The 57,671-nt window shown below is 58.5% G+C and carries 46 protein-coding genes, 2 tRNA genes and 1 pseudogene (1 of these 49 running past the window's edge); 21 read left to right on the top strand and 28 right to left on the bottom strand.

The window, feature by feature from the left end; translation table 11 throughout:
- The 4 genes from BLT47_RS05970 to BLT47_RS05955 all read left to right on the top strand — a co-directional run.
- Positions 1-98: the end of a siderophore ABC transporter substrate-binding protein gene (locus BLT47_RS05970; protein ID WP_074662756.1), read on the top strand. It extends 1,024 nt beyond the left edge of the window; only the last 98 of its 1,122 coding nucleotides appear in the window; its start codon lies off the left edge, out of view; the stop codon is at positions 96-98.
- A gap of 347 nt (positions 99-445) precedes the next feature.
- A complete protein-coding gene (locus BLT47_RS05965; protein WP_244924589.1) occupies positions 446-1,348 on the top strand; it encodes an ABC transporter permease in 903 nt (300 codons plus the stop codon).
- Positions 1,345-2,484, top strand: coding sequence for an iron chelate uptake ABC transporter family permease subunit (locus BLT47_RS05960; RefSeq protein ID WP_256332552.1), 1,140 nt, complete (start codon positions 1,345-1,347; stop codon positions 2,482-2,484). The genes BLT47_RS05965 and BLT47_RS05960 overlap by 4 nt, the downstream gene beginning before the upstream one ends.
- A gap of 3 nt (positions 2,485-2,487) precedes the next feature.
- Complete coding sequence (locus BLT47_RS05955) at positions 2,488-3,327, top strand: iron ABC transporter ATP-binding protein (protein ID WP_083330106.1); 840 nt, start codon at positions 2,488-2,490, stop codon at positions 3,325-3,327.
- Between the two features lie 127 nt (positions 3,328-3,454).
- Here the strand turns inward: BLT47_RS05955 and BLT47_RS05950 are convergent, their stop codons facing one another.
- Together BLT47_RS05950 and BLT47_RS05945 are read right to left on the bottom strand one after the other, a co-directional pair.
- Positions 3,455-4,363: a trimeric intracellular cation channel family protein gene (locus BLT47_RS05950; RefSeq protein WP_074662753.1), complete on the bottom strand. Its 909-nt coding sequence runs from the start codon at positions 4,361-4,363 to the stop codon at positions 3,455-3,457.
- A 171-nt stretch (positions 4,364-4,534) separates the two neighbouring features.
- Entirely contained in the window at positions 4,535-5,587 is a 1,053-nt protein-coding gene (locus tag BLT47_RS05945; protein WP_049619825.1) for an endonuclease/exonuclease/phosphatase family protein, read from the bottom strand.
- 520 nt (positions 5,588-6,107) lie between these two features.
- Between BLT47_RS05945 and BLT47_RS05940 the strand changes: the two genes are divergently transcribed.
- The gene (locus tag BLT47_RS05940; RefSeq protein ID WP_256332551.1) at positions 6,108-10,748 is read left to right on the top strand and encodes a DUF3418 domain-containing protein; all 4,641 of its coding nucleotides are present in this window, start codon (positions 6,108-6,110) and stop codon (positions 10,746-10,748) included.
- Positions 10,749-10,831: 83 nt separating this feature from the next.
- Here BLT47_RS05940 and BLT47_RS05935 read toward each other — a convergent pair whose 3' ends face one another.
- The 4 genes from BLT47_RS05935 to BLT47_RS05920 form a co-directional block, all read right to left on the bottom strand.
- A complete protein-coding gene (locus BLT47_RS05935) occupies positions 10,832-11,557 on the bottom strand; it encodes a hypothetical protein (RefSeq protein ID WP_074662750.1) in 726 nt (241 codons plus the stop codon).
- Positions 11,558-11,685: 128 nt separating this feature from the next.
- Positions 11,686-12,777, bottom strand: a complete 1,092-nt coding sequence (locus tag BLT47_RS05930) for a hypothetical protein (RefSeq protein WP_143021792.1) — start codon at positions 12,775-12,777, stop codon at positions 11,686-11,688.
- 48 nt (positions 12,778-12,825) lie between these two features.
- Positions 12,826-13,464: a low molecular weight protein-tyrosine-phosphatase gene (locus tag BLT47_RS05925; protein ID WP_049619851.1), complete on the bottom strand. Its 639-nt coding sequence runs from the start codon at positions 13,462-13,464 to the stop codon at positions 12,826-12,828.
- 317 nt (positions 13,465-13,781) lie between these two features.
- On the bottom strand, positions 13,782-14,906 hold the full coding sequence (locus BLT47_RS05920; protein ID WP_049619829.1) for an ABC transporter ATP-binding protein: 1,125 nt from the start codon (positions 14,904-14,906) through the stop codon (positions 13,782-13,784).
- Positions 14,907-15,318: 412 nt separating this feature from the next.
- On the opposite strand from BLT47_RS05920, the gene BLT47_RS05915 reads away from it, so the two are divergent.
- Positions 15,319-15,954 (top strand): deoxynucleoside kinase, encoded by a 636-nt coding sequence (locus tag BLT47_RS05915; protein ID WP_074662744.1) that lies wholly within the window; start codon positions 15,319-15,321, stop codon positions 15,952-15,954.
- A gap of 105 nt (positions 15,955-16,059) precedes the next feature.
- Here BLT47_RS05915 and BLT47_RS05910 read toward each other — a convergent pair whose 3' ends face one another.
- Positions 16,060-17,445, bottom strand: coding sequence for an N-acetylglucosamine-6-phosphate deacetylase (locus BLT47_RS05910; protein WP_074662741.1), 1,386 nt, complete (start codon positions 17,443-17,445; stop codon positions 16,060-16,062).
- Between the two features lie 531 nt (positions 17,446-17,976).
- On the opposite strand from BLT47_RS05910, the gene BLT47_RS05905 reads away from it, so the two are divergent.
- Positions 17,977-18,792: a sulfite exporter TauE/SafE family protein gene (locus BLT47_RS05905; RefSeq protein WP_074662738.1), complete on the top strand. Its 816-nt coding sequence runs from the start codon at positions 17,977-17,979 to the stop codon at positions 18,790-18,792.
- A 161-nt stretch (positions 18,793-18,953) separates the two neighbouring features.
- Positions 18,954-19,682: a GNAT family N-acetyltransferase gene (locus BLT47_RS05900; RefSeq protein WP_074662735.1), complete on the top strand. Its 729-nt coding sequence runs from the start codon at positions 18,954-18,956 to the stop codon at positions 19,680-19,682.
- Between the two features lie 130 nt (positions 19,683-19,812).
- Here the strand turns inward: BLT47_RS05900 and BLT47_RS09560 are convergent, their stop codons facing one another.
- The 10 genes from BLT47_RS09560 to BLT47_RS05850 form a co-directional block, all read right to left on the bottom strand.
- Positions 19,813-21,192 carry a PfkB family carbohydrate kinase gene (locus BLT47_RS09560; protein WP_074662732.1) on the bottom strand — a complete coding sequence of 460 codons (1,380 nt, stop codon included), beginning with the start codon at positions 21,190-21,192 and terminating at the stop codon, positions 19,813-19,815.
- Positions 21,193-21,213: 21 nt separating this feature from the next.
- Positions 21,214-22,830 (bottom strand): purine-cytosine permease family protein, encoded by a 1,617-nt coding sequence (locus BLT47_RS05890; RefSeq protein ID WP_083330105.1) that lies wholly within the window; start codon positions 22,828-22,830, stop codon positions 21,214-21,216.
- Positions 22,831-23,099: 269 nt separating this feature from the next.
- Positions 23,100-24,278, bottom strand: a complete 1,179-nt coding sequence (locus BLT47_RS05885; protein WP_074662729.1) for an ADP-ribosylglycohydrolase family protein — start codon at positions 24,276-24,278, stop codon at positions 23,100-23,102.
- Positions 24,279-24,409: 131 nt separating this feature from the next.
- The gene (locus tag BLT47_RS05880) at positions 24,410-25,255 is read right to left on the bottom strand and encodes a FadR/GntR family transcriptional regulator (RefSeq protein WP_083078557.1); all 846 of its coding nucleotides are present in this window, start codon (positions 25,253-25,255) and stop codon (positions 24,410-24,412) included.
- A 60-nt stretch (positions 25,256-25,315) separates the two neighbouring features.
- Complete coding sequence (locus tag BLT47_RS05875) at positions 25,316-25,540, bottom strand: hypothetical protein (protein WP_074662726.1); 225 nt, start codon at positions 25,538-25,540, stop codon at positions 25,316-25,318.
- 473 nt (positions 25,541-26,013) lie between these two features.
- Positions 26,014-26,934, bottom strand: coding sequence for a dihydrodipicolinate synthase family protein (locus tag BLT47_RS05870; protein ID WP_049619834.1), 921 nt, complete (start codon positions 26,932-26,934; stop codon positions 26,014-26,016).
- The gene (locus BLT47_RS05865) at positions 26,935-27,795 is read right to left on the bottom strand and encodes an ABC transporter ATP-binding protein (RefSeq protein WP_065414814.1); all 861 of its coding nucleotides are present in this window, start codon (positions 27,793-27,795) and stop codon (positions 26,935-26,937) included.
- The gene (locus BLT47_RS05860) at positions 27,795-29,885 is read right to left on the bottom strand and encodes a dipeptide/oligopeptide/nickel ABC transporter permease/ATP-binding protein (RefSeq protein ID WP_065414815.1); all 2,091 of its coding nucleotides are present in this window, start codon (positions 29,883-29,885) and stop codon (positions 27,795-27,797) included. The genes BLT47_RS05865 and BLT47_RS05860 overlap by 1 nt, the downstream gene beginning before the upstream one ends.
- A 2-nt stretch (positions 29,886-29,887) precedes the next feature.
- The gene (locus tag BLT47_RS05855) at positions 29,888-30,847 is read right to left on the bottom strand and encodes an ABC transporter permease (protein WP_049619837.1); all 960 of its coding nucleotides are present in this window, start codon (positions 30,845-30,847) and stop codon (positions 29,888-29,890) included.
- A 114-nt stretch (positions 30,848-30,961) separates the two neighbouring features.
- Positions 30,962-32,551 (bottom strand): ABC transporter substrate-binding protein, encoded by a 1,590-nt coding sequence (locus tag BLT47_RS05850; RefSeq protein ID WP_074662723.1) that lies wholly within the window; start codon positions 32,549-32,551, stop codon positions 30,962-30,964.
- A 537-nt stretch (positions 32,552-33,088) separates the two neighbouring features.
- Between BLT47_RS05850 and BLT47_RS05845 the strand changes: the two genes are divergently transcribed.
- The 3 genes from BLT47_RS05845 to BLT47_RS05835 all read left to right on the top strand — a co-directional run bounded on the left by BLT47_RS05845 (position 33,089) and on the right by BLT47_RS05835 (position 35,986).
- Entirely contained in the window at positions 33,089-34,369 is a 1,281-nt protein-coding gene (locus tag BLT47_RS05845) for an ROK family protein (RefSeq protein ID WP_176764486.1), read from the top strand.
- Positions 34,370-34,381: 12 nt separating this feature from the next.
- Positions 34,382-35,056, top strand: a complete 675-nt coding sequence (locus BLT47_RS05840) for an N-acetylmannosamine-6-phosphate 2-epimerase (RefSeq protein ID WP_074662720.1) — start codon at positions 34,382-34,384, stop codon at positions 35,054-35,056.
- 144 nt (positions 35,057-35,200) lie between these two features.
- Positions 35,201-35,986 (top strand): glucosamine-6-phosphate deaminase, encoded by a 786-nt coding sequence (locus tag BLT47_RS05835; RefSeq protein WP_074662717.1) that lies wholly within the window; start codon positions 35,201-35,203, stop codon positions 35,984-35,986.
- 116 nt (positions 35,987-36,102) lie between these two features.
- Here BLT47_RS05835 and BLT47_RS05830 read toward each other — a convergent pair whose 3' ends face one another.
- Positions 36,103-37,425, bottom strand: coding sequence for a sialidase family protein (locus BLT47_RS05830; protein ID WP_143021791.1), 1,323 nt, complete (start codon positions 37,423-37,425; stop codon positions 36,103-36,105).
- Between the two features lie 430 nt (positions 37,426-37,855).
- Here BLT47_RS05830 and BLT47_RS05825 point away from each other — a divergent pair, with 430 nt between their 5' ends.
- The 5 genes from BLT47_RS05825 (at position 37,856) to BLT47_RS05800 (ending at position 44,519) form a co-directional block, all read left to right on the top strand.
- Complete coding sequence (locus BLT47_RS05825; protein WP_082160088.1) at positions 37,856-39,397, top strand: MFS transporter; 1,542 nt, start codon at positions 37,856-37,858, stop codon at positions 39,395-39,397.
- A complete protein-coding gene (locus tag BLT47_RS05820; RefSeq protein WP_074662711.1) occupies positions 39,397-40,422 on the top strand; it encodes an L-idonate 5-dehydrogenase in 1,026 nt (341 codons plus the stop codon). Before BLT47_RS05825 ends, BLT47_RS05820 begins: the two co-directional genes overlap by 1 nt.
- A gap of 612 nt (positions 40,423-41,034) precedes the next feature.
- Positions 41,035-41,796, top strand: a complete 762-nt coding sequence (locus BLT47_RS05815; RefSeq protein WP_074662708.1) for a GntR family transcriptional regulator — start codon at positions 41,035-41,037, stop codon at positions 41,794-41,796.
- Between the two features lie 110 nt (positions 41,797-41,906).
- On the top strand, positions 41,907-42,686 hold the full coding sequence (locus BLT47_RS05810; RefSeq protein WP_074662706.1) for an SDR family NAD(P)-dependent oxidoreductase: 780 nt from the start codon (positions 41,907-41,909) through the stop codon (positions 42,684-42,686).
- 348 nt (positions 42,687-43,034) lie between these two features.
- Complete coding sequence (locus BLT47_RS05800; RefSeq protein ID WP_074662831.1) at positions 43,035-44,519, top strand: DUF1846 domain-containing protein; 1,485 nt, start codon at positions 43,035-43,037, stop codon at positions 44,517-44,519.
- A 196-nt stretch (positions 44,520-44,715) separates the two neighbouring features.
- On the opposite strand, the gene BLT47_RS05795 is transcribed toward BLT47_RS05800, so the two are convergent.
- The gene (locus BLT47_RS05795) at positions 44,716-46,002 is read right to left on the bottom strand and encodes an FHA domain-containing protein (protein ID WP_074662700.1); all 1,287 of its coding nucleotides are present in this window, start codon (positions 46,000-46,002) and stop codon (positions 44,716-44,718) included.
- Between the two features lie 185 nt (positions 46,003-46,187).
- Between BLT47_RS05795 and BLT47_RS05790 the strand changes: the two genes are divergently transcribed.
- On the top strand, positions 46,188-47,480 hold the full coding sequence (locus BLT47_RS05790; protein ID WP_256332550.1) for a hypothetical protein: 1,293 nt from the start codon (positions 46,188-46,190) through the stop codon (positions 47,478-47,480).
- 12 nt (positions 47,481-47,492) lie between these two features.
- Here the strand turns inward: BLT47_RS05790 and tgt are convergent, their stop codons facing one another.
- The 4 genes from tgt to BLT47_RS09730 form a co-directional block, all read right to left on the bottom strand.
- The gene (gene tgt, locus BLT47_RS05785; protein WP_074662697.1) at positions 47,493-48,821 is read right to left on the bottom strand and encodes a tRNA guanosine(34) transglycosylase Tgt; all 1,329 of its coding nucleotides are present in this window, start codon (positions 48,819-48,821) and stop codon (positions 47,493-47,495) included.
- Between the two features lie 134 nt (positions 48,822-48,955).
- Positions 48,956-49,672, bottom strand: a complete 717-nt coding sequence (locus tag BLT47_RS05780; protein WP_256332549.1) for a queuosine precursor transporter — start codon at positions 49,670-49,672, stop codon at positions 48,956-48,958.
- Between the two features lie 505 nt (positions 49,673-50,177).
- Positions 50,178-51,017, bottom strand: coding sequence for a DUF4261 domain-containing protein (locus BLT47_RS05775; protein ID WP_074662692.1), 840 nt, complete (start codon positions 51,015-51,017; stop codon positions 50,178-50,180).
- A gap of 218 nt (positions 51,018-51,235) precedes the next feature.
- Complete coding sequence (locus BLT47_RS09730; RefSeq protein ID WP_407706095.1) at positions 51,236-51,487, bottom strand: helix-turn-helix domain-containing protein; 252 nt, start codon at positions 51,485-51,487, stop codon at positions 51,236-51,238.
- A gap of 798 nt (positions 51,488-52,285) precedes the next feature.
- On the opposite strand from BLT47_RS09730, the pseudogene BLT47_RS05760 reads away from it, so the two are divergent.
- Positions 52,286-52,522 (top strand): annotated as a pseudogene (locus tag BLT47_RS05760) (IS30 family transposase); the annotation flags it as partial.
- Between the two features lie 213 nt (positions 52,523-52,735).
- On the opposite strand, the gene BLT47_RS05755 reads toward BLT47_RS05760, so the two are convergent.
- Positions 52,736-52,823 (bottom strand) — tRNA-Ser (locus tag BLT47_RS05755).
- A gap of 68 nt (positions 52,824-52,891) precedes the next feature.
- Positions 52,892-53,821 carry an HAD family hydrolase gene (locus BLT47_RS05750; RefSeq protein WP_074662825.1) on the bottom strand — a complete coding sequence of 310 codons (930 nt, stop codon included), beginning with the start codon at positions 53,819-53,821 and terminating at the stop codon, positions 52,892-52,894.
- 227 nt (positions 53,822-54,048) lie between these two features.
- Here BLT47_RS05750 and BLT47_RS05745 point away from each other — a divergent pair.
- A tRNA-Ser gene (locus BLT47_RS05745) sits at positions 54,049-54,139 on the top strand.
- A 97-nt stretch (positions 54,140-54,236) separates the two neighbouring features.
- Positions 54,237-55,475, top strand: coding sequence for a class I SAM-dependent RNA methyltransferase (locus BLT47_RS05740; protein WP_074662683.1), 1,239 nt, complete (start codon positions 54,237-54,239; stop codon positions 55,473-55,475).
- Positions 55,476-55,623: 148 nt separating this feature from the next.
- Here the strand turns inward: BLT47_RS05740 and BLT47_RS05735 are convergent, their stop codons facing one another.
- From BLT47_RS05735 to BLT47_RS05725, 3 genes are all read right to left on the bottom strand, one after another.
- Positions 55,624-56,145, bottom strand: coding sequence for a nitroreductase family protein (locus BLT47_RS05735; RefSeq protein WP_074662680.1), 522 nt, complete (start codon positions 56,143-56,145; stop codon positions 55,624-55,626).
- 289 nt (positions 56,146-56,434) lie between these two features.
- Positions 56,435-56,704 carry a hypothetical protein gene (locus BLT47_RS05730; RefSeq protein ID WP_143021790.1) on the bottom strand — a complete coding sequence of 90 codons (270 nt, stop codon included), beginning with the start codon at positions 56,702-56,704 and terminating at the stop codon, positions 56,435-56,437.
- Between the two features lie 208 nt (positions 56,705-56,912).
- Positions 56,913-57,518, bottom strand: coding sequence for an ATP-binding protein (locus BLT47_RS05725; RefSeq protein WP_256332557.1), 606 nt, complete (start codon positions 57,516-57,518; stop codon positions 56,913-56,915).
- Positions 57,519-57,554: 36 nt separating this feature from the next.
- Between BLT47_RS05725 and BLT47_RS09725 the strand changes: the two genes are divergently transcribed.
- Positions 57,555-57,671: transposase (locus BLT47_RS09725; RefSeq protein ID WP_420865593.1), on the top strand; the 117-nt coding region annotated here is incomplete at its 3' end.

Genomic DNA, 57,671 nt, shown 5'->3' with positions numbered 1-57,671 from the left:
AGGAAGGCAATATCTATGTTGCCCCGGCCGATACCTACACCAATGAAGGCATCCAAACCTTCATCGAGATCTTCAACGATCTAGCCAAGCTCGGCTAGGCGAAGGGTTGCCGGCACCGGTTCCCGGCCCGGGCTCGGATTCAGGCATCTCGCCACTATCGAGCCCGGGCCTGCCGGCACGTGTTGCGGGCCTGCCCGGCACCGCCGTAGCGGGCCCGCTACCACGCCAACTCTGCCACCGGCTAACCCCGTCCTGGCTGGCCGGCTAACCCCGCCCTGGCTGGCCGGCTAACCCCGCCTTACCGGCACGTTAGCCTCCGGCACATATTTGGAGAGGATTTTCTATCACGGACGCCGCTCTCGCACCCGCTAAAACCAAAACCACACCGCCGCGTTCTTCGCGCCGGCCACTCGGGTGGAGCTTCCTTATCGCTTGTATTGCCCTCGTGGGTTTGCTCTACCTTTCGCTCACTACCGGCGCTTATGATCTTTCCCAGCCAGACGGGCAGGAAATGTTTTGGATTACGCGCTTCCCCCGCACGGCCGCGCTGGTACTTTCCGGTATCGCCATGAGCCTGGCCGGCTTGGTAATGCAGCTCCTTACCCAAAATAAATTCGTGGAGCCTTCCACCACCGGCACTACCGAATGGGCCGGTTTAGGTTTGCTGATCGTAATGCTGCTGTGGCCGGACGCTTCGGTGGTGACGCGTATGCTCGGCTCGATTATTTTTGCTTTCGCCGCCACGCTTATTTTCTTGCTATTTTTGCGCCGCGTAACTTTGCGCAGTTCCGTGATCGTCCCGATTATTGGCATGATGATCGGCGCCGTCGTCTCCTCTATTTCTACTTTCCTTGCTTTGCGTTTCGACGTTTTGCAAAACCTTTCTACCTGGTTCCAAGGCAGTTTCGCGCCGATGGTACGGGGCCGCTATGAACCGCTGTGGATTGCGCTCGTGGTCACCGTGCTGATTTTCCTCCTCGCCGACCGTCTTACCGTCGTCGGGCTGGGAAGCGACGTCGCCACCAACGTGGGCCTGAACTATAACGCGATGATGCTCGCCGGAACCGCGGTGGTGGCTGCCGCATCCGGCGTGGTCACCGTGGTGGTAGGAAACTTGCCCTTCCTCGGACTCATCGTGCCGAACGTGATTTCTTTAGTGCGCGGGGATGATCTGCGCTCGAATCTTCCGTGGGTATGCGTGGGCGGTGCGGCCACGATCACTGCTTGCGATCTACTCTCGCGCACACTCATCGCCCCCTTCGAAATCCCCGTTTCGCTCATTTTGGGGATTTTGGGCTCCGCCGTTTTCGTGTTGCTTATCGTTTCGCGCCGGGGGAGGTTGCAGTGAAAAAGTACGACGACGCCGCACCGGCCACTACTTCGACTACCGCCGCAAAGGCAAATCCGCCCGCGCCTACCCAGAAAACCGCGGCAGCCGCCCAGAATCCAGCAGCCACCCAAGCTCCGGCTCCCGCCCGCCCGCGCCGCGGCACCGCAACTTTTGCGAGCCGGCGCGCCCGGATTATTTACTGGACGATATTGGTGGCAATGATTATTGCCGGCCTGGTTTTTTCGGTTTTGCACGTAACTATTGGCAATATTGCCGAGCCGGGCACGCAGGCGTGGACGATTATTGCGAACCGCCGCGCTAAAACCCTGGTCGTTATGTTGCTCGTGGCGGTCTGCCAGGGTATGTCTACATTGGCTTTCCAAACCGTGACGAATAACCGCATTTTGACCCCGGCGATTATGGGTTTTGAATCTCTATATTCAGCCTTGCAGGCGAGCGTGATTTTCATCTTCGGGGTGGCCGGGTTTGTGGCTTTCCAAGGCACAGGGGCATTCCTCGCGCAAGTAGCTCTCATGGTGGCCCTAGCCGTGGCGCTCTACAGCTGGCTGTTGGGCGGAAGAATGGGGAACCTGCACATTATGTTGCTGGTCGGGATCATTATTGGCACCGGCTTGCGTTCCCTTTCTACTTTTATTCAGCGGTTGCTTAGCCCTTCCGAGTTTGATGTGTTGAGCGCCCGCATGTTCGGTTCGATCGCGAATGCAAAAACCGATGAACTACCGGCCGCGATCGGCCTGGCTACCGTGGCCGCAATATTGCTGTTTGTGTATGCACGCCGGCTCAACACGGTTTCGCTGGGCCGCGACGTCGCTATCAACCTGGGCGTGAACCACACGCGGGCCTTGATGTGGACGCTGACTTTAGTGGCCATGCTCGTCTCCGTATCTATGGCCCTCGTGGGCCCCATGACCTTCTTCGGTTTCCTCGCCGCCACCCTGACCTATCAAGCTGCCGAGACCTACGACCACCGGTTCCTCTTCCCGATGGTCGTAGCGATCGGTTATACCCTGCTCGTGGGTGCCTACGTGATTATGCAAAACGTGTTCTACGCGGAAGGCGTGGTTTCTATCATTATCGAACTCGTTGGCGGCACTTTCTTCCTCATCGTCGTTCTTAAGAGAGGCAGGTTGTAAATCATGCACGACGCCGTATCCCCCGCTCCCTCCTCCACCCCGCACACCGATTCCGCGGTTTCTGCCCAGCCCGCTGCAGGCCCAAGCTCTGGCATTTGTGTGGAAGGCGTGGTGAAACGCTACCGTTCGGATGTGGTGATCGGGCCTTTTGACCTGGAAATTAAACCGGGCGGCCTCACTTCTTTGATCGGCCCGAACGGGGCCGGCAAATCCACTTTGCTCACCATGATCGGCCGACTTTTACCTTTCGATGAGGGCCGCATTGAGGTAGCAGGAATGGACGTGACCCGGGCGAACTCGAATCGTTTCGCCCGCACCTTGGCGATCCTCAAACAGGAAAACCACTTCGTTACTCGGCTTACCGTGCGCCAGCTGGTGGGATTTGGCCGCTTCCCGTATTCGAAGGGCCGGCTCACCCCGGAAGATGAAGAAATCATTTCTCGCTATATTGATTTCTTGCAGCTCGGCAAACTCGAAGACCGCTATCTAGACCAACTTTCGGGCGGGCAGCGGCAACGTGCCTATGTGGCCATGGTGCTCGCCCAAGAAACCGACTTCGTACTCTTGGACGAACCGCTCAACAACCTCGACATTTCCCATTCGGTACACATGATGCGGCACTTGCGCCGCGCCGCCGATGAACTGGGCCGCACCATCGTGCTCGTCTTGCACGACATCAATTTTGCTTCCCGGTATTCGGACCAAATTATTGCCCTACGTGATGGCGTGGTGTGTGACTCCGGCACCCCGGAAGAAATCATGAGCCCGTGCCGTTTGTCCAATGTTTTCGACGCCGATATAGACGTCGTCGATACCCACCGCGGCCGGGTTGCCATCTACTAACCCGGCAACTGCCGACTCCCGTACTTGGGGCAGGTTCAGCCACGCCCGCGTACTTGATGCCCGCGTAGTTTGTGGCTAAACCCCGCGTACTTGGTGCCCGAGTACTTGGTGCCCGCGTGGTTGGTGGCTAGCTGCTTTCAGCATTGCGGTTTTCAGCATTGCGATTTTTCCGCGAGTTTTCACCACTATTGTTTTGCGTGGATTTGTTGTTTTGCTGGGTCTTGCGATGCTGAGCCATTTGCCGTAAAGACCGTTTTGATTGGTTGCGCCGGCGAGTGGCCCGCGCCTGCCGTTCGGCTCTAACTTGCGCGCGGCGCTCCTCCGAACGAAGCACCGCCAGCCGGGCACTGAGCGAACTGGAAACTTTCGCCAGCGTATCGTTCACCGAATAGTCCCGATTTTGCGGCAGCTTCCATCCGCGGTAGCGGGCCAAAATCGCCACTCCCGCGGTAATGCACGTAGTAACCACCATGCCCACGCTCGGCATATGCACATACCAGAAAATCGAGGCGGGAATAGTGCCAATCACGGAAGCCGTGGCATATAAAGTATTACCGCCGAAAATTACGGGCGTGCGGCCCACCATAATATCGCGGACCATCCCGCCACCCACCGCGGTGATAACGCCCATCATCGCCGCTGGTACGTAAGAAAAACCGGCGTCGAGCGTTTTCGTTACCCCGGTAGCGGTCCACGCCCCAATAACGAAAGCGTCCATAACCGTCATGGAACGCATAATCCACTTCCCGTGCACGCGGATCAGGTACGCCACCGCGGCGCCCAACAAAGCCATTGGTAAATACAGCGGATTGGTGAGGGCAACGGGCGGTTGATGCAGGTTCGGGCCATTTGCGATGAGGACATCGCGGATCATGCCGCCGCCGAGCGCGCTCATAATCGCCACCACCACGAAACCCACGGCGTCGAAGTGTTTCTCGCGCGCTACCATGCCCCCAAGCACGGCCGCCACAAATACCCCACCGATATCCAAGGTGTTGAAAACAACCGGGTATAGCGCAGACAAATCTATGGACACAACGAAAGTTTAGTTGCTAGAACCCCTCCCAGGCGGGAACGTTCTACAAATCGCACCCAAACCAAACAATAGGCCTGTTTCCCGGCGCGCTTAGCGGCGGATAGCTTTAGCGGCGAATAGCTTTGGCGGCGGATAGCTTTGGCGGCGGATAGCTTTGGCGGCGGCTAGTCTTTATTTGGCGCGGAGGCGGACCAGTATCCCGCGGTGGTCCGAGCCGCCCGCGTCTACCACTTGCCCGGCTACGCCCTGCCAGTTTTCCGAACCGGTAATAACGCGGTCAATCGGAGAAGCCAGGAAGGCAGGAAGCACCGTGGGCCAGGTTCCGGTTCCAGCAATGCCAGCCTGCCGGCCCAGATCATGGCAACTCCTATAGCCGGCCAAGCGCTGGTGGTCTGCAGTGGAATTGAAATCCCCCATGATTATGGCCTCTGGCTGGCTCGTACACAGCTCATACAGCACCCCGGTAGTGGTCCGCCATTGCTCCATAAGTTTTTGCACCGGCGTGATTGGATGTGCGGCCACAAATTCGGGTGCCGTGGCACTGACTCCAGCCACCGGGGCGGCTGCCACGATATAACGCGCGGCGTTCCCATCGGCCCCCGGCACCGAAACCTCCGCGTATTCGCCAAGATCCGCGGAAATTAGCAAAACGGTGGAGTACCAATCGGATTCATACCGGGAAATATTGTGGTCAAACTGCTGGAAATGCAGGCCCTGGGCGGCTAATTGCGCCACCAATTCGCGGCCGTATTCGGTGGAAGTTTCCGGGAGCGAAACCGCTTTGACGTCGTTGTTTACGATTAGTTCCGCGATTTTATCGAGCGGCACATTCCCGCCGCGCGTGTTGTATTGCAAAGTGGTGAGGTCTCCCGCGGCCGCGGTTTGTAGTAGCGGTTCACTAGTTTCCGACGCCGGAGCGCTATACCCCCGGTCAAATATCACCAGGCCGTGGAAAACTGCTCCAGCTAGGAACACGACGGCGAGGGTGAGGCTCATGGTGCCGCGCCCGCGCAGTACGCGGAACACCGCCCCAAAAAGTGCAAAGATGGCCGCGAGCGCTACGAATCCCACCGTGATCATCCCCCGCATGGCAATAACCTGGGCGGCAGGAGCGGTGAGCGCAAGTTCGGCAAATTTCGGGCCGAACCAGGCCGGATTAACCGTCCATATCACGAAGGCCACAAGTAGCACGGTGATAACAATCCCCAGTACTTTCCTTATCATCGGCCCTCCTTCACAGGGTTTTCCGTAGCGGCCACGCGGCTAATTCGCATCCCGCCGCATTATTCCGCCGTTATCTCGCAGTTCTCGCAATCTACCCAAACTCTACCGGCCGGGTGAGAAACCACTCGCGCTACCTGTACCACACTCTGCGGAACCCACTGCTCCCCACCAGTTCCGAGGTTTGTGCTCTGCGCGCCAAACAACCATTTCCGCGGTTTGTGTTCCACCCGCCAAACAACCAATTCCGCGGTTTGTGTTCCACCCGCCAAACAACTAATTCCGCGGTTTAGGTTCTACCCACCAAACACCAATTCCGCGGTTCCGGTTGCCAGCCACTAAATCCGCGGTTACCAGGTAAGCAGTATTTGCTGCGCCGGCCAGCTCGTGCGCGGCACCTGTTCCTCAAACTAGACGGCTCGCTACTAGCAGCCACGCCGGCCAGCTCGCACGCGGCGCGCGGTGTTCCCTTCGCCGGATAATCTAGGAGTTCTGGGCTGGGCGTGGGATAATGCCGGCAGGTATGACACACGAATCCGATCTTTCTGGCGAGCGTCCCGCCCGCCGCAATATGCAAACCAGCCAAAATCCACGCGATCAACGCTCGCGCGGCCAGTCCCACCGCGGTCAAAAGCCGGTTCCCCGCACGCAGCCGCCGACTAACCGCGGCCGCAGTAAAACCGGCCAGAGCCAAACCAGCCACGAACAGCCGCCAACTAGCCGCGGCCAAAAATCAGGCCGGCCGGGCCAGCGCCGCCGTAAAGCTCGGGGCAAAGGCCAGAGCAGCGGCCAGGGCCAGGCACGCCGCCCGCGCGTGCCGCGCGCTTTTAGCCCGCAAGAAATCGCGGCGCGCCGCGCCTCCCTGCCCGAAATCACCTACCCGGCCGAACTTCCAGTTTCGGCGCGCCGGGAAGAGATCAAGCAGGCCATTGCCGAAAACCAAGTGGTGATTGTGGCGGGCGAAACCGGCTCCGGGAAAACCACGCAGCTGCCCAAAATCTGTTTGGAGCTGGGCCGCGGCGTCGAAAAAATGATCGGCCACACCCAGCCGCGCCGTATCGCGGCCCGATCCGTAGCGGAACGCATCGCGCACGAACTTGGCCAAAAAGTAGGCCAAACGATCGGTTTCCAAGTGCGGTTCACCGAAGAAGTTTCACGTGAAACTCTCGTGAAACTTATGACGGACGGGATCCTCCTCAACGAAATCCAGTCCGACCCGCAACTTTTACGCTACGACACGCTCATCATCGACGAAGCGCACGAACGCTCCCTCAATATCGACTTCATCCTCGGCTACCTGGCTCGCCTCCTCCCCCAACGCCCCGACCTTAAAGTAATCATCACCTCCGCCACGATTGATACCCGCCGGTTCGCGGAGCATTTTGGCCAGCACCAATACCGCGGGAAGGCCGGCGAGCTGGCACCGATCGTCGAAGTTTCCGGGCGTACCTACCCGGTAGAAATCCGCTATCGTCCGCTCGCCCCCGAAGATGAACTCACGCCCGCTCCCGAGCACGACGCCGCACACCCCGGCACCGACCGTGCTACCGGGAACGCTGCGAACCGCTCTGCCAGCGGCGTCGGTACTGCGCCCGCGGCAAACAGACCCACGGCCGCTACCCCCGCGGTAAACAAACCTGCTACCCCCGGCCGGGCGGACGCAAAAGACCAGGTCACCGGCATTATTGAGGCCGCGGAAGAACTGTTGGCGGAAGGGCCGGGAGATATTCTCGTTTTCCTTTCCGGGGAGGGCGAGATTCGGGATACCGTGCGCGCTTTCCAAGACGAGTTCGGACCCAAATATGTGGCGCCGGGGGAGAAATCTTCAGTGCCTGGCGCCGTGGAAGTGCTGCCCCTTTTTGGCCGCATGTCTAATCAGGAGCAGAACCGGATTTTCCACCCCGGCCCGCTCCCGCGTATCATTTTGGCCACGAATATCGCCGAAACTTCGATTACCGTGCCGCGCATCAAGTACGTGATCGACCCGGGAACCGCCCGCATTTCCCGGTATTCGAATAAAACCAAGGTGCAGCGGCTTCCCATTGAACCGATTTCCCAAGCTTCCGCTAATCAGCGTTCGGGCCGGTGCGGGCGGGTGGAAGATGGAATTGCGATCCGCCTCTATTCGGAAGTAGATTTCCAGGCGCGCCCCGAGTTCACGCAACCGGAAATTCAGCGTACTTCCCTGGCCAGCGTGATTTTGCAAATGCTTTCCCTCAACTTGGGAAGCGTGGAAGAGTTCCCGTTCATTGACCCGCCGGAACGGCAAGCCGTGGCGGCCGGCGTCCAACTATTGGAAGAAATTGATGCGATTACCCCGGCCTCGCGGGGCGGCCAACGCAAACTCACGAAGGTTGGGCACCGGCTCGCCCGCCTCCCGATCGACCCGCGGCTGGGCCGCATGTTGATCGAAGCGGAAAGTAACGGTTGTGCTTCCGAAGTGCTGGTTATCGTGGCCGCACTTTCCGTGCAAGACGTGCGGGAACGGCCCACCGAAAAGCGGCAAGCGGCCGATCAGTATCATGCCCGGTTCAACGCTGCTTCTTCCGATTTCCTTTCCTACCTCACTTTGTGGCGTTACCTGCGCACCCAGCAACGCGAACTTTCGGGCGCTGCTTTCCGGCGTCTCATGCGTGCCGAGTTTCTGAACTATCTGCGTTTCCGGGAGTGGTGCGACGTCGTAAACCAACTGGAAGAAATGTGCCGCCCGTTAGGAATCAGAATCCGCCGTTTGGCTCTGCCCAGTCCTGCCGAGATACAGGAGGCGATTACTAATGATCTTGGCGCGGGTAATCCGGGAGGTACGCCGCAAGCGGCCGCGGTGGCGGAAGCTTGCCGCACTTTGGGCCGGAGCGCCGATACTCCGGAAGCGGGCGCTATCCACCGGTCTTTACTGGTGGGTTTGCTTTCGAATATTGGGAACTATCGGGAACGCACGCGCGATTATGCCGGGGCGCGGGGCACGCATTTTGTGATTTGGCCCGGTTCTGGTTTGCACCGGCGCACCCCGGCCTGGGTCATGGCCGCTGAACTGGTGGAAACTTCCCGCCTGTTTGCGCGCACGGTGGCGGCCATCAAACCCGAATGGGTGGAACCGGCCGCGAAGAATCTGGTGCGCCGCTCCTATTCAGACCCGTATTGGAGCAGCCGCGCCGGGGCCGCCATGTGCAAAGAAAAAGTGACCCTGTATGGGCTCACGCTCATTGCTGACCGGCCGGTTTTGCTTTCCAAAACCGGTACGCCCGGCGGCCGAGAACTTGCCCGGAGCATGTTTATTGAACACGCTCTGGTGGAAGGTGATTGGCGCGGCCGGCACGATTTCCAAGACCGCAACCAGGAAGCACTTGCCCAGGCATATGAAACCGAATCGAAACTACGCCAACATGGGCTGGTGGCTGATGAGTCTGCGCGGGCCAAGTTTTATGCGGAGCGGATCCCCCAGCACGTGGTTTCTGCCGGGCATTTTAATTCTTGGTGGAAGAAAGCCCGCCAAGAGAACGAACATCTTCTGGATTTCACGCAAGAATTCTTACTGGGCGGGCAAAGCGCCGCGGCAGACGACTATCCGGGCCAGTGGCAGCAAGGCGAACTAACCTTCCCGCTGGAATATAGTTTCTCCCCGGATTCTTACGCGGATGGAATCACTGTGGAAATCCCGGTTTCGGTATTGCCGCAGGTTACGGAAGCCGGTTTTGATTGGCTCGTGCCCGGAATGCTCGATGAGCTTGTGATCGGCACGATCCGCGGTCTACCGAAACGCGTGCGCCGCCAACTGGTTCCCGCCCCCGATACTGCGCGCGAAATCTTGCCGCTCTTACCCGCGTGGGAGGATGTGGCCCACGGGCAGGCCGGTGCTCCGAGTTTCCGGGAAGCTTTCACGCAGGTCGCTTTGCGTTTGCGGGGCGTAGAGATCGACGACGCCGCCTGGGCGGAACTGGATTTGCCCGAGCATTTGCGGATGCATTTCCGGATTGTGTCTGAACGGGGTGCCGTCCTCGAGGAAGGTAGTTCTTTAGAAAAACTCAAGCACGATCTGGCCCCGCAATCCCAGCACGCGGTAGAAACCGTGGTGGCCGGGGCCGTGGCCCAAGCTCTAGACGAAGCGCGGCGTAGCCTCCCGGTGGCCACGCAGAGCGAGGAGCCGCTCACGCAGTGGCCCACGCCTTCTTCCGCGTCGGATGCTTCTGCCACGCCTTCCTCCGCTACGGGTGCTTCTGCCATGCCTTCCTCCGCTACGGGTGCTTCTGCCACGCTTTCTTCCGCGTCGGATGCTTCTGCTGCGGATGGCAAGCTTCCGCTCGTATTGGAAACTGCCGGACCGCATGGCACAGTGGTGCGGGCTTATCCGGCTTTGGCGGACCGGGAAGGCAAGGTGTATTTGGACGTCGTCGCCTCCCCCGGGGAACAGGTACGGGTACACCGCGGCGGCGTGATCCGTTTGGCGGCGAATACTTTGGCCCTCCCGGAGGCGCGGATTACTTCCCGCTGGGATGGGGAAACTTCGCTGCTGTTAGCGGCTTCTCCGGCAGCTTCGACCAGTGCGCTGGTGGCGGATTTGCAGTGGGCGGCTACGCGCAACTTGGCGTTACGCTGGGCGAAAAGCCAGGATCTTACGGTGGCAGATATTCGTTCCGGGAGCCAGTTCACGGAATTGACTTTGTGGGCGCGGGACGAGTTTGAAGACGAAGTGTTTTTGCTCGCGCAAGGCGCCGCGCAGGCCACGCAGGCTTGGGCGGAAGTGGAGAAGCTGATTCGCGAATCTTCCTCGGTGGCTTTGTTGGCTACTGTGGCCGATGAACGCGAACATATGAATACTTTGATGCCGCCGAATTTTGTGGCCGCTACCCCGCCGGAACGGTTCTGGGATTTGCCGCGCTACCTGCAAGCCGCAAAATACCGGATCGAAAAGGCCCAATATAATCCGCTCGGCGATGATTCTTTGGCTTGGCAAGTGCAAGAAGCGCGCGAGGCAATCGCGCGTGCCCGGCAAAAACTGGAGTACCAAGAATATTCGCCGCGGGCCGCCCGGATTTTGGAAGAAGCGAAATGGATGGTGGAGGAACTGCGAGTTTCCCTGTTCGCTCAGCAGCTCGGTACCAAGGGCAAGGTTTCTGTGAAACGGATCGAACGCAAACTCGCCGAACTCGAAACCGAAGAGCGCTAGCGCCACCGCTAGGCGAGGTGCCCTGCCGTGGCCCGCGGTTCCGGCGTCCCGCGCCGGCTGCACGCCGGAACCCTGCAAGCCCGTTAGGCGAAGTTTCCGCAGAGGATCACGAGGCCGATGCCGGCCGCCACGCCGGCCGCAATCCCACCCCACCATTCGAGTTGGTCTACCCAGTCGGAACGTTCCAGGGAACCGGTTTTGAAAGGCAAAACGGGCGGATTATTGGCCATGAGCTTGGGGCGGCGAGCCAGTTTGTCTATGAGTTCTTGCTGTTCCGGAGAAATCTCCGGCGAGTTTTCGAGCTCTCCGTAGCCGCGTTCGATTTGGCGTAGGGCCATGAGCGTGCCGGGCGCTGATTCGTGGAAACTGCCATCGTTTTTGCCGTACGCGGCCACCACGGTACGAAAGTCGGCGCTACCATCTTGTTCGGCTACCGGGCGGACGACGACGGGAAGAAACACCGCCATTTTCCCGCGGCTTTTCTTGTATGTCCGTACCCCGCTGGATTCGTCGGTCCCCAAAACGCGAGCCACCACATCTGCACCCGGGCCCGGTTTCGGATCGCGCCACAACCACCAGGGCGATGCCAGCGCAGCCAAAAGCAGCAGCGTAATAACCAACAGCGTGATTCCCGCGCTGGAAGCAAGCCGGAAATTCAGCCACATCAAAGCCACAACTTCGCCCACGAGCAGGCCCCACAGCAAACCGGTAGTGCACCGGCGCACGTGATCAATCGGCCGTTTCGCCCCGCGTTTGGCCGCCGCCCACACTTCCGCCACCACGTGTGTTCCCAGATATGGCCGTACCATTAGCTCCTCATTCCTCGCTTTCTCCCGTTACTTTCTTCCGGTCTCCGTAGCGCGATCCCCGTAGTCTCTCCGTAGCGCGATCCCCATAGTCTCCGTAGCGTGATCCTCGTAGCGCGATTGGCGCGGTATTAGTCGAGGTAAACTGCGCCGTCGTCGCGCACGGAAAAATTGAACCGTGCCGGTTTCCGCCCCGTACCGAACATGTTTTCTTCGCGGGCGTCTTGGCGCTCCCAGTCGCCAATCGAGAGGAATCGGTAATCGTATTCTGCGCGCATGATCCCTCCTTCTACCAATACCTTGCCACCCATACCGGAAAGCTCGTAGCTAACGCGCGGCTCTTCCACCCAGGTACGTTTCACGTTCTGCACTTGCCCGAGGGGTGAGACGTCCAAAGCCTTCGGGCATTTGCCGCCCGCCCGCGCGGAAGTTTTTTCCATACAGTCACGCATACGTTCTTGGAACAGTTCGACGGCGCGCTGGCCAGCCGCGTCATTGCTGCGCGCTTCCAAATCAATCCGCGCCCGCGCAGGTTTATTAGAACCGGCCGGAATGACCTCCGGTGAGGCATCCCCTTCCCAGGTCACATAAGAAATCGCGCCGCTATTCGCCGCGCTACTATCCGCGGCGCTACTATCCGAGCTATTTGCAGCGCCACTATTCGCAGCGCCACTGTCCGTAGCGCCGCTAGCCGCGTTGTGCGCGGGCTGGAAATTGTAAATACCGGGCAAGGCGGCCAGTTCCGTGCCCGCAGCGGCGTCTGCGGTATCTATGAGCACGCCGTTGACGCGCCGAGCCTTACCGGTTTCGCCGAGCCTAATACTTCCCGCAAAGCCGGAAGTAATTTTCCATTCGGTTCGGGAGGAGTTTTCCGTTTCCGCTTTGGCCAGAGAAATCACCACGGTATAAGCTTTGCCGTTTTGTTCCGCCTGGACGGTAACATCTACCCCTTTGCGCGTTTCCGTAACATCAGTAATATCCAGCGAGCTGGGGCGCTGGGTGGCCGCGTACACCTCATTGGAAAGGAGGGCCCGGTTTTCACCTTCTGTGTATGGATCGTAGAGGGCAAGGGCATCGAGGGCCCGGCCGTCCCGTATCGCGCTCACGTACTGCTCCGCCACTTCCCGCGGAGTGTAACGCTTTTCTTGCGAATATACCGAATATGCTTTGGCGGCTAGGAGGAAAAGCAGTGCTAGCACGAAGACGGCTACACAGCCGATCACAATTCTTTTGTTATTGCCGGCGGGGCGCCGCTTGCCGGGCCCACCCATTTATGCGCGTGCGGCGAGCAGGAGGTTCACAATCCCGCTTGCCCCTTGTTCGACGCTGTCTAGGGTCTTTTCGAATTCGGCGTCGGCCCCACCCCAGGGATCTGATACGTCCCAGCGCCCCGAAGAATAGTAGAAATCGGAACTGGAATTGCGCCGTTTCCGGGCGGGAATATCGTCCTCGCTCGGTTCGAGCACACCTCCCGGCCCAAACACGCCGTGCGGGCAAATTCCCAGGCCGGAACCGTCAAATTCCCGCCACAAATGTATGGCACCTTCATCTAGGCCGGCCGCGCCCAATAAACGTTTCAGGGCGCGAGCATGGCCGGTTGTCATAGCGAGTATCAGCCCAGATTCGGCAAGTTCTTTTTGCGTAACGCGGTGCGCGGCGCGCTCCGGGGTGGGGTACCCCCGAGCTTTCAGGGCTCGCTGCGCGGGCGGGTAGATCCCACGCCCGTGTTCTTCATTCGAAACTCCCGCGCTCGCAACGCGGATATCCAGCTGCGCCTGCGCCAATTTTTCACGCAAAACAACTTCCCCCATGGGCGAGCGGCAAATGTTTCCCGTGCAAACCACAAGAATCTGCGGGCGCTCGTGCAACCTCCGCAAGATATCCCCGGTCTGATTGGCAAGTTCGGTCATAACGCCCATGGTACCTGCTCCAGCGCGCCCGCGAATCGAGGTATTTCATACCGGACCACTTGTTGGACCTTTTTCTTCCACCCAACGGGACGACGCCGGTTTGCAAACCGGCCCGAAACCTCCCGGGCGGGTGCAAACCGGCGTCGTAACACCGTATTGCTTGGCGGCCACGCTATGTAACGGTCTAGGCGCCCGCGTTATTCAGCAGCCGCACGCTACGTGCTGGCCGCGCTATTTAGCAGCCGCCCGCTACTTGCCGGCCGCGTTATTTGGCAGCCGCGTACTAGTTACCCGCTGCGCGCTACCGTGACTTTTCCTTAGAGGATGCGTTCTTGGCCACCGGCGGTGTGGAAGAAGTGCAACTGCGTGGTATCCGGCACTGCCCACACGGTTTCGCCAATGCGCGGGGCCGTGAGCGGAGGTACGCGCACTACCATTTGTGCGGAATCATCACCGGAACCGAACTTGTGCTCGCTTTCCCCGGAAATCTGCCCGTACACGTAGTTATCCGAACCCAGGTTTTCTACCATTTCTACCTTGAGTGGCAAAGCATCGGGCGCTTCGGATTCGGTAAGGCCGGTGAAAGCTTCGGGCCGAATACCGATGATTACTTCGCTATTATCTTCGGCCGTCAGGCCGTCAATCACTTCCCGCGGGAGGCGGATATGCCCATTGCCTACCTTCGCCACTTCGCCTTCCACCCGGAAGACGCCGAGGTTCATAGCCGGCGAACCAATAAATCCAGCCACGAAAGCATTCTTGGGCCGGGCATAGAGTTCTTCCGGGCTACCTACTTGCTGGAGTACCCCGAAGTTGAGGACAGCAATGCGGTCTCCCATGGTTAGCGCTTCGGTCTGATCGTGAGTCACATACAAAGTGGTGGTGCCCAAAGAACGTTGCAAAGTAGCAATCTGGGTACGGGTTTGTACGCGCAGTTTTGCGTCCAAATTGGAAAGCGGTTCATCCATGAGGAATACGTGCGGTTTACGCACGATGGCACGGCCCATGGCTACGCGCTGCCTTTGCCCACCAGAAAGGGCCTTGGGTTTGCGATCCAGGTAGGCTTCCAAATCCAAAATACGGGCAGCTTCTTCCACCCGCTTATTGATTTCGTCCTTCGGGCGCTTGGCGATCTTGAGCGCAAAGCCCATATTTTCCCGTACCGTCATATGCGGGTATAGCGCATAATTCTGGAACACCATCGCAATATCGCGATCCTTGGGAGCAACGTCTGTTACGTCGCGATCACCAATGAGAATGCGGCCGGAATTTACGTCTTCCAGGCCGGCGAGCATACGCAAACTCGTTGATTTTCCGCAACCGGAAGGCCCTACGAGCACTAGGAATTCCCCGTCTGCAATATCAAGATTGAGGTTATCTACGGCCGGAGAATCCGAACCGGGATAAATACGGGTTGCGTGATCAAATGTAACTGTAGCCATGTTTATACAATGGTCCCTTCACCGGCAGGTACGTGCCGGACGATCCGAGTGAAAGGTGCCCGAGTGTCAACTCTGACACGGTTATGCCGTGCATAACTTCAACTATTATTCCACGGCATTTCACGTGGCGGCAAGGAAATGAAGTCCCGCCTTCTGGAAGGCTTTTCACACAGCTTTTCTGTACATTTTCAGGCGGGCGGCCGCTTCCTGTGGTGCCGCCGAAAAATGTGGCGGGCTTGGTACGGCGCTGGGCGCGAGCCTGGATTACCATAAGCGAGGCGAGCCGTGCCCGCGCCGTGCGGGCTCCGGCGTTTTTGCATCCCGGTTGCCGCGCCAGGCACTGGCCGGGTTTTCCCGGCCACGGCAGTGGCCGTGTTTATTTGTATTGCACGCAGGAAGGCGGCCCCAAACGGTGATTGTATTCGCTGGAGTTATTGGCTCCGGAAAGACGACGTATTCCCAGAAACTCGCCGATTCTTTGGGCTCGGAAGCCTTTTACGAATCGGTGGATGATAATCCGATCCTGGTCAAGTATTACGAAAATCCGCAACGCTATGCTTTTGCTTTGCAGATTCATTTCCTGAACCGTCGTTTCCGTTCGATTAAAGATGCTTTCGTGCACGACAATAACGTGCTGGACCGGTCGATTTATGAAGACCGAATTTTTACGAAGGTAAATACCGATTCGGGCAATATTAGCGAAGAAGAGTTCGCCGTTTACGATTCTCTGCTCGAGAATATGATGGAAGAACTGGAAGGTATGCCTAAAAAGGCTCCTGACCTGCTGGTTTATCTCGATATTTCGCTGGAGCGGGAGCTGGAAAATATTCGCCGCCGCGGCCGTCCTTTTGAGCAGATTGAACACGATCCGAGCCTGCTCGATTACTACAAGACTTTGCGGCGCGAATATGCCACCTGGTACGAGTCTTACGATAAATCTCCCAAGATGCGGATAGATACCGATAAGTACGACGTCGCTAAGGATGCGGATTGGGCGGAAGTGTTTTCCCTAATCGAAACCAAACTCCGCGAAATCCGCGAACCCTAAAAACCGAAACTCTAAAAACCCGCGTTTCACGAAAACTGATCCCGGATTAAGCCTGTGCCTAATCCGGGATCAGCGCGCTCTAGCTCAGCGGCCTGTAACTAGCATTTAGCGGCCCGTAATCAGCTCACCTTCGCGCACTACGTGGGTCACGCGATATTCTTCGTCGAGTACGAGGAAGTTTGGTTTCTTCCCGGGTTCGTAGGTGAGCGTGACGCCGGTGGCGGCGTCGAGCCCAAGGGCGTGGACCGGGCCGGCCACGCAGGCGCGAATCGCTTGCGGCAAGGAAAGGCGGCCGCGCCGGGCGAAGAGTCCGAGCTGGTCAGCAAGTACGGATGCCCCGCCAGCAATCGAATTGGTGCCCAGCAAGTAGCACACGCCATCCCGAATTTCGACGTCGAGCCCGCCCAGCTTGTACTGCCCGGAACCTAGCCCCGCGGCCGCCAAAGAATCGGTAACGAAGAAAGCCCCCGGCACGATTTCCGCTTCGCTCGCGCCACCGCAGCAAGCCTTCGCGTCTCCGCAGCAAGTTTCCGCTTCCTCACCGGTGGGAGCTTCCCCGGGCCCAGCGGTATCTCCGCAGCAAGCCTTCGCGTCTTCGCAGGCCGGCCCGGCCAGGTAGAGGTAAACGTCTTCCACTAGGTCCGCAGACAAATGGTGGCTATCGGCGATGAGTTCCACCGCGATTTCGCCCCGCCGTGCCGCTTGCACGTATTCGCGCACCGGGCCGGGAGCCCGATGCTGAATCCCAGGCATCGCATTAAACAAGTGGGTAGCAGTTTGCGGCACGTGATGGTTGCGTAAACCGGGCAGACCTTCCGCCGCAGTAATTGTCACTTCGAGCAGTTCCCGCGCGGTTTCCCCGTCCGCATTCGTATGCCCCCAGCTGGGCACAGCTCCATATTCGAGCAGTAGCTTGGCCGCTTCCCGCGCATTCCCGGTTTCCGGGGCGATCGTCATGGTTTTGATCCACCCGCGCCCGGCTTCCAACCAGCTACGTAGCTCTTCCAGATTCGCATCGCGAATCACCGCCGGGTTTTGCGCGCCCTTTTTCTCCACCGAAATATAGGGACCCTCCAAATGGATGCCCGCTAGGTGCCCCGCCTCGCAATACGGCACCAAAGCATGAATTTGCGGGAGCGGATCGGCCAAAGAAACCAAGGAAGCAAACATGGCGGTAGTTCCGCCCGCTAGATGCGTAGCAATCGCGGTTTCGATCTGCGCCGGTTCGTAATCATCGGAAAATCCGAACCCACCGCCGCCATGGCAATGTACGTCCACCACGCCCGGCACAATATAAGCCCCGCGCACTACCTGCGCGGAGGCTGCTGTAGTTTCTGTAGTTGAGGTTGTGGCCGGCGCCGGAGTGTGCGCGACGGGCGCGCCCGGGCCGGTGGGTTCCAAAACTTCGCTTAGTTCGCCCGCACTGTTGAGCCGCAAGCCGTGGCCGACTTCGCGCCCGTATCCGTCAAAAGTTGTGCCCCGAAATTCCATTTTCGCTTCTCACTTCTATTTAGTGCCCGTGCCCGCGTGCAACTTTGCCGTGGGCCCGCCCCCGATCGTCTTTCCGCCACGCCGATCGCCAAGCGTTTTCTTCTCCGCTACCTACCCCGGTTCCGTTTCCGCCGCCTTCCGCAGCCGGCGTCCATTTCCCGGTTTCCCGGTAACGTTCTCTTCCCGGTTTTCCGGTAACGTTCTCTTCCCGGTTTTCCGGTAGCGTTTCCGCACTGTTCGCTCAGTTCCTATTCTTCCCGATTTTCGATAACGGCGCCGTACTTCCGCCCGTGCCGCGTGCCACGCCCGCAACGTCCCACCCGTCTACCCGCTGGTCCTATTCCTTCCTCCCCCGCATTTCCGAACTAGACATTTTCGGCGCGTATCCTGCCCCCGATAACTGCATTCCTGGGCAGTACTAGCCTTTGGCGCTATTTACCTTTGGCAGTGTTAGCCTTTTGGCTGTATTAGAGGTATTTACCCTTGGCGATATCTGTCTAGTCAGCTGCGCACGCGAAAGGAGGCCAGCCGATGCTGATTGCGGAAGCGATACTTGTGGGCTTGCTGATTGGCGGCGTAGTAGGCGCTTTGGGGGCAGGCGGTGGAATTCTTTCCGTACCGGCGCTCATATTTTTCTTAGGCTACAGCCCGCACACTGCTGCGGCCGGTTCCCTCGTGGTCGTTGGGCTCACCTCCCTCAGTTCCCTACTTTTCCGGGCACGACGCCGTGAAGTCGCCTGGAGCCGCGGCCTCATTTTCGCCGCGGTGAGTATTCTCGGCACGCTTGCCGGCACGGCCCTCGGCGCGCAGATTAGCGGCCGCCTGCTCATGTTTCTTTTCGCCGGGCTCATGGCGGTAGTCGGCGTCGTTATGCTGTGGCGTGCCGCCCGCGCAGGTAAAAGCACCCCCGCAAATCCCGCAGAAAATACTGCAGAAGATACCGCAAACTCGGGAACCCCGCCCCCTTCCGCGTGGCGCAAGATTTTACAAACCGTACTGGTAGCTTTGGTGACCGGCCTGCTCACGGGACTGTTTGGCGTGGGTGGCGGATTCCTTATCGTGCCGGCACTGGTGATGATGGGCATGCAGATGCGGCTGGCTGCGGGCACGTCTTTGCTGATTATGGTCATCACTTCGGTAAGCGGGTTGTTGGCACGGTTGCCGGACGGTTTTGCGGGGATAACCTGGCCGGCACTGTTGCTGTTCGCGGCGGCTTCAATGCTCGGCGGAATGTTGGGCGGGCCGCTCACGCGCAAAGTTTCCAACCGGGCACTAACCGCGGTGTTCGGGATACTTTTGCTGGCAATTTCGGCGTATACGGCAATTTCTACCGCGCTCGGTGGCTAAACCAGCGCCGAGATCGCTCGGTGGCTGAGGCGCGCGCCCCTGTGCAGGCACCCAGATGCTTATATTTTCGCTTAAAAGCGAGTTATTCCCGCCGCTCAAAGTTGGAATTTTCACGGCGGGCGGGCTATGGGCGAGGGCGCTACGCCGGTACCCTGTGGAGCATGGAAACCGTTTTGACTCTGTGTACCGCTGCGGATGTGCCCGAATTGGCACGTATCCGCAGGGTTATCGAGGAATCGATGGCAGCCGAAGGCATTGAACAGTGGCCTGTCGGTTCTTTGCCAGCGGAGGAAATTGCGCGCCTGGTTGCGGATGGTGAGTGGTGGTGCATTCGCGACGGCGCACATATCGCCCTGGCGGTACGGATCCTAGAAGAAGATCCACTTATTTGGCCGGATGGCGTGCGGGCACTCTACTTGCATTCCCTCATGGTGAATCCGGACTATCGCGGGCGCGGGCTGGCCAGCCAGCTTTTTGTAATCCTGGATGATATTGCCCGCGAGCGCGGCCTGCGCCAAATCCGTTTGGACTGTGTGCCCCGGCTGTTGCCTTTCTACGAAAAGCTTGGTTTTATTCAGACTGGTTTCACGCATTCCTGGAATGCTTCAGAAACCGAAATTTCGCATTTGTTATACCGGCCGGTGGGTGCGGCGCAAGGTCAACCCCGCGAAATCCTCGGCCTGAAACTGGAAAAGCGTCAGCGCGAAGCTACCGCTGCGCCTGCTCTCGCGGAACTTTCGAATGCGGGCACGGAATCGGAGATCCGCAATCCTTTGCGTAATGTCTCCGAGGCAGCACAACTACCCTTGGGACTCCTCACGGATGTCCCTTCCGATTACGATCCTGCCGATTTCGAGGTGCCCACGGATTACGAAGCAACGCCCGCATAAGCGGCGGGCTATTGCATAAGCGGCGGGCTATTGCATAAGCGGCGGGCTATTGCATAAGCGGCAGCCGCTACTATTTGCGGGCTGCTGCTATGTGCGGGCGGCGGGCCGCTGACTTCTGGGTGGCCGGCGTTTAGCCAAATGTTTCGAGGGTGTTAGCACGCTCCGGGCCGATTTCGGTACGCCACTGCGCGTAGGCCGCGTTGAGTTCTGCCAGCCGCGGGCTGGTAGCAGGCCCTTCGCGAGTCACCGCGATCCCGGCGGCCACCCCGGCCCGGGCGCAGGCTAATCCGAGGCTTTCCCCGCGGCACAAACCGGCTCCTAAAACTCCGGCATGGGCGTCGCCCGCACCATTCGTATCAACAGCGGTAACGCGTAGCGGCGGCACAAAAATCGCCCGGATTTGCTCCGGTGAGCTATTCCCTCGGAACGAAGATCCACCCCCTCGGAAAGAGGTTGCCGGTACGGTCGGAACTTTTGCCGTACCTGTAGTTTTTACCGCGCCCGCCACATCGGCCGCGTCAGTAGCATCAGCCGCGCCCGTAACTCCCGCCGTGCATGTAGCTTCTGCCGCTCCCCTAGCATCTGCCAGGTGCGAGGTTGCGGCATCCGGTTTACCCGGCAGGGCTAGGGCAACGCCGGCGCCGCCGGCCCGCAATACCACCGCCGCACCGGTTGCCGCACTGAGCTGGCGGGCCCGCCCGAGCAAAACAGCTTCGGTAGGTTTTTCTTCCGCGCCGGCCGGATCTGTTTGCTCCGCTAGCGCCGCGCGAGCAGCAGCTGTTTCCGCGCCGGCCGGTGCCGCGCCCAGGCGGGTGAGCAAGATCTGTGCTTCCCGCGCATTAGCCGTCACAATATCGGCGCGGGCTAGCACGGCAGTGAGGGCCGGCTCGGGGATCTCCGCTACTACCGGGGCCGGGTCAAAGAGCACGCGCGCGGAAATCCCGGCCGCCAACCAGCGTTGGAGTTCCGTTCGGTTTGCTTCATGCACCAAGGAATAGCCGGAAATGTAAACCACGTCTTGCGGGCCGGGTGCGGCTAGCGCGTATTGACCCGGGCTTATTACCCCTTCCGCACCCACGGTCGAAATAAAAGTGCGTTCGGCCTGGTTATCTACCAGGGCCACGCAAAATCCGGTGTCCATATCCGGTACCGGCGCGGCCAAAACCTCGATATTTTCTTCCCGCAAGGCAGCCAGCACAATATCGGCATAAACCCCCTGGCCATAGCTGCCGGCATAGACCACGCTGGCGCCAGCCCGCGCCCCGGCCGCCATAACGTTAAAATCTCCGCCCGCCAGCAAAGTATGCTTCGCAGCAAAAACATCCCCACCCGGTTCCGGCACGCGGTCTACCCGCATTACCACGTCCACAATTGCTTGACCGGTATTTATAAACCGGCCCGCAGTCTTGTGCACATCTCGGGAGCCCGGGTTGGCACGGTTGTTCGCGGTGGGAGCGGCTCCACTACTGCGGCCGGTAGTGGCCGCGGCTGGAGGGACGGCGTCGTACATTATTTTCCTCCTGCAAAGGAACTAGTTTTCTGCGGTGGTGGCCGGGGCGGTATCTACGGCGTCGTAATCACGTAAGCCACCGCAAAGGAGGAAGACGACGGCCGCTACCACGCCGGCAACCAGCCACCCTAGGCCAGCCTCGCCAATCCACGTGTGCGCGAGGGGGCCCACGAACAAAACTTCTTGGACGCTTTGTGCCACGCCAGTGGCTTCCCCTCCGCTCCCGCTCCACTGGATTTCGATGAAGAGGAAGGCCACTACCGTGCCGATAATCCAGGCAGCAAACGCACGCCACCGCACGCCACCGCGATACCAGTACGGGCTAGCGGGGGTGAGGTCGAGTAGGGAATCACGTTTGTAGCTGCGGCGTTTAATCATGTCAACCAGGAACACCGCCGTCCACGCGGAAAGCGGGAGGGCGAGCACGGAAATGAAAGCGATGAAGGGGTCGTAGAAGTTTTCGGCAGCGAGGAGGAATACGAGGGCGAGCACGGTGGTAATCGCAATTTCGATGAGCACCGCGGTGGTGCGTTTGATCCGCACACCCATGGTGATCCAATTCAGCCCTGCCGAATACACCGATAAATGATTTGAGAGCAGCAGGCCAACGAAGGAAATGAACAGGTAGATGGCGGCAGCCGCGGTGGGTAGAGATTCGCGGATCGTATCCATCGGATTCGGGGAGGCGAGCACGGCGGGACTGGAAGAACCAATCACCGCGCCCATGGAAATCATAATGATGAGCGGAATACCAGCGCCGGCCGCGGCAGAAGCCACCAAATGGCCGGCTCGCACCAGCGGCGACTGGTAGCGTGCCATATCGGCCCCGGAAGTGGACCAGCCGATCCCGGTGCCGGCGGCGATCACGCCAATTCCGGCGATCACTTGCGCCACCGAACCGCCTTCCAAACTCAGCACGCCAGCCCAGTCAATCCGGGTGAGCAGGTATACCAAAATCACGAGGTTGAGGGCACCAAAAATCCAGGTTGACCATTTCTGTACTTCGTTTATCGCGTTTATGCCCAGCCCGGAAATGATCATGGTGAGAAGCACGAAAAGGAGCACGCCCACTACTGCGAGGAGCGGGGTTTGCCGCGCGGTACCGGGGGTGCCAAATACCAGCGAACAGAAAGTGACAAAAGCGAGCGCCGCGGTGGAGGTGTTCACGGTTTCCCAGCCAAGCCGAGAAAGGAGCGCCATGAGCGTGGGGCCCAAGTTACCGCGCACCCCGAAAACCGCGCGGGAAAGCGTGAGGGAAGGCGCTCCCCCGCGGCTACCAGCCACCGAAATAATGCCGACGACGGCGAACGAACCGCAAGCCCCCAACACAGCAGCGAGCATGGCCTGCCAAACATTGAGCCCCATAGCCACGAGCGAGACTCCCAAGGGGAGGCCGAGCACGGAAATGTTCGCGGCGAACCAGACCCAGAATAATTGCCAGGGATTTCCGGTTTGTTCGGAACGCGGCACCGGTTCGATCCCGCGCTGTTCCACCGCGCTTAGCGTGCGGCCGGGCGCGGGTGAACCGGATGCGGGCTGGCCGAGTGCCAGTGAGCCGGGTGCGGGCTGGCTGGGTGCGGCCGAATTGAGCGCGGGCTCGCCGCCGGCGGGCTGGTTAGGCAGTGGTTGGCTAGGCATTGGCTGCTGGCTAGGTAATGGCGAGCTAGATGTAGATTCGCCGGTTCCAGACGGCGTATTCATAAGAAGTCCTTCGTACGTTTTGAGCTCGGATTTTTCGCTTGTTTTTGGCGCAGATTTTCGTGCTTTTGAGCTCTAGTTGGGTTTGAGCTGTATCCTACCGAGAATTACGCAGCGCGGGGTTTACGTAACAGTGCGAGATTTACGTAGTGCGAGAATTACGCAGCGCGGGGTTTACGTAACAGTGCGAGATTTACGTAGTGCGAGAATTACGCAGCGCGGGGTTTACGTAAGGCTAGGAGGCCGGTGGCGACGGCGTCGATATCAAGGTTTTGTACGCTGCTCATGGTTTCCACCATGTTCGGGGGTAGGGCGGAAAATCCACACAGGGCGCCGAAGATTGCTCCGGCCATGGCGCCGATAGTATCTGTATCCCCGCCCAGTTCGGCCGCAAAAGTGAGCCCGCGAATGATTTGCGTGCCGAAATGTTCCACGATCAGCAGGGCACACACTACTGATTCTTGGGAAGCCACCGAAGTGCCAACCACGTGGGCTAGATAGTCGCCAAATTCGGTTTCGGACATACCTTTTACCTGTGTGCGGGCATGTGCAAAACGCGCCGGAATGGACGCCCCTTCACACCAGGTACCGAGCTTTTCGGCCTCGTAAGCACAAGCCAGGCCGGCATCCAAAGCCCGCGAAATCTGGGCGGGCGTAGCAGGCGCGGCAGGCTTGGCAGGCACGGCAAGCTTGGCAGACACGGCAGGCTTGGCAGACACGGCGGGCGTAGCAGGCGCGGCAAACTTAGCAGGCGCGGCCGGCGCCGGGCTATCGATGGCGGCGGAAATTGTGGCGGCAATGGCGGCCGCACCGGAAATCCCGAGGTTCGTATTGTGGGTGACGCTGCACGATTCGGCCACGGCGGCGAGGAAACTTGCTGGTTCGGCAAGAGAGTTCGCGATTCCTACGGGTGCTACTCGCATGGCCGCACCATTTGTGGTGCCAGCCTTTCCGGTTTCGTGCGGCGAAGCTCCGGCGCGAAGTGCTTCCAGGGCGCGTTTAGTGGAAGGGCCAAGTAGGTCATTAGAGCCGGCCGCGATCATTTTTTCTTCCCACTCCATGAGAGCAGTAGCAAAATCAAGGGGCGCTACGTGCCCCTCGCCGGCTATTAACAGCCTGCCGAGAATAAGGGCTTGATCCGTATCGTCGGTTACCGAGCCGGCAGGCATTCCCGGTGCTATCGGTTGGTTCGCAGCACCTGCCACGAACCCAGATATTTTTCCGTAGGTTTCGCGGATCGCCTGCCGGGACATGGACTGGGTGGGCATTCCCAGAGCGTCCCCGAGCGCCAAACCCCACAGTGCACCCCGGGCGCGATCCAGCTGAAGCTCCGCAAAATCTGTGTTTTCTGGGTTTTCTGTGTTTTCTGGGTTTTCTGGCCGTGTCATACCCTTAGCCTACGCGTAGTGGCGGAGGCTAAAATCCGCTCTGGCGTTAGCAGCACGCCGGCGCGCTCCTACGGAACCGGCTACTGCCCAGCTACAAGCACGCCGTCGTTACTACCGGCGCGCTGCTTCCTCTACGCGTAGTGGCGGAGGGTATGGGCTTCGATAATGCTTTCGAGGGGCCGGTAGTGGTCGTTTATGGCCCCGCGGTACGCGAAAATATCGCCAGCTTCCGCGGCGTCCAAAATCCGTTCGTGGGCACGCGCAGTCTCCAACATTTGGGGATTGCCTTCGGTCCCAATATCTTGCATGGAGATGCAATGCACCACCCACAAGGCCGTAACCATTTGGGAAGCCACACCATTATCCAGAGATTCGGTCAGGCCGATATGGAAGCGGATATCTTCCTCCCAGAACCGTTCCCCGCGGAGCGCTTTCTCCTTCATGTTTTCCACGATTTGCCGCAAATCCTGGTTTTTGGTTCCCCGCAGAGCCGCCACAATATCGGTACTCATCCCCAAATCGAGATAGCGGCGCATATCCACAATCTTTTGGATTGCTTCTGCATCCGGGCCCTCTTCGATAGTGGCCCGCAAGAGCAAAGTTTCCACCAGCGGAGTAAAAGACATTTGCCCCACTACCGTGCCTCTTCCCTGCCGGGAAGAAACCACGTCCAAAGCTTCCAGTTTCGAGAGTGCTTCGCGCACCGAAGAACGCGAAACCCCCAATTCTTCGCACAGCTGTGCTTCGGTAGGAAGTGGGTCACCGCTCGAAAGCTTGTGTTGCACGATATAAGACTTGATCGAGTTCATGACGATATCCGCCCGGTGGGAAGCTTTCTTTCGCGGGCCCGTTACCGCTTCTACCGCTAACAGCGCCAACTCGCTATCCTGTGTGCCTTCGTATTTGCTATTCTCGGCGCTGTTTTCTTCCCGCGGCGCATTGCTTTCCGTCTCCGTAGTTACACGCTTCTTTGCCATAACTCTCCCCCTCACCTCGTACTTCTGTGCGCTGCTGTCCCGCTGGCTCGCACTACTTTGCTATTCGACTTTTCTGGTTCCTGGTTTTCCGGTTCCGGTTTTTAGTTTTTGGTCTCGGTATCTGACCTTGATATCTAGTTTTGGTCTTGGTACCTGGTTTTGGTTTTTTGGTTTTGGTTTTTTGGTTTTGGTTTTCGGTTTTGTTCTGTTGCGTGTGGCATCCGCATACCAGCCCGGTAGCGGCGCTGCTTCCGTGTAGCTTTCTGGCAGTTGCACCTTCGCCACTGCCGGAAAACATTTTTTCCTTTCCGCCGGTGAAAGCGAGAAATGAAGATTTAACAGAGATTCTATAAGACGTCAGACAAATTTCCCATGCCGTACCATAATGCGCACATTTTCTGACAGTAGGTCATATTCGCGGCTTTGCTTAGGTGAGCTTCCACTCGGCCATGCTTCAATTATGCAAGAGAGCATTACGATAGCATGCCCTAATTTGTCAGACCTATAGGCTGCCGTAGTGCCGACGTTCCGGAAGAAAGCACTGCCGGGGCCGAAAAGCACTGCCGGGGTAGAAGGGAGAATACCGATGGGGGCTGGAAGGAAACCGTGTTCCTTTCAGCCCCCATCGTTGTGCAAGTGCCCAGGTTTTATTTGCGTGTGCGGATTATATGTTTACACCCGGGCGTACCTGCACTCCCTGGAAGAGCGGGGAGGAGCCGGGCTACCGTGGCGGCCAGTAGCCCAGTTACCTCCTGACCTTAGAGGAGCCCCTCCGCGGTGAGGATGTGGCGAACAGCCTCCATATCCTCGCCTTCCAGTGCTTCCACCGGGCGCGGCATCTGGTTCGATTCGATTACGCCCATGAGCATGAGCGCCGTCTTGAACCCGCCTACTCCAACGCCAAAACCGCGGGTAGCTTTCGCTACCAAAGCTACGCGCATGACTCGCGCCAGGTAGTCTTGAATTTCTCGCACTTTTTCCCAGTTGCCGGCTTGGAAAGCTTCCCACTGTTCCACGTAGGGCCGTGGGATCACATTTGCCAGGCCCGGCACCGAACCGTCCGCTCCCGCCATGTAGGCGCCATCTACCACTACTTCGTGCCCGGTCATCACGGACAGCGGAGAACCAGCTTCCTGGTTCGCCGCGCACAGATAGCGGAAGTTTACGTCGTCGCCGGAAGAATCCTTCACGCCGGCCAGTACACCGTCTTTTGCAAGCCGCATGACGAGATCAATGCCAAGCTTCTTGTGGACGCATACGGGCAGGTCGTAGGCGAAGAGCGGCAAATCTACGGCGTCGTGAATGGCGCGGAAGTTTGCTTCATCTTCCTTTTCCGAACTGAGGGCGTAGAACGGCGCGGTAGCTACGATCGCGTCTACTCCGATAGCTTGCGCTTCGCGAGCATTTTCGACCATCCGGTCCGTTTGAATATCCACGATCCCGGCTAGTACGGGCACGCGCCCGTCCACTACTCGCACGGCAGCTTCAAGCACCTCGCGGCGCCGCTGCGCGGTAGCAAAAGCTACTTCACCGGTGGAACCGAGGAAGAAGAGACCGTGCACTCCTGCTTCCAGCATCCGCTTCACATTGTTCTCGAAAGACTTTTCGTCGAACTCGCGCGCGGCTGTAAGCGGGGTAATTACCGGCGGGATCACTCCCCTAAATCGTTGCTCAGCCATTTATTTGTTTCCTCCCAAGTCGGGGTGTAGAAGAGACGGGGTGGCTGCGAGGAGGGTCCTCGTATACTCGTCCTTCGGGTTATGAAGAACCTGTTCAGCAGGGCCTTCTTCAACGAATTCACCGCGGTTCATCACGGCGATCCGGTCTGATATATAGCGGACAGTTTGAATATCGTGCGAGATGAACACCATGGACATGCCGAGCTCCGTCTTCAGATCTGAAAGCAAGTTCAAAATCTGGGCGCGCACGGAAACATCCAGCGCGGAAGTCGGCTCATCAGCAATGATCACATCCGGTTCAATCGAAAGGGCACGGGCAATAGCCACGCGCTGGCGTTGCCCACCAGATAACTGGCCCGGCAAAGCCTGCAGTGCCGATTCGGGTAGTCCCACGAAGGAGATCAGTTCCCGCACCCGCTTTTCCCGCGATTCGGCGTCGCCAATCTTGTGCACAAGCAGGGGATCAAGCAGCTGATCGTGCACGCTCATGCGGGCGTTGAGAGCGGTTGCCGGATCTTGGAAGACCACGGAAACCACGCGCCCGATAACTTTGCGTTGCTTCGCGTTACGGTGTGTGACGTCTTTCCCGCGGAAAAATACTTTTCCGCCGGTGGCCTGCTGCAGGCCACACATCACGTTTGCGGTAGTGGATTTTCCGGACCCGGATTCACCCACGATACCGATCGTTTCCCCGGGGAAGAGCTTCAGGTTCACGCCGCGTACGGCATGGACCTTATTCGGCCGGAAAATACTCCCGGTACGGGTGGTGAAGCTGACCTCCACGTCCTTGAGTTCGATGAGCGGTTCCCCGCTTTCGATCCGCGCAAGTTCATCCGCGGAGGCGATGCGTTGTCCCGTCATTACTGTGGCTCCTCTCCCGTTTGCGTGGGGCTGGATTCGCCGGTTTCATCCGCAGCGCGCCGGCCCGGTTCTTTACCGGTGCTAACGAGGAGCGGATCCACGTATTCCTTCTGCGCCACTTCTCCGGCTTCCGGATGCCCGGCGTAGAAGTGCCAGGTATCGGGTACGCGCAGGAGCGTGGGCTTGGTTGTAAGTCCCACCGTGGGGTGCGAGGAACGCGGCGCGAAGCGATCTCCGGAGGGGAAATCCTTCGGGGAAGGCACGGTTCCGGGCACTTGGTGGAGCCGGCCGGAGCCAGCCTCGATAGAAAGTACGGAGCCGAGCAGGCCGCGCGTGTATTCGTGGCGCGGATCCATGAGCAGTTCCTTCGTAGAGGCCTGCTCCACTACCTGCCCCGCGTACATCACGGTGATGTAGTTAGCAACTTCGGCCACGAGTGCCAGATCGTGCGAAACGAAGATCATCGCGAACCCGAGCTTTTCTTGCAGCCGGTTGAGCAGGTCAATCACTTGGCGTTGCACGGTCACATCGAGCGCCGTCGTCGGTTCATCAGCGATAAGCAACTTCGGATCGCGGGTGAGCGCCATAGCGATCAGTACGCGCTGGCGCTGCCCACCCGAAAGTTCATGCGGATACGATTCGAGCGTGCGCTTAGGATCGAGCTCTACCAGTTCCAGCAGTTCTTCCGCGCTCCGGGTACCGCCCCGGCTGGTCAGCTGCTTCATTTGTGTCTTGATCAGCATCGAGGGGTTGAGAGCGGAAAGCGCATCCTGGTAGATCATGGCGATTTCATTGCCGCGGAGCTGGTTGTGTTCCTTGGGGTCCATGCCCACAAGGTTCTTATCTCCGTACCTGATTTCGCCGGAAACTGTTGCCTCCTGGGGCAACAGCCCCATGATGGAGAAGGCAGTAATCGACTTGCCGCACCCGGATTCGCCCACGAGCCCCATTGTTTCTCCGGGGCGTACCGCGAAGGAAACGTGATCGACGACGTCGATATCGCCGTGCCGGGGGAAGCGAATGCACAGGTCCTTGACCTGGATAACCGGTTCGCCTTCGCCGCTGGGCAGGAAGCGATCGGTCCGTTTGGATTCCACGTACCGCAAGCGGGCGAGCCGTTCCACGAGCGCTTCGTGCTGCGCCTTGTAAGCGAGCACCGGATCGGCGATCAGCCGGTCGGCTTCGGAACGAGATTCGGCCCCGGCGGTTTCGTCTACCGAGCTCTGACCCTTCGGGGCCACCACCATGGCGTCCGTGATGCCTTCGGAAAGGATATTCAGGCACAGCACGGTGATCATAATGGCCAAGCCGGGGAATAGTGCCTGCCACCAGCGCCCGGCCATCACGCCGCCTTGCGCATCGGAAAGGATATTGCCCCAGGTGGGAGTCGGTTCTTGAATGCCGGCCTGGATGAAGGAAAGCGAAGCTTCCAGCACGATCGCGTCTGCCACCAGCACGGTTGCGAATACCATTACCGGTGCCGCGCAGTTACGCACCACGTGCTTGATCAAAATCCAGGGTGCTCGCGCACCGGAAACGATAACCGCGCGCACGTAGTCCTCGCCGTATTCGGAAAGCACATTGGCACGTACCACGCGGGCTAGCTGGGGTATGTAAACCACCCCGATTGAGATGGAAATACTGAGGAGGGAGTTACCGAAGACCACCACGAATACCGCTACCAGGGCGATACCGGGGATAGCCATTACGACGTCCATGCACCGCATGATGAGTTCGGATACCCACTTGCGGGAAACCGCGGCGGTTGCACCGATAATCGAGCCGAATAGGACGGCAATGAAGAGGGCTACAAAGCCTACTACTAGCGAGTATCGACCACCGTACATAACGCGCGAGAGCACATCGCGGCCCTTATCGTCCGTACCGAAGAGGTGTTCTCCGGAAGGGCCCTGCTTGGCGGTGAAGATCTCCAGCGGATCGTGCGGGGCGAGGAAGTTGGCGAAGATAGCGATGAGAATGATCGCGAGGATCACGAGCAAGGAGATGCGAGCTCCCCAGGACATCGCCCGGAAACGCCGGAAGCGTACCGGCTTGTTTTCTAGTTTCTTGGTTAGCTTTTTGCGTCCCATCGTTACACCGACCTAATCCTCGGATTGATCGCAATGTAGAGCAGATCAACCACGATATTCACGATGATGAAGGCGATCGCAACCACGAGCACCACGCCCTGGACGACCGAAGTCCAATTATTGGTAATGCCGTCTACGATCACGCGTCCCATGCCGCGCAGGTTGAAGATAACTTCAATGACCACGGCGCCGCCCATCAGGTAGCCGACTCGCAAGCCAAGTACCGTGACCGGCGTGATCAGCGCATTGCGCAAAACATTGCGGGCCACCACTACCGTCTTCGGAATGCCGGCGCCCAAAGCGGTACGCACATAGTCCGAATCCAGTTCTTCCACCATCGAAGTACGAATCACGCGGGTAAGAGAACCAATCACGGGCACGGCGAGCGCCACGGCCGGTAGAAGCATACGGAGGAACCATCCCCCAAAATTGTCCGTCATTGCTGGCAGGCGGCCAGAAACGGGCAATATGTTTGCGCCTCCCGGGCCCATCCAGACGATGAGCAAAATGCCGAGCCAGAAGGAAGGAGTGGCAATCCCGGCGATGGAGAGCACGCGGATCACCTTATCGGGCCAGCGGTCTCGGTAGAGAGCTGCCAAAACGCCCAGCGGGAAAGCCACCACAATAGCGATGAGCAAACCAAAGAAGGTGAGTTGCATGGTGATGGGGAAAGCTTGCCCCACCAGTTCGGCTACAGAATCTTGGCGTACCCCGTACACGCCGAGGCTGCCGCGGAACATTCCGCCTAGGAAGGCCAGGAATTGGATGAGCCAGGGTTTATCGAGACCTTGGGAAATCCGGAAAGCTTCCCGTTGCGCTTCGGTGGAGTTTTCTCCCAGTGCCGAATACGCGGGGTCAATTTTTGAGAAAGACATGAGGAAGAAGACCAGGAACACCACGCCCAGGATCATGAGCGGTAGTGCCACCAACCTTCGACCAACGAGTCTGATGACGTTGTTCATATGCGTTACTCCTCAGTTCCCTGACACTGCGGAGGGGCGGAAGCTGTGCTTACCGCCCCTCCGCAGCGTTTTACACGGGATCCTGAATTTCGAGCACCCGGAAGGGGCTCGCTACTATTCGAGCGGCTTTGCCGTCAGCAGGTTCAGACCGGTGGTGGTCACCGGCGTTACACCTTCCACGAGCTCCGGGTTGTAAGCGGTGATCATGGTGCGGTGGAAGAGCGGGTAGATCACGGCTTCTTCGGCTACGAGATCCATGGCTTCATTCCACTTGGCCTGGCGGGCATCGCCTTCCAGCCGCACTGCTTCATCAAGCAGGTTCTGCAGCTCCTGGAACTTCTCCGGTTCGCCCTTCTGCATGAAGGAGCGGCGCTGCGTCCACAGGTTATCGCCGTACCACCAGCGGATAAGCATGTCTGGATCGTTGCCGAATACCGAAGGATCGCCCGGGGCGAGTGCCACATCGAAGGTTGCATTATCGACGTCGAGGTTGTTCGAGTAGAGCGAGGCGGAAGCCTGCGCGTTGAGTTCTACCTTCACGCCCACAGCTTCCAGATCGTTCTTGATCTGGGGCCCAAGAGCTTCAATCCACGGGTGATCCGTGCTCTGCAAGGTGATCGAAAGATCGGATACGCCAGCTTCGGCCAGAAGTTCCTTCGCCTTTTCTGGGTTGTAGGTGTACTGGACCTTAGCCTTGTTGTAGTACTGCGAGGTTTCGGGCAGGAAGCCGGTAACTTCCTTCGCCTTGCCGTCCATCGCGTTCGCGATCAGCTTCTGAGTATCGATTGCGTAATGGAAGGCTTGGCGGACCCGCGCGTCATTGAAGGGTGCCTTGCTGGTGTTGAAGAGCAGGAAGGGCAGGTTGAAGCCCTGCTTTTCTTCGACCTTCAGGCCAGCAGCTTCCAGCAGTTCGATACGGTCAGCCGGTACCGCTTCCATTACGGCAATCGTGCCGTCCTGAGCGGCGGTGGTACGAGCGTTATCGTCCTTGATGATGTCCCAATGCATATGCGCACCCTTGGCCGGGAAGGGGCCGTTGTAGTGCTCGTTCGGAGACATTTCAATACCGGTATCGGTAATGGAATCGTACTTCCACGGGCCCGAACCAACCGGCTTGGCCTTCAGCTCGTCCGCAGTGGCGGACTTCGGCACAATCTTCACGACCGTCAAGCGATCCTTGAGCAGCGTGAAGGGATGGTTGAGGTTAATCGTGACGGTGGAATCGTCCTTCTTCTCTACGTTCTTCACGGAGGAGAGCATGGACGCGTACAGGTTTTCGGGAGCCATTGCCTTTTCGAAGGAGGCAATAACATCATCGGCCGTCACCGGAGTGCCATCGGAGAAGGCCGCATCGGGCCGAATCTTCACTTCGTACTGGGTATCGGATACTTCGACCGGGGTGTCATCCGCGGCCAGCTCCTTACGAATATTGAAGTCAGAATCGTAGGAGTACAGTGCTTCAACCACGTGCCAGTTGGTGCCCATAGCCAGTGCCGAGGAGGTACTGGTGGGGTTGTAATCCGTGGTTTCGTAGGCGGCACCAGCGGTGATCGTACCGGTCTGCGTTGCTTCGCTAGTACCGGCGGAGCCGGAGGCGTCCGCCGTGCCTTCCGTCTTGCCGCTACCTCCGCCACACGCTGTTAGCGCCAGCGCTGCGGCGGCAAGGACTGCGGCAACCTTCGTGCTAAAGATGCCTTTTCGCATGGATAGTGTCCTCTTCTTACTTGTTGTGTCCTCATCATTGAGAGCATCGGCCCGCGAGCAAGTGCCGGCGTTGCCGAAACGAAAGAAAGCTGTTCGCCCTACTTCCTTCGTGCCTCCTCGTTGAGACCTTTCTCGAAGCTCTCTGTGAACCTCTTAGGGTTCCCTGTGAACCTCTTAGGAAAAAACTATGTCATCAGACAAATTTTCGCAAGGGCTACACACGGCCCCGCCCTAACATGACCGCGTAAGGAGCTCTCGCTCTATCAGCTTTTGCGGCGACATTTCAGGACTTTTTGAGGAAAAACGCGAATTTTCTGGCGGCGGAGCAAATTCGATGTAGGCTAGGCGTAGCAGTTTGTCTGACGTTTCGTGAAGACGCGAATCGTACAGGCGCGAACGCGATGTTAGCTCGCGGGTGGTAGCCCTCCACTCGTAACCGCCACGCCGGCGCTGCTAGCACCCGCTCGCACCACCGGGCAAACTTTGCGCAGGAATACCAAGGAATACCGTTGCTAAAACCGGGGAGTACCTATTCTCATGAGTTCCACGACGCCGTCCGCCGCCGCTCCTAACCCCGCGGCTGCACCTGCCCCCGCGGCTGCACCTGCCCCCGCGGCTGCACCTGCCCCCGCAGCTACGCATACCCCCGCGAGCGGGCCACATTGTTTTCTAGCCTTAGACATAGGGGGCACGAAAATTGCTGGCGGCCTTGTAGTTTTGCCGGCTCCGGACGTGCCCGAAGTGCATCTACTCAGTTCGGTTGCCACGCAGGCAAGCCGCGGCGGGGCGGCAGTATTGGAAACCGTGGTGGATTTTGCGCAAGATCTACTCGCGCAGGCCCGAGAGGCCGGGCTAGAGCCGCAAGGTATTGGAGTTTCTTCCGCCGGAGTAATCGCGGAAGCAGACGGAGCGATTGCTTCGGCCACGGATACCATGCCCGGGTGGGCCGGCCAACCCCTGGGAGCGGCCTTGCGCGAAGCTTGCCACTTGCCCGTCGCGGTGCTCAATGATGTGCACGGGCACGCATTAGGAGAGGCCAGTTTCGGGGCCGCACGCGGCGCTCGCACCGCGCTGGTTTTTGCCATCGGCACCGGCATGGGCGGGGCAGCCGTATTCGACGGCCAAGTACATCGCGGGGCGCGCGGAGTATCCGGCCATTTTGGGCACGTCTACCACCCCTTGGCCGCCGGGCTTACCTGTTCTTGCGGGCGCGAATCCCACATAGAATCAGTGGCCTCCGGCTCCGGCCTGGCCCGGCTCTGGGCCAAACGCGCCGCCGCGCAAGACCCGGCCGCACAGGACCCCGCTGCACAGGACCCGGCGAACGCTTTGGCCGCAGCGCCCTGGCGGGCCGCTAGCTATACCGGCCGCACCGCGCCTGCTGAACCGGAGGCATCGGCTGAACCGGCCACCCCGCAGTCGAGTACCACGAGTGCGGCGCCTGAGCAGCCGGCACCCGAGCAACCGGTCCCTGGTCACCAGGCAGACTATCCACGGGAAGTGAGCGGCGGGGGCGAAGTAGCGGCGCGAGCCGCTGCCGGAAGCAAGTTCGCAGCCGCGGTCTTACAGGATTCTGCCCGAGCTCTCGGGCAGGTTATTGCCGGTTTGGCAAACTGTTTAGATCCAGACGTAATCGTTCTATCCGGTTCGGTAACCCAAGCCGGCACGGTGTGGAGAGAGGCACTAGCCGCGGGCTTTGCCGAATCCGCAATGACTCCGGTGCGTGAAGTGCCTTTGGCACGCGGCACGCTCGGCGGCAAAGCGCCCTTGATTGGCGCGGCCATCCACTGCTACCAGCAGTATTTACAGCATCACTAAAGGAGCAAGAAAATGCATCCAGTAATCGCGGCCATCAAAGGAAAACTCGTCGTTTCCTGCCAGGCCTACCCGGGCGAGCCCCTACGCCACCCAGAAACCATGGCCCAGATGGCACTCGCGGCAGAACGCGGCGGAGCGGCCGCTATTCGCTGCCAAGGCCTCGCTGATATTGCGGCAATCAAAGGGCAGGTGGAAGTACCCGTTATTGGCCTGTGGAAAGAAGGCCACGAAGGTGTTTACATCACTCCCAGCGTGCGCCACGCGCTGGCTTGCGTGAATGCGGGGGCCGACGTCGTCGCCATTGACGCCACCACCCGGAAACGCCCCGATGGTTCCACGTTCGCGGAAACTATCGCCCCCGTACACGAGGCTGGGGCACTCGTGATGGCAGATTGCAGTTCCCTGGAAGATGCTCTATATGCCGCCGAATCCGGGGCGGATCTGCTTGGTACTACGCTGGCCGGCTATACGCCTTCCCGGCCGAAAACTTCCGGCCCCGATTTTGAACTTTTGGCGCAAATGGTGGAAGCCGTACCGCATTTACCCGTGGTTTGTGAAGGGCGTATCCATACTCCGGAAGATGCGCGCCAAGTGATGGCGGCCGGGGCGTGGGCGGCAGTGGTCGGCACCGCGATCACCCACCCCACCACGATCACCACCTGGTTCCGGGACGCTGTGGAAGGCTAAGCCCGCCTTCCACACACGCGCACCACAAAACGCAAAACATAAAACACGGGCCACTAAGCCACTAGACCACTAGGCCACCAGACCACTAGGCCGCTAGACCATTAGACCACTAGATACATAAATACACGGAAGGGAAGTATCGCAGTGAAAATCGGAATTTTTGAAAGTGAACCAGCCGCTTCGCGGGCCGCAGCAGACCTTATTATTGAGCATTTCGCTGCCCACCCGGGCGCCACTTTGGGGGTGGCTACCGGCAGCTCGCCGCTCGGCATCTACCAGGTATTGCGCGAAGCACATGCGGAAGGGCGGTTCACGCTCGCCGATTCGCAAGCCTTTGCGCTAGACGAATACGTTGGCATTGCGCCGGACCACCCGGAATGCTATCGCAATGTGTTGCGCGCCCAACTGGTTGGGGAAGATAAAACCGGTTTGCGGGAAGAAAACCTGCACACCCCGGATGGGCAAGATCCAGATCCGCAGGCCGCAGCGGCCCGCTACGATGCGTCCATAGCGGAAGCTGGCGGAGTGGACCTGCAAATCTTGGGCATTGGCGCCGATGGGCATATTGCCTTCAATGAACCCGGTTCCTCCTTGGTTTCCCGCACCCACCACGAAGCCCTCGCCCAGCAAACCATTGCTGATAATGCGCGGTTCTTCGGCGGCAACCTCGACCTGGTTCCTACCTCGGCTCTCACCCAAGGGCTCGGCACGATTATGGAAGCTCGCAAAATCGTGCTCACTGCCTTTGGGGAAGGGAAAAAGGAAGCCGTAACGCAGCTCGTAGAAGGAGCGATTTCCGCGCGGTGGCCCTGCACTATCCTGCAACTGCATCCGGACGTAACCGTGCTTACCGACGCCGCCGCCGCTGCCGATCTGGAACTCACCGAGCTCTACCAGGCGCGGTGGGAAATGCGGCAAAAGCTCGGGTAGGAACTCATCCCGCGCGATAGTTTTTAGGCCGGACCGAGCTCCGGCCTAAGCTTCCCGACGCCTCTTGGTGCTTCAAGTGCCCTCGCCAGTTTTACGAACCGGCGAGGGTGACTACCTTAAATACCGTTGATAAGGCCTTCTAAGCTCGGCACAACTTCACAGCGGATGCTCTGCGCCCGCTCATAGGCCACCAGCAAATCCGTTGTTCCGGGCAGGTAAACGGCGTCCGCGTAACCAAATTCGCCGGGCGCAAAGCGATAGTGAACCCTACCCTCGTAATCAACCAGGGCCCCATTTTCCCGCGCTCCCAAAAGCTCGGAATTAGTTTCGGGTGGAGCCACCGCGGGGCCCGCCGGTTCGGGTGAAGCTACCGCCAAACCCGCAGGTTCGGGTGGTGCCGCCGAGGGAAGCAAGGAGCCGGATGGTTGGGGATCTCCCGCCGTGGACGCAGCCGGTTCGGGATGCGCCGATCCGGTTTCTGGGAATCCGGTGGTATGCGGGTGAATCAGTAATAGTGGCGCGCACGAACCTGAATTCGGCGCTGGGGCGAGCAAGATTTTGGCATTGCAACCCGGATCGGAAAGGTCGAGCGGGCGCGGCTGCGACCAGGAAAGCCCATCCCGGGAATACGCGACCCACCGGCCGCCCCGGCCCTGCGCCCGAAAATTAGCATGTACATATTCTCCGTCCCAGGCCAAAGTAGTTTCGTCGAGATAAATACCGGCACTGTTATCAGCAGTAATTGGGTCGCTAATCGCCCGGATTTTCCCTTCCTGCACATGCACAATCCGGATATGCGCTTCCGTTCCCGTGCGGACCACGTACGGGAGCAACGCCGTCGTCCCCATGCAAACCGTGGAACCAGAAGTGGCAAACAGGCCATCGCAACGCAATTCTGTATACAACTCGGTGGCTGGCATGTGCTGCAACTGCGTTACGGAAGGGCCGTAGGCGATATAGGGTTCCAAGCGCGGGCCTGCGTATTGGGAACCGAAATAACCGATTTCGGTGGAAGAACCATAAGCCAAGGTGAGGTTGTGCCCGTCGGAAGCGACGCACGCGTCTGAACAAACCGCGGGAGCGCCTGGCACCGGTTGCGCCAGCGTCCACCTCCCATTATATGTGCGCACATTTTTATTTGCCTGCGCACTGAGATTCGCGTCCGCAGCGGGCGGGAACGACGCCGTAACCGGTTCCGCTTCCGCCTGGCCCGGGGCGGCAAGCTCAAGTTCGCAAAATAGGATCCGATTCGGATTGGGCAGGTCATCCGCCATGGCGCCACCTGCGCCCAACCACCCCGAACCGGCACGCGGATGTGGACGTTCGTCGAAGAAAGCTAGTACCCGGCCGCGGTGATTAATCAACGCAGGAATGCGGTAATTATGCGTCGCGGTTGGGTGGGCAAGGTCGGCTACGTTATACCGGGGCGAATTGGCCATGCCTAAAAGTATAGGAGAAGCACCGAAAGAATACCGGGGCATCGAAATAATATTGGCTGCTCGAAAAGGAGCCGGGGCACGAGGCAGCACCCCACCCTGCACCCCCACCCCGCAGTATGTGGCGGCGGGTAGCGGCGACAGGCTATGACGGGCCCGGCGCGTGCGCAATAAATATGTGCACGCATGACGCGAATCTTACTCAGGTGACTTTTATCGCACCCGCTCCATCACCTTGCGCAACCCCCGAGTTTCCCTGGGTGAAATTTTGATTTCACCCTAGTAAACGTGACGATGTCACTTTTTTGCTTTATGCTGAATTTGACGTGTTCGTCAACACTTTCTGCCGCATGGGCATAATTTTCAAATAATTCGTGAGTAAAGAAGCTCACGCCTCACAGGCTTATTCGCACAATGTTAGGAATATTTATATATGTCAGATAGCTCGAAAGATGTGGCTGTCGAACCGGCCTCCGCGGAGGCTAATGCTTCGACGGCCCACCGAACAACTGGCGATCTTGTAAAGGCCGCGGTTTCAGGATGGCTCGGTACCGCGCTTGAGTTCATGGATTTCCAGCTCTATTCGCTTGCTGCCGCGCTGGTTTTCAAAGATCTCTTCTTCCCTGCCGGCGACCAAGCCACCGCAATTCTCGGCGCCATGGCAATTTACGGGGTTGGCTACATAGCCCGCCCGCTCGGCGCCTGGTATTTCGGCCGCCTCGGGGACCGAATCGGCCGCACAAAAATCCTTTACATCACCATCGCCCTAATGGGTGTTGCCACCACCTTAATTGGCTTCTTGCCTACATATCAGCAGGTAGGCCTGCTTGCACCCCTTCTTCTCGTGGTGCTCCGCCTAGCTCAGGGATTTGGTGCTGGCGCAGAAATTTCCGGGGCGTCGGTTATGCTGGCCGAATACGCACCCGAGGGCCGCCGCGGGCTTATTTCCTCCCTGGTTGCGCTCGGTACAAACTCCGGAACGCTCGGAGCTGGCCTTATCTGGGCAATCCTGTTGGGCGTTGTTGGCACCGATGGTGTAATTGCATGGGCCTGGCGTATTCCGTTTATCGGATCTATCGTACTTCTTGGACTAGCGCTCTTCGTTCGTGCGCACCTCAAGGAATCTCCCGTTTTCGTCAAGGTGCAGCAGGCGGGGATGGAAGAAGTCCTCAGCGATGAAGAGCTTTTGGAAGAATACGATAAGCCTCTTCCTTCCAAGAAGGAGCGCCGCGCCCAGCTTAAGGCTGACAAGAAGCGCGAACGCGAGGAAGCGAAGCGAGTGGCCGCGTCTGAGCGGATGAAGGTTAAGCGTTCGTGGAAGGCATTCCTTGCTGCCTGCTTGCTGCGCTTCGGTCAGTCCGGAAACTCTGGCATGGTCCAGACCTTCCTTATTACCTTCCTTACCGCTTACTGGCTAGTTTCGAAGGACGTCGCGTCAAACGTCGTCGTCTACTCCTCGTTAGTAGGTTTCATCACCGTCCCGATTATCGGAATAATTGGTGACAAGATTGGGCGCGAGCGTACCTACACAATCATCACCGGCATTGGGCTCTTGCTCATTATCCCCTGCTTCCTGGCGATGATGAACAACCGCGGAGTGGCAGACACACCCGAATTAGTTGACGGAGTAAGCATTCCCCACTTCGGCAACCCAGACCTAATGTTCTTTGTTGGTTACATAGTTCTCCACAACGTTACGGTTCTGGCCCTGTTCTCCCTTGAGAACATTTCGATGGCCGAATGCTTCGGCTCAGCCCACCGATACGAACAACTCGCTCTCTCGAAGGAAATCCCCAACCTCATCACCGCAGGTTTCGGCCCGCTAATCGCGGCATGGTTGGTGCAGCTATTCAACGGCTCCTGGATTGCCTGCGCAGTGCTGATGTTCTTCTATACCGGAGTGGTTTTTGTAACCTCAATAATTATGCCGGACGTGACGGATCGCGATCTCACTATCAAGGAGGATGCATTCTAATGAAAGCGATTCAAGTTAAAAGTGCCGATAATCTAGAAGTTGTGGAGCTCCCTGACCCTACAGCAGGCCCGGGCGAAGTCCGCGTCAAGATGGAATGGGGCGGAATCTGCGGCTCCGACATTGCCTACTGGCGCCACGGCGCCTCCGGTACCGCCGTCCTGAAAGAACCACTAATTCTTGGGCATGAAGTTGCCGGCACCATCGATCAAATCGGCGATGGCGTACAAGGATGGAACGTTGGTGACAAAGTTACGATCCATCCGGCTACTTATGTAGGTGATTACACAGTTCCGGAACACCTTAAGGGGCGCGATAACTTGTGGCCAGAAGTACGGTATTTCGGTTCTGCCGCATTCTTCCCCCACGAACAGGGCGGTTTCTCCACGTATCGGGTTGCCCGCGCCGATCAGCTTCGTAAATTACCCGATAACGTCTCCACCAAAGAAGGCGCTATCGCCGAACCACTCGGCGTAGCTATGCATGCCGTCAACGTTGCAGGACCGCTGGAAAACAAGCGGATTCTGGTGAACGGCGCTGGACCAATCGGGGCTCTCACCGTAGGAGCGCTCAAACATGCCGGCGCGGAAGAAGTTTACGTATCCGACGTAAAGCAAAGCCCGCTGGAAATCGCCCGCGCGCTCGGCGCAGACCACCTAATCAATCGCGGCGAAGGGGAAGACCTGCCGGAAAACGTAGACATCACGTTTGAGGCCTCCGGCGCTCCCGCCACAATTGGCGACTGCCTAATGGCAACCGTACGCGGCGGATTGATGGTACAGGTCGGAAATCTTCCTGGCTCGCCCACTCCGATCAACCTTGGCCAGCTCGTTACACGTGAAATCACCTATAAGGGTTCGTACCGTTTCAACGACGAAATCAGCGACGCAGTTGCGGCCATAGCTTCCGGACTTGACCTCACACCGGTAATGACCCACGAATTTACGATCGACGAAGCGGCCACCGCCTTCCAAACCGCGGCAGACCGTTCTACCGGATCATCGAAGGTAATGATCAAACTATCGTAATTGAGCACCATCCATAAAGAAGCTCTTCTACGAAGCAGGCTCCTCAAGAGGCCTCCTTAGAACGGGCTCCGTAAAGTGGGCGGGAATCGATACGCAATTATCGATTCCCGCCCACTTTCGTCCACCCGATTCCTAGTTTGCACCTACAAATAGCACTGCTTTATGCAACACTGTTTGCACATATTGCGCGGTTTTCAACGTCTGAAACAGCCATTTCTTGACGCCGTTTACGCAGTGTCTGCTTCACATACTGGGGCTTACACAACTGCACTGAAATAGTTACCACAAAACAACATGGTTTACTCTTGCTGCTGGAAGGACAAGCGGTGGGCAACACGAACCCTTGGCGGTATGGCCTAGCATTTGCGATAAAACTGCACGTTCTTCGCGCGCCCACCAAGCAATCACATACTTGTTGAATAATATTGAATCTGCTTATATGGGCTCAAGTTCGCGCTTTGGGAGAATAGTATAATTGTGCTCGACAACTCGATTGCTCGGGCTGGCATACCTATTGGAGTACCGGACGTAAGCATCAGAACGTGAAGCGGGTTGGCCACGCATGCCAAGGTAGCCACGCCAAATGCAACTACCTACCATTGGAGGGACCGCATGAATTGCACTGACATCAACCTAAACGAACCTGCTGTTATTTCAATGTCGATTGATCGGACCGAGGACGCTCCCCTATATACGCAAATTACCAAAGCGATAGCCTCAAGTATTCGCTCCGATGAGCTAGTTCCCGGCCAGCTTCTGGAAAATGAAGTTTCCCTAGCTGCTCGGTTGGAGGTATCGCGCCCTACGGTTCGACGCGCCTTTCAAGACCTAGTAAATATGGGACTAGTTGTTCGCAAACGCGGTGCCGGAACCCGTGTTACGCCCGAACACGTACGCCGCCCCCTTGGTCTTACATCACTTGATGAAGACCTGAAGGGTGCGGGATACACAACTTCAACCGAGGTGCTTTCTTATTCAGTAGCCCTTGCAGATGAAGAGCTCGCGCAGAGATTAAAATGCGATCCCGGAACTGAAGTGGTTACGATAGTTAGGGTACGTTTGGCGAACGGCACTAAGCTCGCGTTAATGCACAATATTCTCCCTTCATCCGTAGCCCCTTCACTTACCGAAATTTCGTCCGAAGGTCTGTACGCAACGCTCCGGAAAAACGGCGTCGAGCTGTATTCGGCAATGCAAACGATCGGAGCACGTAACGCAACACCCGAAGAAGCAGAGCTACTCGACCTTGAGCCCGGGGCGGCGTTGCTGACGATGCGTCGTGATGCCTACGATTCGCAGGGAAACATTGTCGAAGTTGGCGATCACGTGTACGACGCATCGCAGTACACTTTTAACTCCTCACTCTACGCGTGAGAATTTGTCCAGTTGATGAAGCAAAGTCCGAAGAAACGAAGACGGCGTTCGAACCGCTTCGCGATTACTCACTTGCAACACCAAGCCAAACACCGACCGAAAGGAAAACAATGAGCAAGGGCCGAATTCTGGTAACCGGAGCTTCCACCGGTATTGGCGAAGCAACCGCTCGCCGCCTGGTAAAAGACGGATTCTCGGTTATTGCGACCGCCCGCCGGGAAGAACGCCTCGCCAAATTGGCTGAGCAAATTGGTTGCGATTACTTCGCTGCTGATCTTACGGACCAGGAATCCGTAAACAACCTGGTTGAATATGCCTACAAAGATAGCGAACTGGCCGGGCTGGTAAACATCGCGGGCGGGGCACGCGGAGCCGATACCGTGGAAGAGGGCAAGGTAAATGACTGGGAGGTTATGTACAACATCAACGTCCTGGCCACCTTGCGCATCACGCAGCCGATTTATAAGCGCATGAAGGAAAAGGGCGGGGATATCGTCTTCCTTACTTCAACCGCCGCGCAGGAACTCTACCCGGGCGGGGCCGGTTATGTGGCCGCCAAGCACGGTGAACGTTTCATCAAGGATGGCCTGCGTTGGGAAGGCGTGGGTTCCCCGGTACGGCTAATCGAAATCCGCCCCGGCATGGTGATGACGGAAGAGTTCTCTCTCAACCGCCTCGGATCGGAAGACGCCGCAGAGAACGTATACCGCGGCGTAGCTGAACCGCTCCTCGCCGAAGATATCGCGGACATTGTTTCTTGGACCCTAACCCGGCCCAAGCACGTCAACATTGACACCATGACCGTACGGCCCGTAGCCCAAGCCAATGCTTGGGTTGTAGAACGCGTCGACGATTCCGTACAAGACCTGCCCGCCTCGGATCTCAAGTAGAGCTTCGGCAAAAGCCAATAATTGCGTGGCCCCGCCGGCAGCGCACGTGCGTGAAGACCAGCAGCGCGCCTGCGGGAAAACCGGCAGCGCGCGCGTGAAAACTAGCAGCGCGTGCGTGAATAATCGCGTGCTGCCCGCGGGGCCCGCAGCTTTTGCAGTAGGGTATTCCCGATACCGTTTGCATCGTGAAAGTGGGCTTTTGTGGGCGAAGCAGTAAATAGCAATAACCAGGCATTACCCGAGCGCGCGCACAGCTCCAAACAGTCGGCGACTGCCGCGCCCAGCACTACCAACGCCCCTACCAAGCCCAGCACAGCCACAGGCCCAGCCACATCCAGCTCCCTCGCCGTGCCTACCGCTTTCGACGCGGAAAAGTACATCCGCCTCCAATCTCAGGAAATCAAGGAGCGCCGCGATTCTATTGGCGGCAAGCTCTACCTTGAGCTGGGCGGCAAGCTCTTCGATGATTATCATGCTTCTCGCGTTTTGCCCGGGTTTGCGCCCGATCTGAAGATCCGCATGTTGGAAGAGCTGAAGGACGAGCTGGAAATCCTCGTCGTCGTGAACGCTAAAGACCTCAAAAATAAACAGCGCGCGGATATCGGAATCACCTACGAAGATGAGGTGCTCCGCCTTGTGGATATCTTCCAAGGGGCAGGATTCCTGGTACAAAACGTGGTGCTCACGCAGTATGAAGAGGGAAATCGGGAGGCGCGGAATTTCCGGCGTCGGCTCCAAAAAGCGGGCCTGCGCGCACCCCGCCACCGGCGGATTGCCGGCTACCCTTCAGATACGAAACTGGTGGTTTCGGAAGAAGGGCTCGGCCAAAACGAATATGTGGAAACGGCTCGCGACCTCGTGGTGGTCACCGCGCCCGGGCCGGGTTCGGGCAAGCTCGCCACCTGCCTTTCCCAGCTGTATCACGATAATAAGCGCGGTATTTCTTCTTATTACGCGAAGTTTGAAACCTTCCCGGTCTGGAATTTACCGCTCGACCATCCCGTCAATTTGGCTTACGAGGCCGCAACCGCCGATCTGGACGACGTCAACATGATCGACCCCTTCCACCTCGTGGCTTACGGAAAACAAACCGTAAATTACAACCGAGACGTCGAAGTCTTCCCCCTACTTTCCCTGTTATTGCGCGAAATTTCTGGGGAAACCCGATACCAATCCCCCACCGATATGGGGGTTAATATGGTCGGTTATTGTATTGCCGACGACGCCGCTTGCCAGGCCGCTGCCCGCGCAGAAATTTTGCGGCGCTATTACCGAGCTTTGGTCGAAGAAAAGAAAACTGAATCAGCGCCGCACGCTTCGGAGCGAATCGCGCTCATTATGGCGAAGATTGGTTTGGAGCCGGGCATGCGGAAGGTAGTTCCGCCCGCTTTGGCGAAGGAGAAGGCCACGCATCAGCCGGCGGCGGCCATGCAGTTGCCCGACGGCACGATTATTACCGGGAAAACTTCAAAACTGCTCGGCTGCTCTTCCGCCATGCTGCTCAATGCGCTCAAGGTTTTAGCGGGAATTGATGACCGCGTGAAACTGCTTTCCCCGGAAGCGATCGCCCCGATCCAGAACCTAAAAACGGAGCATTTGGGATCTTTGAACCCGCGTTTGCATACCGATGAAGTGCTGATCGCCCTAGCCGTTTCCGCTTCCACGAACGAGCTGGCTGCCAAAGCCCTCGCTCAGTTGCGCAACCTGCGCGGCTGCGATGTGCATACCACCACCATTTTGGGTTCGGTAGACGAAAGTATTTTCCGGAACTTGGGCATAAACGTCACTAGCGAACCGAAATATCAGCGCAAAACGCTCTACCGCAAACACTAGGAACCAAAAGGGGGCAAGCGCACTAGGAGAAGGCTAGCCACTGCGCGGCAATCAGCAGCTCCGCGCACTGACTAGGTTATATGGCCGCGCCACCAGTGTTTCCAACCGCGCCACCAGTTTCGCGAGCGCGCCGAGCTAGGAGCGCTAGCGCTTCGCCCGCAGCGGTCCCGCCTGGCGGCTTGGCCGACCAACCGCCCTATATCCCGTAGGCCACTTCGAAGCGCACACCTTCGCCAATGTCGATAATATCGCCGTCGTGCAAAAGCACCGGACTTTCCGGGGCCACCCGCATCGGCTCGGTACCCGCTCGTAGCACGTAGGTACCGTTATTCGAATCGCGGTCCACAATCACCGCTTCATTCCCGTCTACCCGCACCTCGCAGTGCACGCGAGAAATTTCTAGCGCCGGGCTGGGAACCATTACGAGTTGCGGAGCTTCGTGGCCCGGGCGTGCTTGCCCGCGCGGCTGCCTACCGATAACGACGTCGCCACGCAACTCCACCGTCCATTCCGGCCCGCGTAGCATTTCCTGGCTGTCTACAAAATTATCGGCTTCGCCGTAAGTGCTCCCGGCCCCGCCGGTAGCGTTTTGCTCCGCGCCGGCGTTGCGTGCTGGGTCCACGAAGAATATCAAGAGGCCCAGGCGTCCGGTGTCAAATGCCAGCGTGGGGCCCGTGGGATCAACCGCGCCGGCTCCGGTAACTCCGGCGGCTCCAGTTTGGCCTGGTGAAGCGGCCGAACTATATCTGTATCGGTCTCTGGCTACATCCGGCGGGCTCGCCTCCACCGGTGATGCGGCGGCTTCAAATCCGCCCACCCCTGCTCCGGCAACGCCGCCGGCCCCGGCTGTAGCGGCTACTGCCGCGCCCGCCGCGTCGGCCGCAATCCACGTGGCCGAGCGCCGGCCGGGCCTTTCCCTGCCCGCGCCGGATTCTGCGGGCGTTGCCGCGCCCGGAGTGGGGCTTTCCCCCGAAAGTACCTGATCGAAATCAGCTATTTGGTCGAAATCTGCCGGGCCCGGCTGCGGCGCGGGCTGGGCTTCCGCGACCGGTGCGAAACTCAAAATGGCGCCGCCGGCTTGCACCACGCCATCGGTGAGCGGCAGGGCATTTGATTGCGAGCCGAGCTGGGCGGGCATAGGTTCTTCCCCGAAATACAGCTCCGTGCCGGCCGGAACCCGGGTTTCAGTCCAAGTGAAAGCTTGTGCGCCGTCGGCAATTATGGTGCCGGAAATATCCCACACCCGCATCCCGCGCGTAACCACTAACGTGGTTTCGCCGGCGGGAGCAGCGAGCGCGAAAACGCTGTTCGGGAGGCGTAACAGTTCGCCCAGTACGCTCGCAAAACCGACCGGGCCGTCGTGGAGGAGGCGCCACAATTCGGCCGCTTGCGTCGGTTCGGCGTGCGGCAGGAAGAGCACACCCGAATCGCTCGCCACCAAAAACCCTTTTCCGGCGAGCGGCATCACTTGTGAAACGGCCATTGTTCCCTCACTTCGCAATCTCGCTCTGTTCAACCACAATACTAGGTGAGGCGGGCCAAGCGATGGCAAAACCGGGCACCGGCGGACAGCGCGAGAACCTGGCGCCCACGCGTGGCGGCCCGTTGCGCACCGAACACCACAAAGCCTTTGGCCCGCGGCGGGCGCAGATCTGGAAGAATAACCCTATGTCGCTAATGAATTGGGCCCTCGATGTTGCGGCCCACCATCCAGAACTCCAAGGTGCGTTGGTAAACGCGGACGGCGAATGGCTCGATTTTCTGCTGCCCGATGGCCGTACCTTCCGTTTCCGTCCCTTCCAGATGATTCGCGAGGATGCACCGGAAGCCGAGCGTAAAAAGCTTTTGGATAGGTTGATTTCAATTGGCATTTCGGGGGCGAAGCCGCCCGCTTTTGAGGAGATCTCAATCCCGTCCCCGCACCCGGCCCAGGGTTCCGCGGAGGTGACGGCGACGTCGTCGGAAAATGACCCCTTTGACGGTTCTACGCTCACCTTGCCGATCGTGCGTGCGGCGGATTATTTTATTCGCACACACGATGATTCGCAGGACGATTCGTTAATTTACATTCCACTCACGGATTTTGTGGGCGTAGGCCTGGCGCGCGACACGCCAGAAAACATTGTGCCCCTATATTTTTCGGACCTGGGTTTGGATCGTTCCGCTACGGATCTCGGGGCGCATTTTGGCGAGTCGGTGAGTGCATTGCGCCAGCTCAACCACAATTTAGGCAAACGCGGTTTGGAGCTGGGGGTAACTCGCGAAGCTGGAGCTCGCGTCATGATTTTCACCGGGCCACCCAATTATGAAAGTTCGTGGTTTGCGGATTTGGACCTCATCCAGGCGGTGGCGCGCTCTTTGAGCGAAGAAAACCCTGAGACTTTCCCGCTTTTCATTCCCGCCACCCGTTCGCGGTTGCTAATTGTTATGGCAAATGATCCGTATCTGCCGAACTTATTCCGCACATTCCGGCAGACGGTCAATCAACGCGGCGTTATCTACCCGCTCCCGCACACGGTGGCGGCGGACGGCTGGGCAGAGTGGATCCCCCTCCCGGACGATCCCTCCTACCCGATCCTTTCGGAACTGCGCGGCACTTTCCGTGAACGCATCTACCGGAACCAGAAAAAGTACATGCAAAACTGGCCAAACCAGGATGGTACGCTCGCCGCTTTCTCCACTCACGAGGTGCGCGGGCGCACGATAACCACTACGAGGTGGTTGCGTTCCTACGAACACGGCTCGATCCCCGGGGATGCGGAGTATGTTTCGTTTACCGACGACGCCGCACCTGCCGGTTCGAACTCGACCGTTACTATCCGCCTGGATATTGCCCGCGACGTATGGCCGGAAGGAATCCGGCCGGCGGAAGGCATTTGGCCGCCGCGCTACGAAATCCGGCAGTTCCCGGACGCGGCCACCATGGAAGCACTGCGCCAAGCATCAGACCGGAGGTTCTAAACGGGCGATTCGCTAAGCCCCTTTGCGGCTACCGTGCCGGCGGGTTTGCGGCGCTACTTTGCGGCCCCACCCGCCGGCATAGAAGCGGGCCAGGGTTTCCTTTTTGAATTCTTCGTAGGTGCCGTTTTCCATTGCTTCGCGGATGCGTGCCACGAGCCGCACGGTGTACTGCTCGTTATGAATCGTGGCCAAGGTGTTTGCCAGTTGTTCTTTGGCTTTGAACAGGTGGTGGATATAAGCCCGCGAATAATTCGTGCAGGTGTAGCAGTCGCATTCCGGGGTGAGGGCCGAAAAATCGGCGCGGAATTGGGCACGAGTGATATTGAAACGGCCGTCTTCTGAGTAAATAGCGCCATTGCGAGCCACGCGGGAAGGGTTCACGCAGTCGAAAGTATCCGCCCCAGATTCGATCGCGGCAAAGAAATCATCCGGTTCGGAAATGCCGAGCAGGTGGCGGGCGCGGTCTTCCGGTAATTCGTCGCAACACCAGGCCACGATTTCACCCAAGTTTTCTTTCTCGAGCGCGCCGCCAATTCCGAAACCGTCGAACTCTTGGCCGTCTATCCGCATGGCCGCCAAATCTCGGGAAGCCTTGCGCCGCAAATCTTCGTACTGGGCGCCCTGGATTACCCCGAAAAGCTGCTGGTAGGGCTTGCCCACCCGTGCCTCGGTGAGCCGGCGATGTTCCCGTAGGCACCTTTCCGCCCAGCGCCGCGTGCGTTCCAAACTTTCTTCCTGATAGGCACGCGAATTGAGCAAAGTGGTGAGCTCATCGAAAGCGAACATGATATCGGCACCCAACTGGTGCTGAATCCCCATCGAAACTTCCGGGGTGAACCGATGTTTGGAACCATCCAGGTGGGAACGGAACCACACACCTTCTTCGTCCACGTTCGCAAGGCGTTCTTTATCCTTATTGCGGCCAGTTTTCGGGGCGACGCCGGAATCCGCCATGCCGGCATTCGCGCCCGCATATTCGGCAGAGAGAATCTTTTTATATCCGGAACCGAGCGAAAGCACTTGGAATCCACCCGAATCGGTATAGGTGGGCCCGTGCCAGTTCATGAAAGCGGCCAGCCCGCCCGCCGCGTCCACAATTTCCGGGCCGGGCTGCAAATACAGATGGTAGGCATTGGCAAGCACGGCCTGTGCCCCGGTACTTTCCACCTGTTCCGGGGTAAGTGTTTTTACCGTGGCTTTGGTACCAACCGGGATAAAAGCAGGAGTTTTGATATCCCCGTGCGGGGTGTGGATAACTCCGGTACGCCCTAAAGGTCGGCCTTTACGAGCCCCGCGCTTTACCTCCAGCCGCGTCTGCACCGTAAAACCGCGATCCTGCATCGAATCCTTCCCGCTCAAATCTGGTCCCTCCCGCTCATATTTGTATGTCCTCGCGCGCATTCCTGGCTCCGGCGCGCCCAACTCTGTTTGCGCCCGCTCCGGCACGCCAAACTGCCCAACTCTTTGCTCGCCGGCTAGGCGATTCCTTCCACGCGTTTGACTCGGCCGACCACCGCGTAGGTTACCGGCAAGAGCACCACTTCCACCAGGATCTTGTAGATCCAGCCGGTAAGCGTCAAATTCAAAATGGTAGCGAAGCTCAGGTTGCCGGCCAAGATTTCGGCGCCCCAGGCAATGAAGCAGAAAATAATTGTGTCTACGAGTTCGCCGACGATCGTGGAGGAAATGAGCCGTACCCACATCCGTTTTTCGCCGAATTTTTGTTTGATCCAAACCAGCACGTACGAATTCATGAGCTGGCCGAAGAGGAATCCGCACACGGAGGCGGCCACAAACCGCGGCACTACGCCAAGCACGGCCTCATACGCCTCCTGGTTTACGTATTCGGCAGCGGGCGGAGCGATTTGTACCAGCCAGAAACAGAAACTAGCCAGAATTTGGATACCAAAACCGAGCACGATTGTGCGGGCCGCTGCTTTGAACCCGTACACCTCAGAAAGCAAATCGCCAATTATGTAGGTGAGCGGGAAAAGGATAGCCCCGCCGTCGAACACAAGATCCAGATTCAAAGGCCCGATGTGTATGCCAATGAGTTTGGTAGCGCCGATATTCGAAATCAGGAGGAACGAAACGAAGAAAATACCAACGTAGTTATAAAGTTTCGAACCTCTAATATCGGCAAACCGCGCCTCCGGCGCGGTGGACTGCGCTTCCATGAGTTCCCTTCCCATATCAGTGCGATACGAGCAGGCAATACCTCTCCTGCCCGTACTGGAAATTCAGGTTTCGCGCGCCGCGCGCCGCTCTGTTTCGGCGGGTTCCCCCGTTTTTGGCGGATCTCGCTGTTTCGGCGAGTTTCCCCGTTTCGGCGGGTTTCGCTGTTTCGGCGAGTTTCGCCGCTTCATTTCAGCGGCTTTCGCACGCGCAGTTATTCCTGATGTCCGGCTCTGCCACCGCGCGGACCTTTCCATTTTAGGACGCACCGCCGCGAGCGCAAGTCGCGGCCTCGCCCGGTGCCTTCGGCTTCCTCTCACCTGGCACCAACTGCCGCAACTGCGGGAGCGCAGGTTACCGCACCGGGCATAAGGGCTACCACACCGGGCATGAGGGCTACCGCACCGGCATATGGGCTGAGGTTGCGGGGTGTGCGGCCGGTAATAGTCACTCATCGGCTACTAGCGTTTACCGATAGTCGCTAATACCTACTGATAGTCCGCTAGCACCTACCGATAGTCGCTAGTACTTGAGCGCGAGTACTTCCTCTTCGCCGCCCACGGCCTGGGCTTGGGAGATTTCCAGTTGCCCGGTTCCCGGAGCTTCCACGGTTTGTCCAGGCATGAGGGTAGCGCCGTCGTCGATAATGTAACCCGCAATGTTCACGAGGAGTTCGTACACGGCTTCGGCCGACTGTACGGATTGCGAGACCTGCAGGTCAAGGTGCCCGAAGAGGGGCAAGCCCACGGTTCTGCCGTACCGCAGATCGCCAGATACGACCGGAATGTAAATCCATAGTAGGTAGGGTGTGGGGCTTTCGGGGTCGAAGTTGGCGATTTCGTGCGCCGGGTAGGCGATGCCCAGTTCGCGGCGGACGATTCCGACGGCGGCCGCCTCGTTCATGAGGCTACGGGCGAGCGGCGTGTAAGCGCGGAAGAGGTTACGCATGGCGGCTCGACCTTCGAGCATGGCGGTATCGCTGAGAGTTGCCGCAGCTTGTTGGCCGGCACGGGCGCGCCCCGCCGGGGTGAGCATCGTGATTTTGATGTGGAAACTGTGTTCGGGCAGGCGCGTTTCACCGGCCGGGAGCGGGCGCGAAAGCGGGGTAAGCAACACGGTGGTCCCCTCCGCTTGGTAGTGGTAAATCAGCGGACCGGTGGCAGAAGCGGCCTCTTCCGGGGCGATTTCCCGCATTTCACCTTCTGCGGTGGCGGCGGAAATACCGATCTGCAGCGGCCTCCCGTCCGAATCGGCAAGACGCTGCAGAGCTGCCAAAACGTCGATCGGGGCACTGAACAGCGCTTCCATGGTGAGGTGGTCTTGCGGGGCAGGATGAATTGCCGAAATCGGAACTTGAGCCATGGCAACCAGCGTACCGGTTTGGGGGCGATTCCGGCTTGGGCGATTCCGGCTTAGGTGGGTTCCGGCTTGGGCATCCTTCCGGTACGGCGTCGTACCACCGCCGGGTAAGCACGCAGCCAGGGGCGGCACCAAAAAGCCGGTCGCGCGCGAGGCGAGACCGGCTAACGCGGAGGGTGGGGGTTCGAATAGATCCGCAGATACACGCCCTTTTAGGCGGCCTATATCCCTTGTTGTGTCCTTCTACCGGTGTCGTCCCCTGCCCTGCCCGCGGGAATGTCGGCCTCCGCTACCACCCACGTATTGCCCGCACGCCGTCCGGGAAGAGTGCCTGCGGCAAGCCTTTGTGTAACGGCTTGTCTTGAAATCCCCAGGCGCCTAGCTACCTCAGTCGTGGAAAGAAGTGGAGGTATATAGGTATCAGCTGCGCGTGCATCAGCAATGGTTCTAGGCAGCGCTGATAGCCCGACCATGGGCACGCGGGGCCCTAATAGTGCGATAGCTGTTGTTAGGGCCTGGGTAAGGTTCTTAGCTGGCAACCATATTTGGACCGTTGCTCCGCCTGGTGCTCCAATAAAAATAGGATCATACTCAGCCAGTCCATCTAGTACCGTATCGATTAGCTCATCACTCGGATCGTCGGTATCAAGCGTCGCCGTAATAGTAAAATCCGTCATTTTGCTATCCTTATCGTTGTAGGGGGCCCGGTTTTCCGGGGCCACCCAGTTTGTTATTGTTCGCGGTACCCCGTGCGTTTCAGGAGTCTTCTACACACACCTTACACAACCCCCGTTGCGTAAGGTGTGTGTCACTTATCCTTTTTGGGGGTCCTCCCTAAGACCCGCTCCACCATCTGCCGCGAAACGCCCGCCCGCTCGGCAATCTCACGCGGGAAAAACCCCTCCCCTCGCGCCCTACGAAACAATTCCGCACGTTCCTCCAAAAGCCGCGAATATGCCGCCTCCGCCTCCCTCACCTTGCTAGCCAGTTCCTCAATCTCGCTAAGCACTGCATCATCTCGTACCATTACTTTTGCTCCTTTCCACTTCCGGGCCTGCGTGAAACAATTTCCCGTAACCCTCCTACTACATGTATCCCCCGCCGCGTGCGCACTGCACGGAGCTGGTCGCGCCGTATCCATGATACGTAGCGCCCGCCCCGGAACCCTGGCACATCACGCCCCCCCCTATTCGGTCATTCGGGCGGGCGGGTTCTAGGGATTGTTGCAACGCTCGATTCTGAGGAGCGTTATGAATAGGGAAGAACTCGCTGCCAGGCGTGAACGTTATTTCGATCTTGTGGCCCCGGGTATGAATTTCACTGCCGCTGCCCGCGCGGTTGGCGTGCCCAAACGTACTGGTAAGGTCTGGCGGAACGGGCGGACCCGTGCCACCGGGCGTAATGAAGCGCCAAGTGTTGATTGGTACCGTGGCGACATGCCACAACCTGCACCACTACACGCCCGCTATCTAAGCGAGGCTGAGCGCATACAAATCGCTGATCTGCTGGGCGGGTTCTAGCGGTGGAGGGGGGGGGATTGCTTTCGAATTTTGTAGCCCTTGCGCGTATCCCTAAATGTATCCCTCACTATGCTACAAACGCGCACATAGAGCAATATAGAAGCACATTCACGAATTAGGTGTTTACCCCAAGTTTTCCGCGTCGTCTCGCCGCAAACCGCATGAAAAAGCCACTCCCAGAAAATCTAGGAGCGGCTAACGCGGAGGGTGGGGGATTCGAACCCCCGGTGCGGGTTCACCACACAACGGTTTTCAAGACCGTCTCATTCGGCCGCTCTGACAACCCTCCCGGGCTCATACATACTATCTGTTTCACCGCGCGTGCAGGAAACCGCTCGGCACACACCACATTTGCGGCTAGTTTTCGAGGAGCGTTTCCAATGCGATGGCCAGCCCATCTTCCCAGATCGTGCCGGTAGAAACATCGGCAGCTTCCTGCACGAAGTCGGCGGCCTGCCCCATCGCTACGCCCAGTCCCGCCCAGCGCAGCATATCGACGTCGTTCCCGCCATCACCCACGGCAACCGTTGCATGCGGCGGCAAACCGTACTCTTCGCGCACTACCTCGCCCGCGGTGGCTTTCGTAACGCCGGCGCGCCCGGCATCTACCCACCCGCTATCCCACGACGAAGAAGCGATCACTTCAAGCCCATACAAGTTGAGACGATCCACGCGATCCTGTAACTCTTGCGGCCGCAAACCCGGGGCTACCATGAACATGCGAATACAGTCGTCAATGAACAATTCTTCGTAAGGAACATGCACACCGCGCTGTGGATGCAAAAGCGTAAACGGAAAACCGTCGGCAAGCATACGTTCCCCGAAAGCGGGTTCGACCGCGAAATACGCATCCGGGAACGCTTTGTGCATTTGATGCAAGGCATTTTCCAGGGCGGCTGGTTCGATCGTCGTAATGTTTGCGAGCCGCATGGAAACCTTCTGGCCGCCGTCAGTAATCGCTTCATATGCTTTCCCTTCGACGCCGTTTATCGTTGCGTCTCCCGTAAGCACGGTTTCGTTGCCGTTCGAACAGATCATGACGGCGCTATCCAGGCCGAGCATTTCGGCAACCGGGTGGGCAGACATGCGGCCGCGCCCGGTAGCGATCACCACGTGCGTACCCGCATCCACGTGGGCGTGCACGGCTTCGCGCACGCGCTGGCGAATCACGCCATCATCCGGCAAAACCGTGCCGTCAAGATCGAGGAGAAGCATCAGGCCCGGGCCCGCCGCCGGAATTCCGGCTTGCTGGGCCGCCGCGCGGATATTGTTGGAAATTTCCGTCATCAACATTCTCACTTTCCATATTCGAGCGGTGCCGGCGCGATCCAAATCTAGAAAGGGCCGGCAGTTCGGCATCTTCCGATGCACCACGGTACCCCAGGCCCGCCACCTGCGGCCCGCAAGTGCCAACACCGAATAAATTCGTGCTTGGTCTCACCTCCTCACGATGGAAACGCGCGCCCAAAAACAGGTAAACTCAGAAGGCCTGGCTTGTTAGAGCTGGTGTTCCTGGAGACGTGGGTGAGAGGCCGAAACCGCTTCCCTGCTAAGGAAGTAGTCGCGATGTGCGGCTCGAGGGTTCGAATCCCTCCGTCTCCGCCAGTGGCGCTCTTTTCGCCCCGCTCCTTCTGCGGATTGCCAAATATTATTTCCCGCCCGGTACTATGGTCGTTTTACGAGCATAGCGAGGAGGTGGCACATGATCGGTTCAGCAGTGGACTTGGAAATTACAGACGTGGCTTTCGGCGGCGAATTTGTGGCCCGGCACGAAGCTGAGCTGGTTTTTGTGCGGGGCACTATCCTCGGCGAAAAAGTGCGAGCCCGCATCACTCACAAACGGAAACGCGGCTATCTGGCCACCGTTGAAGAAATTCTGCGCCCCTCCCCCGCCCGAATCGAACACCCGTGGCCGCTCGGTTCCGTGGCCCAAACCGGGGCCGCTAACTACGGACATATAGAACTCACCGCCCAGCGCGCTATGAAAGCACATATGCTCCGCCGCGAACTCAAACTTGCCGGGCTTACATCTGGCTTAGGCGGTGCCAGCCCCGAAATGTTCACGGTAGATCCCGTCCCTGAGGCTGATCCTGCAGCCCCCGGTTGGCGGTATCGCACCCGCATCTGGGTTGACAAACTGGCCACCGGCGTCGGCATGTATGTACCAAACTTGGGCAAGCACGTTCCGCTTACGGAAATCCCCCTCGCCAGCCGCCGCCTGGAAGCGTTGCAAGTGTGCGGGAACGCGTGGGATGCACTGGCCACAACAACGGAACCTTTTCACGTGCAACTCGTGGCGCCGAGCGCGAGCCCACCTTTGCTACTCGCCAATGGGCAGGCGTTTTCTGCGCCCGGGCAGCCAGCGGCGCCGGTTGTGCGCGAAGTAGTGGAGTTTCAGGGTGAAAAGTTTTGGTACGAATTAGCGGCGGACGGTTTTTGGCAGGTGCATGAATATGCGCCCGCCTTACTCGTAGCGAGTGTGTTCGACGCCGTTAGCGTGACACCTGGCGATACGCTCGTGGATCTTTACTCGGGGGCGGGACTGTTTTCGCAGGTGGCTGCGGAATTGGTGGGGCCTGCCGGCAAGGTGCGGGCCTACGAAGGTAACGAGCTAGCAACCCGCGCCGCCCGTAAAAACCTCGCCGCCTACCCGTGGGCGGAAGCATACGCCCTAACGCTTGATGCGCAAACAATTGCTGAGATAGTGCCCGGGGCCGATATTGTGATTGCGGACCCGCCGCGCGCCGGGCTGGGAGCCCAGGCGGCGACAGAATTGGCACGCAGTTCGGCCACGCAAATTGTTTTAGTATCTTGTGACGCGCGTTCTATGGCACGGGACGTAACCGCTATTTTGCAGGCCGGCCGCCAACTCACCTACGCCCACGCGCTAGACATTTTCCCCAACACACACTTTGTGGAAACCGTCTGCGCCTTTGTGTAGTAACGGTTGTGCTTTATGTGTTCGCGGTTGGGCCTGTGCATAGTCACGGTTGCGCTTTACGTATTTGTAGTTGTGCTTTTGCGTAGCTGTCCCGCGCCTGCCAACTTGCCGAGTTACTCAAGGTACCGCGTTATTCGGAGTAACCGAGTTATTCGACGTAGTTGACCTGCGTCGTCTTCTCCTTCGCTTCCGGCTGGCTTACCGGAACGCCGCACACCAAGGTGTTAATCAGGATGTGGTCGGAAGGAATACCGAGCTGGTCGAGAACGGTGCGGACACCGGCGTCATCACAGGTATCGCGGAGTTGGTTAACCCAGCAGGCACCAAGCCCGAGCGTTTGTGCGGCAAGCAGGATGTTTTGGCTGGCCAAACCTATTTCGCCAGGGCCAGAGTTGTTTTCACGCGGCGTGGAGACAAGGATGGCGGCCGGGGCATTATAAAGGTTGTATTCCTCTGCGCCAAGCGCTTTGCCCATGGCCTGGGCAAGTTCCTGGACTTTCGCGGCAGAATTGACGGCCGTGAACAACGTGAGGCTACGGTTCCGCGCGGTGGGCGCCGTGCGGCCGGCTTCCACGAGAGCAAGGAGCTTATCCTTTTCTACCGGAGTGGCAGCAAATTCACGCACCGAGACACGTGATTGCATCAGCTTTAACAAATCGTCGTAAGTCATTGTTTTCCTTTTCTACCTATTTTTCTATTTTTTGGCACAAATTTCGTACTCGTAGAGACGGCGGCACCTTTGCCGGAAGCAGTTGCCTTCTTATTGGAACCTGGCTGGCGCGCCGCTTCACTGTTTCTAAGCGTATCGATCTTGAGATGCGTGTAACTAGTTTTTTCCCGGGTAACGGAAGTTGCTCGCCAAAAACGTGCTATCGACCGGATAACACGAGTGGACTCTGGGCCCGGCTGCAATCGTGAGGGGTTGAAGAGTTCGAGCATTTCTCGGCAAGTTTTCCAGCTTAGGTTTTCACGGTGGGACGTGTGGAGAAGAGTATGAGATACGACAAGGCCGCCAAATTAACATTGTCGTCCTTATTACGCTCATACTTTTGCAACAACCAAGCCGCCTGCGGGGTCTCCAACGCCAACTCAGCCGGCCCCAGCTTACGAGAATCCGTAAGCGTCGCAATATCCGTCATCTGATTCGGACCCGGATCAGCATACAAAGCCTGGATACACCAAATCGGGTAAGCCTCAATCACTTCCCCATTATTCTGCGCCGTCTCCACATAATGCGGCCCTAACCGCAACGGGCCATACTGATTAACCCCCCGTCACGTCGATCCCCCGACCAACCGACGCATCCCAATCAGCTTTAGCTGGTGCTGATGGAATGTCAAGCGCAATTTTTTCTTGCGGGTGTGGCGCAGGGTTTTTTGCGGGTTTTGGACATGGTTTTGTTTCCTGTGGTTGTTATGGGTGTGTGGGTTGTGTTTGTTAGGCCTGTTTTGTTGTGTTGTTGAGGGAGTGTGTGAGGCGGATGGAGTCTCCGCTGGTGATGTGGATGTGGGCGTGGTGTAGGAGTCTGTCGACGGCGGCGGTGGCGAGGCTGGTGGGCATGATTTTGTCGAAGTGTGAGGGGTGTTGGTTGGTTGTGATGAGAAGGGATGTGCGTTCGTAGGCGGCGTCGCAGATGCGGTAGAAGCCTTCGGCAGCGGTTTGTGTGATGGGGAGTAGGCCGATGTCATCGATGATGATGAGGTTGTTGCGTGCGAGTTTGTTCATGGTTTTCTCGATGGTGTAGTCGACGCGGTGGGAGGCGACGAGGCGTTCTAGGTCGGGCAGGGTTAGCCATGCGGCGTTTCCGCCGTGTTGGACGGTTTTCTGGGCCAGGGCTGCGGCTAGGTGGCTTTTCCCGGTGCCGGCCGGGCCGGCTAGGACGAGGTTTTCTTTCCGGTCGATCCATTCCAAGCCTTCGAGGAAGGACAGGGTGTGGGCGGGAATGGTGGATAGGGTCGGGTCGAAGGTGTCAAAGGTTTTTGTTGCTGGGAGGCCGAGTTGTTTGAGTCGCCTGGGATTACCCTTGTTTTGTTGACACTGGATTAGAGGGATTGCCTGTGGTGTTGATTCCTTGGGAGGATGTGTCTTATGAGTGGGAAGAGAAGGCGGTTTACCCCTGAATACCGGCAGGATGCTGCGAGTCAGGTGATTGATACTGGCGAGTCGATTGCGTGTGTGGCTAAGGCTTTGGGCTTG

It is taken from the genome of Actinobaculum suis, assembly GCF_900102025.1.
Taxonomy (GTDB): domain Bacteria; phylum Actinomycetota; class Actinomycetes; order Actinomycetales; family Actinomycetaceae; genus Actinobaculum; species Actinobaculum suis.
This window is presented reverse-complemented; position numbering and strand designations above follow the sequence as displayed.

Bases quoted from the DNA above. Each gene is read 5' to 3' on its own strand.
- BLT47_RS05955 (WP_083330106.1), top strand. From the start codon at position 2,488: ATGCACGACGCCGTATCCCCCGCTCCCTCCTCCACCCCGCACACCGAT.
- BLT47_RS05945 (WP_049619825.1), bottom strand. From the start codon at position 5,587: ATGATAAGGAAAGTACTGGGGATTGTTATCACCGTGCTACTTGTGGCC.
- BLT47_RS05940 (WP_256332551.1), top strand. From the start codon at position 6,108: ATGACACACGAATCCGATCTTTCTGGCGAGCGTCCCGCCCGCCGCAAT.
- BLT47_RS05935 (WP_074662750.1), bottom strand. From the start codon at position 11,557: ATGGTACGGCCATATCTGGGAACACACGTGGTGGCGGAAGTGTGGGCG.
- BLT47_RS05925 (WP_049619851.1), bottom strand. From the start codon at position 13,464: ATGACCGAACTTGCCAATCAGACCGGGGATATCTTGCGGAGGTTGCAC.
- BLT47_RS05920 (WP_049619829.1), bottom strand. From the start codon at position 14,906: ATGGCTACAGTTACATTTGATCACGCAACCCGTATTTATCCCGGTTCG.
- BLT47_RS05910 (WP_074662741.1), bottom strand. From the start codon at position 17,445: ATGGAATTTCGGGGCACAACTTTTGACGGATACGGGCGCGAAGTCGGC.
- BLT47_RS05905 (WP_074662738.1), top strand. From the start codon at position 17,977: ATGCTGATTGCGGAAGCGATACTTGTGGGCTTGCTGATTGGCGGCGTA.
- BLT47_RS05900 (WP_074662735.1), top strand. From the start codon at position 18,954: ATGGAAACCGTTTTGACTCTGTGTACCGCTGCGGATGTGCCCGAATTG.
- BLT47_RS09560 (WP_074662732.1), bottom strand. From the start codon at position 21,192: ATGTACGACGCCGTCCCTCCAGCCGCGGCCACTACCGGCCGCAGTAGT.
- BLT47_RS05890 (WP_083330105.1), bottom strand. From the start codon at position 22,830: ATGCCTAGCCAACCACTGCCTAACCAGCCCGCCGGCGGCGAGCCCGCG.
- BLT47_RS05885 (WP_074662729.1), bottom strand. From the start codon at position 24,278: ATGACACGGCCAGAAAACCCAGAAAACACAGAAAACCCAGAAAACACA.
- BLT47_RS05880 (WP_083078557.1), bottom strand. From the start codon at position 25,255: ATGGCAAAGAAGCGTGTAACTACGGAGACGGAAAGCAATGCGCCGCGG.
- BLT47_RS05870 (WP_049619834.1), bottom strand. From the start codon at position 26,934: ATGGCTGAGCAACGATTTAGGGGAGTGATCCCGCCGGTAATTACCCCG.
- BLT47_RS05865 (WP_065414814.1), bottom strand. From the start codon at position 27,795: ATGACGGGACAACGCATCGCCTCCGCGGATGAACTTGCGCGGATCGAA.
- BLT47_RS05860 (WP_065414815.1), bottom strand. From the start codon at position 29,885: ATGGGACGCAAAAAGCTAACCAAGAAACTAGAAAACAAGCCGGTACGC.
- BLT47_RS05855 (WP_049619837.1), bottom strand. From the start codon at position 30,847: ATGAACAACGTCATCAGACTCGTTGGTCGAAGGTTGGTGGCACTACCG.
- BLT47_RS05850 (WP_074662723.1), bottom strand. From the start codon at position 32,551: ATGCGAAAAGGCATCTTTAGCACGAAGGTTGCCGCAGTCCTTGCCGCC.
- BLT47_RS05845 (WP_176764486.1), top strand. From the start codon at position 33,089: ATGAGTTCCACGACGCCGTCCGCCGCCGCTCCTAACCCCGCGGCTGCA.
- BLT47_RS05840 (WP_074662720.1), top strand. From the start codon at position 34,382: ATGCATCCAGTAATCGCGGCCATCAAAGGAAAACTCGTCGTTTCCTGC.
- BLT47_RS05830 (WP_143021791.1), bottom strand. From the start codon at position 37,425: ATGGCCAATTCGCCCCGGTATAACGTAGCCGACCTTGCCCACCCAACC.
- BLT47_RS05825 (WP_082160088.1), top strand. From the start codon at position 37,856: ATGTCAGATAGCTCGAAAGATGTGGCTGTCGAACCGGCCTCCGCGGAG.
- BLT47_RS05820 (WP_074662711.1), top strand. From the start codon at position 39,397: ATGAAAGCGATTCAAGTTAAAAGTGCCGATAATCTAGAAGTTGTGGAG.
- BLT47_RS05815 (WP_074662708.1), top strand. From the start codon at position 41,035: ATGAATTGCACTGACATCAACCTAAACGAACCTGCTGTTATTTCAATG.
- BLT47_RS05810 (WP_074662706.1), top strand. From the start codon at position 41,907: ATGAGCAAGGGCCGAATTCTGGTAACCGGAGCTTCCACCGGTATTGGC.
- BLT47_RS05795 (WP_074662700.1), bottom strand. From the start codon at position 46,002: ATGGCCGTTTCACAAGTGATGCCGCTCGCCGGAAAAGGGTTTTTGGTG.
- BLT47_RS05790 (WP_256332550.1), top strand. From the start codon at position 46,188: ATGTCGCTAATGAATTGGGCCCTCGATGTTGCGGCCCACCATCCAGAA.
- tgt (WP_074662697.1), bottom strand. From the start codon at position 48,821: ATGCAGGATCGCGGTTTTACGGTGCAGACGCGGCTGGAGGTAAAGCGC.
- BLT47_RS05780 (WP_256332549.1), bottom strand. From the start codon at position 49,672: ATGGGAAGGGAACTCATGGAAGCGCAGTCCACCGCGCCGGAGGCGCGG.
- BLT47_RS05775 (WP_074662692.1), bottom strand. From the start codon at position 51,017: ATGGCTCAAGTTCCGATTTCGGCAATTCATCCTGCCCCGCAAGACCAC.
- BLT47_RS09730 (WP_407706095.1), bottom strand. From the start codon at position 51,487: ATGGTCGGGCTATCAGCGCTGCCTAGAACCATTGCTGATGCACGCGCA.
- BLT47_RS05750 (WP_074662825.1), bottom strand. From the start codon at position 53,821: ATGACGGAAATTTCCAACAATATCCGCGCGGCGGCCCAGCAAGCCGGA.
- BLT47_RS05740 (WP_074662683.1), top strand. From the start codon at position 54,237: ATGATCGGTTCAGCAGTGGACTTGGAAATTACAGACGTGGCTTTCGGC.
- BLT47_RS05735 (WP_074662680.1), bottom strand. From the start codon at position 56,145: ATGACTTACGACGATTTGTTAAAGCTGATGCAATCACGTGTCTCGGTG.